The 57,137-nt window shown below is 63.5% G+C and carries 51 protein-coding genes (2 of these 51 running past the window's edge); 37 read left to right on the plus strand and 14 right to left on the minus strand.

The annotated features are described in order from the left end of the window. From ACIOVF_RS06560 to ACIOVF_RS06570, 3 genes are all read left to right on the plus strand, one after another. Positions 1–870: the 3' portion of an MATE family efflux transporter gene (locus ACIOVF_RS06560; protein ID WP_401288313.1), read on the plus strand. It extends 471 nt beyond the left edge of the window; 870 of the gene's 1,341 nt are visible here — the last part of the coding sequence; its start codon lies off the left edge, out of view; its stop codon occupies positions 868–870. A 150-nt stretch (positions 871–1,020) separates the two neighbouring features. Next, positions 1,021–1,407 carry a polymorphic toxin type 44 domain-containing protein gene (locus ACIOVF_RS06565; protein ID WP_401288316.1) on the plus strand — a complete coding sequence of 129 codons (387 nt, stop codon included), beginning with the start codon at positions 1,021–1,023 and terminating at the stop codon, positions 1,405–1,407. Further along, on the plus strand, positions 1,385–1,819 hold the full coding sequence (locus ACIOVF_RS06570; protein WP_401288319.1) for a hypothetical protein: 435 nt from the start codon (positions 1,385–1,387) through the stop codon (positions 1,817–1,819). Before ACIOVF_RS06565 ends, ACIOVF_RS06570 begins: the two co-directional genes overlap by 23 nt. 87 nt (positions 1,820–1,906) lie before the next feature. On the opposite strand, the gene speA is transcribed toward ACIOVF_RS06570, so the two are convergent. The 4 genes from speA to ACIOVF_RS06590 all read right to left on the minus strand — a co-directional run bounded on the left by speA (position 1,907) and on the right by ACIOVF_RS06590 (position 6,153). Further along, positions 1,907–3,820 (minus strand): arginine decarboxylase, encoded by a 1,914-nt coding sequence (gene speA, locus ACIOVF_RS06575; protein ID WP_045197019.1) that lies wholly within the window; start codon positions 3,818–3,820, stop codon positions 1,907–1,909. A 153-nt stretch (positions 3,821–3,973) separates the two neighbouring features. Further along, positions 3,974–4,345 (minus strand): translation initiation factor Sui1, encoded by a 372-nt coding sequence (locus tag ACIOVF_RS06580; RefSeq protein ID WP_010221702.1) that lies wholly within the window; start codon positions 4,343–4,345, stop codon positions 3,974–3,976. Between the two features lie 194 nt (positions 4,346–4,539). Beyond that, positions 4,540–5,076, minus strand: a complete 537-nt coding sequence (locus ACIOVF_RS06585; RefSeq protein WP_401288322.1) for an NUDIX hydrolase — start codon at positions 5,074–5,076, stop codon at positions 4,540–4,542. Positions 5,077–5,079: 3 nt separating this feature from the next. Next, positions 5,080–6,153 carry a DUF2333 family protein gene (locus ACIOVF_RS06590; protein ID WP_401288325.1) on the minus strand — a complete coding sequence of 358 codons (1,074 nt, stop codon included), beginning with the start codon at positions 6,151–6,153 and terminating at the stop codon, positions 5,080–5,082. A gap of 283 nt (positions 6,154–6,436) precedes the next feature. Between ACIOVF_RS06590 and ACIOVF_RS06595 the strand changes: the two genes are divergently transcribed. From ACIOVF_RS06595 to accC, 6 genes are all read left to right on the plus strand, one after another. Then, entirely contained in the window at positions 6,437–8,053 is a 1,617-nt protein-coding gene (locus ACIOVF_RS06595) for a diguanylate cyclase (RefSeq protein ID WP_093376519.1), read from the plus strand. Positions 8,054–9,343: 1,290 nt separating this feature from the next. Beyond that, a complete protein-coding gene (locus ACIOVF_RS06600; protein ID WP_371128661.1) occupies positions 9,344–10,123 on the plus strand; it encodes a methyl-accepting chemotaxis protein in 780 nt (259 codons plus the stop codon). 94 nt (positions 10,124–10,217) lie between these two features. Further along, on the plus strand, positions 10,218–12,008 hold the full coding sequence (locus tag ACIOVF_RS06605; protein WP_401288840.1) for a protein-disulfide reductase DsbD: 1,791 nt from the start codon (positions 10,218–10,220) through the stop codon (positions 12,006–12,008). Between the two features lie 171 nt (positions 12,009–12,179). Further along, complete coding sequence (gene aroQ, locus ACIOVF_RS06610) at positions 12,180–12,632, plus strand: type II 3-dehydroquinate dehydratase (RefSeq protein WP_028945755.1); 453 nt, start codon at positions 12,180–12,182, stop codon at positions 12,630–12,632. Between the two features lie 98 nt (positions 12,633–12,730). Beyond that, complete coding sequence (accB, locus tag ACIOVF_RS06615; protein ID WP_093376528.1) at positions 12,731–13,189, plus strand: acetyl-CoA carboxylase biotin carboxyl carrier protein; 459 nt, start codon at positions 12,731–12,733, stop codon at positions 13,187–13,189. Between the two features lie 17 nt (positions 13,190–13,206). Next, on the plus strand, positions 13,207–14,562 hold the full coding sequence (gene accC / locus ACIOVF_RS06620) for an acetyl-CoA carboxylase biotin carboxylase subunit (protein WP_045197008.1): 1,356 nt from the start codon (positions 13,207–13,209) through the stop codon (positions 14,560–14,562). Between the two features lie 88 nt (positions 14,563–14,650). Here the strand turns inward: accC and ACIOVF_RS06625 are convergent, their stop codons facing one another. Then, entirely contained in the window at positions 14,651–18,634 is a 3,984-nt protein-coding gene (locus tag ACIOVF_RS06625; RefSeq protein ID WP_401288330.1) for a dermonecrotic toxin domain-containing protein, read from the minus strand. A gap of 187 nt (positions 18,635–18,821) precedes the next feature. Here ACIOVF_RS06625 and prmA point away from each other — a divergent pair, with 187 nt between their 5' ends. The 8 genes from prmA to ACIOVF_RS06665 all read left to right on the plus strand — a co-directional run bounded on the left by prmA (position 18,822) and on the right by ACIOVF_RS06665 (position 29,229). Further along, positions 18,822–19,700 (plus strand): 50S ribosomal protein L11 methyltransferase, encoded by an 879-nt coding sequence (gene prmA / locus ACIOVF_RS06630; protein ID WP_401288333.1) that lies wholly within the window; start codon positions 18,822–18,824, stop codon positions 19,698–19,700. A gap of 40 nt (positions 19,701–19,740) precedes the next feature. After that, positions 19,741–21,006, plus strand: coding sequence for a DUF3426 domain-containing protein (locus ACIOVF_RS06635; protein WP_401288336.1), 1,266 nt, complete (start codon positions 19,741–19,743; stop codon positions 21,004–21,006). A gap of 212 nt (positions 21,007–21,218) precedes the next feature. After that, positions 21,219–22,232: a tRNA dihydrouridine synthase DusB gene (gene dusB / locus ACIOVF_RS06640; RefSeq protein WP_045197001.1), complete on the plus strand. Its 1,014-nt coding sequence runs from the start codon at positions 21,219–21,221 to the stop codon at positions 22,230–22,232. Further along, a complete protein-coding gene (gene fis, locus ACIOVF_RS06645) occupies positions 22,229–22,549 on the plus strand; it encodes a DNA-binding transcriptional regulator Fis (RefSeq protein ID WP_003186237.1) in 321 nt (106 codons plus the stop codon). The genes dusB and fis overlap by 4 nt, the downstream gene beginning before the upstream one ends. 82 nt (positions 22,550–22,631) lie before the next feature. Further along, positions 22,632–24,239, plus strand: a complete 1,608-nt coding sequence (gene purH / locus ACIOVF_RS06650) for a bifunctional phosphoribosylaminoimidazolecarboxamide formyltransferase/IMP cyclohydrolase (RefSeq protein WP_401288339.1) — start codon at positions 22,632–22,634, stop codon at positions 24,237–24,239. A gap of 145 nt (positions 24,240–24,384) precedes the next feature. Continuing rightward, complete coding sequence (gene purD, locus ACIOVF_RS06655) at positions 24,385–25,680, plus strand: phosphoribosylamine--glycine ligase (RefSeq protein WP_213602567.1); 1,296 nt, start codon at positions 24,385–24,387, stop codon at positions 25,678–25,680. Between the two features lie 135 nt (positions 25,681–25,815). Further along, entirely contained in the window at positions 25,816–28,587 is a 2,772-nt protein-coding gene (locus tag ACIOVF_RS06660; protein ID WP_401288342.1) for a response regulator, read from the plus strand. Positions 28,588–28,632: 45 nt separating this feature from the next. Next, entirely contained in the window at positions 28,633–29,229 is a 597-nt protein-coding gene (locus ACIOVF_RS06665; protein ID WP_093376541.1) for a MarC family protein, read from the plus strand. Here the strand turns inward: ACIOVF_RS06665 and ACIOVF_RS06670 are convergent. From ACIOVF_RS06670 to cobG, 7 genes are all read right to left on the minus strand, one after another. Next, entirely contained in the window at positions 29,226–29,849 is a 624-nt protein-coding gene (locus tag ACIOVF_RS06670) for a hypothetical protein (protein ID WP_045196991.1), read from the minus strand. The genes ACIOVF_RS06665 and ACIOVF_RS06670 overlap by 4 nt on opposite strands. After that, the gene (locus ACIOVF_RS06675; protein ID WP_401288346.1) at positions 29,842–30,525 is read right to left on the minus strand and encodes a hypothetical protein; all 684 of its coding nucleotides are present in this window, start codon (positions 30,523–30,525) and stop codon (positions 29,842–29,844) included. The genes ACIOVF_RS06670 and ACIOVF_RS06675 overlap by 8 nt, the downstream gene beginning before the upstream one ends. A gap of 54 nt (positions 30,526–30,579) precedes the next feature. Next, on the minus strand, positions 30,580–31,269 hold the full coding sequence (locus ACIOVF_RS06680; RefSeq protein WP_045196987.1) for a hypothetical protein: 690 nt from the start codon (positions 31,267–31,269) through the stop codon (positions 30,580–30,582). Positions 31,270–31,372: 103 nt separating this feature from the next. Then, the gene (cobJ, locus tag ACIOVF_RS06685; protein WP_401288349.1) at positions 31,373–33,073 is read right to left on the minus strand and encodes a precorrin-3B C(17)-methyltransferase; all 1,701 of its coding nucleotides are present in this window, start codon (positions 33,071–33,073) and stop codon (positions 31,373–31,375) included. Continuing rightward, a complete protein-coding gene (locus ACIOVF_RS06690) occupies positions 33,073–33,807 on the minus strand; it encodes a precorrin-2 C(20)-methyltransferase (RefSeq protein WP_401288352.1) in 735 nt (244 codons plus the stop codon). Before ACIOVF_RS06690 ends, cobJ begins: the two co-directional genes overlap by 1 nt. Then, entirely contained in the window at positions 33,804–34,430 is a 627-nt protein-coding gene (locus tag ACIOVF_RS06695) for a precorrin-8X methylmutase (protein ID WP_045196981.1), read from the minus strand. Before ACIOVF_RS06695 ends, ACIOVF_RS06690 begins: the two co-directional genes overlap by 4 nt. Continuing rightward, a complete protein-coding gene (gene cobG, locus ACIOVF_RS06700) occupies positions 34,423–35,757 on the minus strand; it encodes a precorrin-3B synthase (RefSeq protein ID WP_283817167.1) in 1,335 nt (444 codons plus the stop codon). The genes ACIOVF_RS06695 and cobG overlap by 8 nt, the downstream gene beginning before the upstream one ends. Positions 35,758–35,873: 116 nt before the next feature. On the opposite strand from cobG, the gene cbiE reads away from it, so the two are divergent. From cbiE to cycA, 14 genes are all read left to right on the plus strand, one after another. Next, complete coding sequence (cbiE, locus tag ACIOVF_RS06705) at positions 35,874–37,085, plus strand: precorrin-6y C5,15-methyltransferase (decarboxylating) subunit CbiE (RefSeq protein ID WP_401288356.1); 1,212 nt, start codon at positions 35,874–35,876, stop codon at positions 37,083–37,085. After that, positions 37,078–38,175: a cobalt-precorrin-5B (C(1))-methyltransferase gene (locus tag ACIOVF_RS06710; protein WP_401288358.1), complete on the plus strand. Its 1,098-nt coding sequence runs from the start codon at positions 37,078–37,080 to the stop codon at positions 38,173–38,175. Before cbiE ends, ACIOVF_RS06710 begins: the two co-directional genes overlap by 8 nt. Beyond that, positions 38,172–38,888 carry a cobalt-precorrin-6A reductase gene (locus ACIOVF_RS06715; protein WP_401288361.1) on the plus strand — a complete coding sequence of 239 codons (717 nt, stop codon included), beginning with the start codon at positions 38,172–38,174 and terminating at the stop codon, positions 38,886–38,888. Before ACIOVF_RS06710 ends, ACIOVF_RS06715 begins: the two co-directional genes overlap by 4 nt. A gap of 136 nt (positions 38,889–39,024) precedes the next feature. Then, positions 39,025–39,462, plus strand: a complete 438-nt coding sequence (locus ACIOVF_RS06720; RefSeq protein WP_401288364.1) for an NfeD family protein — start codon at positions 39,025–39,027, stop codon at positions 39,460–39,462. Positions 39,463–39,485: 23 nt separating this feature from the next. Further along, the gene (locus ACIOVF_RS06725; RefSeq protein WP_045196972.1) at positions 39,486–40,343 is read left to right on the plus strand and encodes an SPFH domain-containing protein; all 858 of its coding nucleotides are present in this window, start codon (positions 39,486–39,488) and stop codon (positions 40,341–40,343) included. 96 nt (positions 40,344–40,439) lie between these two features. Continuing rightward, positions 40,440–40,832 carry a DUF2946 domain-containing protein gene (locus tag ACIOVF_RS06730; RefSeq protein ID WP_045196971.1) on the plus strand — a complete coding sequence of 131 codons (393 nt, stop codon included), beginning with the start codon at positions 40,440–40,442 and terminating at the stop codon, positions 40,830–40,832. A 47-nt stretch (positions 40,833–40,879) separates the two neighbouring features. After that, on the plus strand, positions 40,880–41,353 hold the full coding sequence (locus ACIOVF_RS06735) for a copper chaperone PCu(A)C (RefSeq protein WP_045196966.1): 474 nt from the start codon (positions 40,880–40,882) through the stop codon (positions 41,351–41,353). Between the two features lie 19 nt (positions 41,354–41,372). Further along, positions 41,373–41,801: a DUF2946 domain-containing protein gene (locus ACIOVF_RS06740; protein WP_093376587.1), complete on the plus strand. Its 429-nt coding sequence runs from the start codon at positions 41,373–41,375 to the stop codon at positions 41,799–41,801. Positions 41,802–41,879: 78 nt separating this feature from the next. Beyond that, a complete protein-coding gene (locus tag ACIOVF_RS06745) occupies positions 41,880–43,946 on the plus strand; it encodes a TonB-dependent copper receptor (RefSeq protein WP_401288369.1) in 2,067 nt (688 codons plus the stop codon). 56 nt (positions 43,947–44,002) lie between these two features. Beyond that, on the plus strand, positions 44,003–45,370 hold the full coding sequence (locus ACIOVF_RS06750; RefSeq protein ID WP_401288372.1) for a PepSY-associated TM helix domain-containing protein: 1,368 nt from the start codon (positions 44,003–44,005) through the stop codon (positions 45,368–45,370). 61 nt (positions 45,371–45,431) lie between these two features. Beyond that, positions 45,432–46,220 (plus strand): ABC transporter ATP-binding protein, encoded by a 789-nt coding sequence (locus tag ACIOVF_RS06755; RefSeq protein ID WP_195885579.1) that lies wholly within the window; start codon positions 45,432–45,434, stop codon positions 46,218–46,220. After that, entirely contained in the window at positions 46,217–47,167 is a 951-nt protein-coding gene (locus tag ACIOVF_RS06760) for an ABC transporter substrate-binding protein (protein WP_045196954.1), read from the plus strand. Before ACIOVF_RS06755 ends, ACIOVF_RS06760 begins: the two co-directional genes overlap by 4 nt. Continuing rightward, entirely contained in the window at positions 47,164–48,186 is a 1,023-nt protein-coding gene (locus ACIOVF_RS06765; protein WP_045196952.1) for an iron ABC transporter permease, read from the plus strand. The genes ACIOVF_RS06760 and ACIOVF_RS06765 overlap by 4 nt, the downstream gene beginning before the upstream one ends. A gap of 110 nt (positions 48,187–48,296) precedes the next feature. Further along, the gene (gene cycA, locus ACIOVF_RS06770; RefSeq protein WP_401288377.1) at positions 48,297–49,715 is read left to right on the plus strand and encodes a D-serine/D-alanine/glycine transporter; all 1,419 of its coding nucleotides are present in this window, start codon (positions 48,297–48,299) and stop codon (positions 49,713–49,715) included. On the opposite strand, the gene ACIOVF_RS06775 is transcribed toward cycA, so the two are convergent. After that, positions 49,716–50,264, minus strand: coding sequence for a hypothetical protein (locus ACIOVF_RS06775; RefSeq protein ID WP_038997400.1), 549 nt, complete (start codon positions 50,262–50,264; stop codon positions 49,716–49,718). Positions 50,265–50,318: 54 nt separating this feature from the next. After that, the gene (locus ACIOVF_RS06780; protein WP_256326692.1) at positions 50,319–50,894 is read right to left on the minus strand and encodes a hypothetical protein; all 576 of its coding nucleotides are present in this window, start codon (positions 50,892–50,894) and stop codon (positions 50,319–50,321) included. Positions 50,895–51,140: 246 nt separating this feature from the next. Here ACIOVF_RS06780 and urtA point away from each other — a divergent pair, with 246 nt between their 5' ends. The 6 genes from urtA to ACIOVF_RS06810 all read left to right on the plus strand — a co-directional run. Continuing rightward, positions 51,141–52,406, plus strand: coding sequence for an urea ABC transporter substrate-binding protein (gene urtA, locus ACIOVF_RS06785; protein WP_195885576.1), 1,266 nt, complete (start codon positions 51,141–51,143; stop codon positions 52,404–52,406). A gap of 144 nt (positions 52,407–52,550) precedes the next feature. Continuing rightward, positions 52,551–54,050 carry an urea ABC transporter permease subunit UrtB gene (urtB, locus tag ACIOVF_RS06790; RefSeq protein ID WP_401288381.1) on the plus strand — a complete coding sequence of 500 codons (1,500 nt, stop codon included), beginning with the start codon at positions 52,551–52,553 and terminating at the stop codon, positions 54,048–54,050. Further along, the gene (gene urtC, locus ACIOVF_RS06795) at positions 54,050–55,129 is read left to right on the plus strand and encodes an urea ABC transporter permease subunit UrtC (RefSeq protein WP_093376627.1); all 1,080 of its coding nucleotides are present in this window, start codon (positions 54,050–54,052) and stop codon (positions 55,127–55,129) included. The genes urtB and urtC overlap by 1 nt, the downstream gene beginning before the upstream one ends. Beyond that, positions 55,126–55,986, plus strand: a complete 861-nt coding sequence (gene urtD, locus ACIOVF_RS06800) for an urea ABC transporter ATP-binding protein UrtD (RefSeq protein WP_401288385.1) — start codon at positions 55,126–55,128, stop codon at positions 55,984–55,986. Before urtC ends, urtD begins: the two co-directional genes overlap by 4 nt. 20 nt (positions 55,987–56,006) lie before the next feature. Continuing rightward, on the plus strand, positions 56,007–56,705 hold the full coding sequence (urtE, locus tag ACIOVF_RS06805) for an urea ABC transporter ATP-binding subunit UrtE (protein WP_401288388.1): 699 nt from the start codon (positions 56,007–56,009) through the stop codon (positions 56,703–56,705). Between the two features lie 38 nt (positions 56,706–56,743). Continuing rightward, a protein-coding gene (locus tag ACIOVF_RS06810; protein ID WP_401288391.1) for a GNAT family N-acetyltransferase crosses the window boundary here: on the plus strand, positions 56,744–57,137 show its 5' portion. Its footprint extends 134 nt past the window's final position; the window shows 394 of its 528 coding nt (coding positions 1–394); the start codon lies at positions 56,744–56,746; its stop codon lies off the right edge, out of view.

Genomic DNA, 57,137 nt, shown 5'->3' on the forward strand with positions numbered 1-57,137 from the left:
TTCCTCGGCACCCAGAACGCCAGGGCGCCGCTGGCGATCCTGCTGACCACCAACCTGCTCAACATCGCCCTCAACCTGTGGTTCGTGCTCGGCCTGGACTGGGGCGTGATCGGTTCGGCGCGGGCCTCGGTGATTGCCGAATGGAGCGCCGCCCTGCTCGGCCTGGCCCTGACCCGCCCGGCCCTGCGCGCTTACCCCGGGCAGATCGCCTGGGCACTGCTGGCACGCTGGCAGAGCTGGCGGCCGCTGCTGAGCGTCAACCGCGACATCTTCATCCGCAGCCTGGCGCTGCAAGCGGTGTTCTTCCTGATTACCGTGCAAGGCGCACGCCTGGGTGAAGCGACCGTGGCAGCCAATGCCTTGCTGCTCAATGGCCTGCTGCTCACCGCCTACGCCCTTGATGGCCTGGCCCATGCGGTCGAAGCGCTGTGCGGGCACGCCATCGGCGCTGGCGATCGCCAGGCGCTGCGCCGCTCACTGACCGTCGCCTGCGGCTGGTCGCTGCTGGCCAGCAGCGGCTTTGCCGTGTTGTTTTTGCTCGGTGGGCATCTGTTCATCAACATGCAGACCGACATCGCCAACGTGCGCGAAACCGCCTACCAGTACTTGCCGTACCTGGCCTTGCTGCCGTTGATCGCGGTGTGGAGCTATCTGCTCGATGGCTTGTTCATCGGCGCCACGCGGGCGCGGGAGATGCGCAACGGCATGCTGCTCAGCGTGCTCATTGCCCTGCCGGTCGCCTATGTCGCTCGCGACCTGGGCAACCACGGCCTGTGGCTGGGTTTTCTGCTGTTCATGGCCTTGCGCGGGGTGACACTGGGGGTGATGGGCTGGCGGTTGCAGCGGCGGGATGGGTGGTTTGTGCGCTAAATGATGGCGCGGATTTACATCAGCGCCCTCAGTGGCGTGCGAAGAAATGTCACAACTTGGGTTTGACCGGCAAAAGTCCAATTCCTGACACTGGGTGACCCATGGAGGGGCAATCAGTTGTATCAGTCTAACTTTTGCAGGAAGCTCTTTATGTATCCTCCTCCGGCACCTGGTGGCGCGTCCATATATTCAAATATGCAAACGGCCAGCCTCGAGCGAAATTTCTTCAAGAATGGCGGCACTGGTTTTCTTTTTTCCTGGTTCTATTCGAAGGTCAGAAATCGAGGCGAGTGGGACTACAAACAGCATGGTCGCCAATACGAAGCTTTCGGCAACTTCAACTACGGCGCATGTGGAACTGCGGCAGGGATCTCACCTAACGTCTTGTTGAGAGCTGCCGGTTGGGCGCAAAGCCGAGCGGGCACCAGTGACTCAGGCTTTGGAAAGTGGTGGGGAGACGTCCCGTTTGGCGACGACCCTCAAGATCAGGAATGGATCAAGGCCGGCATCGAATATGCGAAATCTTTCGGCTACTAAATGGCTGGTGGGCATTCTCACTGTTATCGCGGTACTGCAATTCACCTGGATATTCATGAGCGGTGCGCCTCAGCCACATCTGAGTGCGGTGGTGAATACCCTACCCGTTGGAACACACAGTGCGGTCTATGAAGTACTAAGTGATTGCGGCGGCGCCACCGTTGGCCACACCTACCTTTATTACGTTGCAGAACGACAACCCGACGACAAAGCAGTGCTCAACAACCTGCAAGATCAGACGCCGTTTCTCGTCTCCCGCCAATCGGGGGCGATTGTCGCTGTAGACGGGCGGCGGATCAGGGCACGGACACAAACGACGGTGTACCGATTCTCCAGCATCGCCATTCTCAGGGAGAACGATCAGGCTATTCCGTTGATCATCGAGCTGACAGCCACAAGTCCTGAGGACTAAAGATGTGAGGCATGAGCTGGCTGGAAGTAGTTGAAAGCATCGCGGGTCGACGCGCAGCCAGCGACTGCACGCGACCCGCACCACTGATCAGCTCGACAGGTACGACGAACGGGTCAGGCCCAGACGCAGGGCGTCGAGGAACTGGGTCTTCTCACGGGCGGTGATCTTGGCGCTGGCGCACTTGTCGCGGTAGTGAGTCATCAACTCCTCCGGCGACAGGTGCACGTAGCGCAGCATGTCTTCGATGGTGTCATGGGTCTCGATACCGGCGTGGTACACGCTGCCGTTCGGGTTCTGGTAGATGTTCACCGAGTCGGTATCACCGAACAGGTTGTGCATGTCACCGAGGATTTCCTGGTAGGCACCGACCAGGAAGATACCCAGCAGGTAGTCTTCACCTTCGTTGATCGCGTGCACCGGCAGGCTGGTCTCGATGCTCTGCTCGTCGACGTACTGGTTGATCTTGCCGTCCGAGTCGCAGGTCAGGTCTTGCAGCACGGCGCGGCGCAGCGGCTCTTCGTCGAGGCGATGCAGCGGCAGGATCGGCAGGACCTGGCCAATGGCCCAGGTGTCCGGCAGGCTCTGGAACACCGAGAAGTTGCAGATGTACTTGTCGGCCAGCTTGTCGTTGAGTTCGTCGAGCACCTGGCGGTGCGAGCGTTGGCGGGCCTTGAGCGAGTTGTGCAGGCGCCGGCAGACCGCAAAGTAGCACTGCTCGGCCAGGGCTTTCTCGGCCAGGGTGATCTTGCCGTCGGCATACTGGGCGGCCACATCGCTCATGTAGTGAGTGGCGCGCCAGTAGGTTTCGGTGACCATCTCGATATCGGTCGGGCCGAGCAGGTCGGCCAGCCACTGCACGGTCTCGGGCAGGCTTTCCTTGTTCTCGATCAGCGGCACTTCGTCGTTGTGCTTCTCGACGTCGGTCACCTGCACCACCAGCACGGCGTGGTGCGCGGTCAGCGAGCGGCCGCTCTCCGAGAAGATATGCGGATGCGGCAAGCCCTGAGCATCGCAGAACTCCTTGAGCATGCCGACCACGACACCGGCGTAGTCATCCATGTCGTAGTTGATCGAACTGGCGTTGCGCGAGTGGGTGCCGTCGTAGTCCACACCCAGGCCGCCGCCGACGTCGATGTGATCGACCGGCAGGCCCAGCGCGCGCAGCTCGCCGTAGTAACGGATGGCTTCCTTGAAACCGTGCTGGTAGTCGGCCAGGTTGGCGATCTGCGAGCCCATGTGAAAGTGCAGCAGGCGGATGCCCTGGTCCAGGCCGGCATCGCGAAAACGCTGCACCACCGAGATCAGTTGCGCCGCCGACAGGCCGAACTTGGACTTCTCGCCACCGGTATCGGCCCACTTGCTCGAGGCCAGCGACGACAGGCGAACGCGCAGGCCAACTTGCGGCTTGACCTTGAGCTCGGCGGCTTCTTCGATCACCAGGGCCACTTCCGACTCTTTCTCGATGACGATAAAGACGTTGTGGCCGAGTTTCTGGCCCATCAGTGCCAGGCGGATGAACTCGCGGTCCTTGTAACCGTTGCAGACGATGGTGCCGCCTTTCGGTGCCAGCGCCAGCACGGCCAGCAGCTCAGGCTTGGAGCCGGCTTCAAGGCCAATGGAAACGTTTTGGGTGGCGATGATGTTTTCCACCACCGCTTCTTGCTGGTTGACCTTGATCGGGTACAGCGCGGTGTACTGGCTCTGGTATTCCAGGCGCGCGATGTTGGCGTCAAAAGCGCCAGTCAGCTGGCGCACGCGGTCCTGGAGGATGTCCGGGAAACGTACCAGCAGCGGCAGCGACAGGCCGCTCTTGCGCAGTTCGTCGACCTGTTCGAACAGGTCGATCGGCGCGCTGCCAGGCCCGTTCGGGCGGACTTCGACGCGCCCGGCCTCGTTGATTGCGAAGTAGCCGGCCCCCCAATGGCGAATGCCGTAAACACTGCGGCTGTCCGCAACTGTCCATTGGCTGCCATCGTCTTTGCGTGTGCGTCGTACGGACATTGAAGTCCCCTATATAGAAAGTCGAAAAACACCGGCCTGCATGGGGCGGGCGCAGTGTAAAACCTGAAAGTGACGATTATCCGTGTTCAGGGATAGACCCTTCCTACGGGAACGAGTTTAGAAAGCGAATTGCAAAAAATCGCGATGCAGTCTTCAGCCGCCGGACTTTTTCGCTTTGAAGCCCTGTTTGATCAGTTCGGCCAGCAGCAGCTCGACATGATCGCCCTGGATTTCGATGACCCCGTCTTTCAACGCGCCGCCGGTTCCGCAGCGGCGCTTGAGCGTGCTGGCCAGATCCTTGAGCTGTTCCAGGGGCAGCGGCACGCCGCTGATGGTCGTCACCGTCTTGCCGCCACGGCCCTTGCTTTCGCGACGCACGCGAGCAATGCCATCGCCTTCGGGGATGAGCGTCTGTTTGCAGATGCAGGCATCTATGGGTTTGCTGCAGTCCGGGCAATGCCGGCCTGCATCAGTGGAGAACACCAGGCCACCGAGGGCGGCGAATGATGCGGCTTTCTTGGCCACTTTTGATCCTCTACGGTGAGGATAAAAACTGGTCGACGCCCCTGGCGGGGTACCGACCGCGAAGCCCCACTCTGGCAGGGGCAGCGCAACTGCCGCATGAAGCGTGCGGCAGCCTTTAAAGGCCGCGCAGTGTAACGATAAAAGTCGCGAATGCTAAGTACAAAACTGCGCCATTTTGCATGTGTTTAGCGACGTCAGGCTCGACGGTCGAGGTAGCGCCGCAAGGCAGCCAGTGAATCGGGGCAATATGGCTGTTGCTGGCTGTCGGCCAGGGCCTGCTCGACGGCGATGAAGCGTGCCTCGCTGACCTCTTCGGGCTGCAGGCGCAAAGGCCCGTCCCAGACCGCCGAGAACACCGCGCACCAGAGCCGGTTGCCGGTCTGGTCGAAGAAAAAACATTCATGCGCGGTGAGTTCGACCCCACCGACCCCCAGCTCTTCTTGCAGTTCGCGGGCCGCCGATTCGGCATAGCCCTCACCGGCCTGGACCATGCCACCAGCGGCGACATCCCAGTACCCGGGGTAAATCGCCTTGCTCTGGGTGCGCCGGTGTACGCACAGCTGGCCAGCGGAATTAAACAAGAGGATGTAGGTGCCGCGGCCAATCAGCCCGCGCTCGCGCAGCTCGGAGCGGGCCACGGCGCCGAGCAGGCGGTCGCTTTCGTCGACCCAGGCAATCAGTTCGCGGTCGGAGGCGGCGCGGTGCGCTGCCTCCTGCTCGGAGATCGACACCGATCAGCCCTGAGTCAGCAGTTGACGCAGGTCGATGACGGCAGCGTTGGCCCGCGAAATGTAGTTGGCCATGACCAGCGAGTGGTTGGCCCACATGCCAAAGCCGCTGCCATTGAGCACCATCGGGCTCCACAGCGGCTCCTGCGAGGCTTCCAGCTCACGGATGATCTGCCGTACGCTGACCGTGGCGTTCTTCTTCGCCAGCACATCGGCGAAGTCGACCTCAATGGCGCGCAGCAGGTGCGACAGCGCCCAGGCCTGGCCGCGGGCTTCGTAGAACACGTTGTCGATCTGCAGCCACGGGGTTTCGACCACTTCTTCGTCAAGCTGCGGCACCTGGCCCGGCAGCACCGACTCGGTCTTCAGGGTGCTGTTGAGCTTGACCCGGCCGACACTTGCCGACAGGCGCTGCGACAGCGAACCCAGGCGGGTGGCGACGTCGCCCAGCCAGTTGTTGAGGTTGTCGGCGCGGGTGTAGAACAGCGCGCCCTGCTGATCCGGCGAGGCCAGGCGGTTCTGGTAACGGGTCAGCGAGTTGATGCCTTCCTGGAACTCCGATTCGCTCGACGGCAGGATCCAGCTCTTGTTGTCGAAGTTGAAGCGCGGCTCGGCCTTGGCCAGGTCAGCGTCTTCGGTGGACTGCGACTGCGAGCGGGCAAAGTCCTTGCGCAGGGCGCGGCTCAGGTCACGCACCTGGACCAGCACGCCGTACTCCCAGCTGGGCATGTTGTCCATCCACAGGCCAGGCGGGAAACGGTCGTTGGAAATATAGCCGCCGGGCTTGTTGAGCAGGGTGCCGGCCACGGTCTTGAGGGTTTCGATGGTGGTGTAGCCGACGACCATCTGCTTGCCGGTTTTCTCGGCGGCCGCCTGGGCGTTCTGCTGCACCGGGAACAGGTCGGGCTCGGCGCTCCAGTACCAGCCCAGGCCCACGCACACCAGCAGGTACAGGCCGATCAGCGAGCCCAGGGCGCGGCTGAAGAACAACCCGCCAAAATAACTGCGGGTGGCAGCGGTGCGCGGTTCGACCCGCTCACGCGTCTCGGCTTTGCCTGTACGGTTTTTCCAGTCCAGCATGGCGTTGTCCTTTCAGTCACGTCGGTTCAAGGGGTTCGACCGCAACCCCCGGGCTTCGTGCCAGCGCGATGGGCTTTTAATGCCGCGCGCCACCTGCCGGGGTCGGCAAGTATCGCTGCACTATAAATCAAGCACGGCGCTTCGCATAAGCGACTATTGGGTCAGCAAATGAATAAACGGACTTGTACAGTTAATTGATACAAGGCACTCGATTGCCGGGAAAGTGGTGCTAGCATAGAGCCATCACTCGAACTCAGCCTCACCCCTTATAAGTAGTCAGGACATGACCGAGCCAGAAGACCCCAATCGTGAGCGCCTCAAGCAACACTTTGCCCAGCGGGTCATTCATCAGGCCCGGCAAATCCTCGAGATCTGGCAGCGCCTGCAGCGCAGCGAGTGGTCGACTGGCGACCTGGGTGAGCTGTGCGAAGCCAACCTGCGCCTGCAACGCTATGCCGAGCGCTTCGAGCAGCCCGAGCACAGCCAGCTGGCCGAGGCCATCGGCCATGCCCTGGAGGCGGTCGAAGCCAACAGCGCGCGCCTGAGCAGCCAGCTGATCAGCGACCTCAACCGGCTGATGCAACGTTTGTCGCGCACCGGCCTGCGCCAGGGCGACCAACTTGAGCAAGTGCCGCTGCCGCCGCTGCGCAAGCCGGTGTACATCATGCTCCAGGACCACGACCGCGCCGAGCGTCTGGCCCAGCAACTGGAATTCTTCGGCCTCGGTGTACAGGCCTTGTACAGCGCCGCCGCGTTCCAGGCGACCATGAGCGAACGGCTGCCCTCGGCAATCGTCATGGACGTCGACTTCACCGGCCCCGGTGTCGGCCTGCAACTGGCCGCCCAGGCCCAGCAGGGCCTGGAGCAGCGGGTGCCGTTGCTGTTCTTCAGCCTGCACGAAACCGACACGCCGACGCGCCTGGCCGCCGTGCGCGCCGGTGGCCAGGAGTTCCTTACCGGCACCCTGGAAGCCTCGAGCCTGCTGGAAAAGGTCGAGCTGCTGACCAGCGTCACCCAGTACGAACCGTTCAAGGTGCTGATCATCGACGACTCGCGGGCCCAGGCCCTGCACACCGAGCGCCTGCTCAACAGCGCCGGGATCGTCACCCGCACCCTGATCGACCCGATCCAGACCATGGCCGAGCTTGCCGACTTCCAGCCCGACCTGATCATCCTCGACATGTACATGCCGGCCTGCACCGGCACCGAGCTTGCCAAGGTGATCCGCCACAACGACCGTTATGTCAGCGTGCCGATCATCTACCTGTCGGCCGAGGACGATCTGGACAAACAGCTCGACGCCATGAGCGAGGGCGGTGATGACTTTTTGACCAAGCCGATCCGCTCGCGGCACCTGATCACCACCGTGCGCAACCGCGCCGCCCGGGCGCGCAACCTCAAGGCGCGGATGGTGCGCGACAGCCTCACCGGGCTGTACAACCACACCCATATCCTGCAATTGCTCGAAGACTGCAGCTTCCGTGCGCGCCGCGAAGCGCAGCCACTGAGCTTCGCCATGCTCGACATCGACCACTTCAAGAAGGTCAACGACAGCCACGGCCACCCCATGGGCGACCGGGTGATCAAGAGCCTGGCGCTGTTCCTCAAGCAGCGCCTGCGCAAGACCGACTTCATTGGCCGCTACGGCGGTGAAGAATTTGCCATCGTCATGCCCAACACCGACCTGGGCTCGGCGCACAAGGTGCTCGACGAAATTCGCCGGCGCTTTGCCGAGATCCATTACCCGGCCCAGCCGCGCGACTTGTCCTGCACCTTCAGTGCCGGCGTGGTGCAACTGAGCGAAGGCCTGGACGCCCTGAGCATGGCCACCTCCGCCGACGAGGCGCTGTACCGCGCCAAGGGTGCCGGGCGCAACTGCGTGCAACGGGTCGAAGCATAAAGGCAAAGTGCCAGTTTTTTTCACCGAACCGCCCGCTCCGTCATAACCCGGTCATAAAAACGCAATAACTTCAGGCGCTTACCATTCGGCCGTTGGTAGACACCGGACATGCGCCTGAAGCTGCTCACCAATTTCAATACCCTGTTGCTGGTTACCGTGTGCATCGCCCTGGGCGCGACCCTGTGGTGGTCGCAGCGCGCCCTGGAGCGCCCCTATTTATTAATGGAGCGCTATCTGTCGCTGTCGCAGCAATTCCAGAACCAGGCGGCGCGCAATATCCAGGACTACCTGAGCAGCGGCGACGCCCTGCGCCATGCCACGGCGCTGCAGACCACCGCCGCCCTGCAGGGTGAACTGGAGCAACTGCCGGCAGAGCTTGCCGAGCGCCTGCGCCCGAGCCTGGACAACCTGCAGCGCTTCACCGCCAACGAGTTGCTGGGCGCCGGCAAGCTGGCCGGCGACCCGCAGGCCCTGTTGCTGCAGGCCGAACGCGAACTGGGTGCGAGCCTCGAGCAACTGGCCAACTATGCCCAGAGCAGCACCAGCAGCGATGCCGGGCGCTATTCGCCGCTGCTGTTCAACGCCTCCCTGCACCTGTCGCGGCTATCCCTGGCGCGGGACAAAATGGTCAGCAGCGGCCGCAGCGAACTGGCCGATGAAGTCGAGCGCGAACTTGCGCAGATCGCCGCCCAGGCGCAGTTACTCGAACAATTGCCGCTGCTGGGGGTGACCGCCAGTAGCGCTTCGAGCGCCGACGACTTTGCCGCGCTGATGGGCCTGGAGACCCAGGCCAGCACAGCGACCGAAGACACCGGGGTGGCGCTCAAACGCGAACTCAACAGCCTGATCAAGCGCTACCCCGGCGAGCTGCAGCGCACCCGCGAGCAGATCCAGCAACGCAGCGCCCTGGCCAGCAGCACCTTCGAGCGCATCGGCGCCGTGCAGCAGGCCATCGCCGAGCTCGAACCCAGTGTGCGTAGCCAGCATGCCGCCATCCAGGGCGAAGTGCGGGTGATCCAGGGCCTGATGATCGGTTTGATCCTGCTGATCGCACTGCTTATCGACACCCTGCAGCGGCGCCTGGCGCGGGTGCTGACCAACCTCGCGCCGGCACTCTCGCGCTGGGCCGAGGGCGACTTCAGCCAGGCCATTGCCCTGGGCCGCAGCAACCGTGAAATGCATGATATCCAGGACTCGCTGAACCGCCTGCGGGTCTACCTGGTCGAGCTGGTCGGCACCATCCGCCACAACGCCGAGCAGGTCGCTGGCAGCAGCCACGCCCTGGCCGGCATGAGCAGCGCCCTGCACGACGGCGCCGAACGCCAGGCCGGCGACACCGCGCAAATCCGTGATGCCCTCGGCGAGCTGGAGGCGACCATCCTCCAGGTCGCCGGCGACGCCAGCCAGGCGGCCGACGCCAGCCACGACGCCGGGCGTGCGGTCGAGCAAGGCCAGGCAGTGATAGGCCAGAGCCTGACCGGGCTGCGGGCGCTGGTCGACGAAGTACAGGGCAACGCGCAGATGATCGAACAACTGGCCGAGGAATCGGCGACCATCGGCGGCGTGCTGACGGTGATCCGCTCGATTGCCGAACAGACCAACCTGCTGGCCCTCAATGCCGCGATCGAAGCGGCGCGGGCCGGGGAAATGGGCCGTGGCTTTGCCGTGGTTGCCGAAGAAGTACGCTCCCTGGCCCTGCGCACTACCGGCGCTACCGGTGAGATCCAGACCTTGATCGGGCGCCTGCAGCAGGCGGCCCGCGAATCGGTTGAAGGCATGCGCGCGCAGCTCGAACATGCCGAGGCCACCGCTGACCAGGCCCAGGCGGCGGATGGCGCGCTGGATGAAATTGTCGCGGCAATCCAGACCATCTCGGCCACAGCGGTACGGATTGCCGATGTCACCGCCCAGCAGAGCGGCGCGGTGAGCGAGATTCGTGACCACAGCGAGCGGATTCATGGCTTGGGTGAAGACAACTTGCAACGTATTGGTGAAGGGCGTGAGCAGGGTGAGCAGTTGCTTCGCCTGGGTGGCGAGTTGAATACGGCGGTGCGGGCCTTTCGCCTGTGAGGATGTGTCGCGGCGATCCGACTTGACCCGCGATGAAGGCAACAGGGCTGCAAAGTCCGTTATCATGCAGGCACTTTTGTACTGCGAGACCGCCATGCGCCGCCTGCTTTGCCTCCTGTTTCTGCTCCTGGCCTTGCCCGCCGTCGGCGCCGGCCTGCTCGACAATCGCCCCAGCGCCACCCTGGGCGCCGCGTCGCTGAACAACAGCAGCGACTTTCTGCCAGTGCACGAAGCCTTCAAGCTGAGCCTGGTCGAGGATCAAGGGCAAAGCCTGAAACTGCGCTTCGTCGCCGCCGACGGTTACTACCTGTACCGCCACCGCTTCCAGTTTCGCAGCGAGCCTGCCGACATAGCCCTGGGCACGGCGCAGATCCCCCCGGGTGAAGCCAAGCACGATGAGTTCTTCGGTGACGTCGAGGTCTATCACGGCATCCTCGACATCGAAATCCCCCGCCCGGCCAACGAACAACGCCCCTTCACCTTGCTGGTGGGCTACCAGGGCTGCGCCGACAAGGGCCTGTGCTACCCGCCGGAAACCGCACGCCTGAGCATCGATGGCATCACCAGCAGTGCGCCGCCAGCTACCACCACGGTCGCCAAGGCCGGCTGGGACTGGCAAGGCCTGCTGCTGTTCTTCCTCGCCGGCGTCGGCCTGACCTTCACCCCGTGTGTGCTGCCGATGCTGCCGATCCTCTCTGGCGTGGTGTTGCGCGGCCAGGTCGGTGGCGTACGCGGTTTTGCCCTGTCGCTGGCCTATGTACTGCCGATGGCTGCCTGCTTTGCCCTGCTCGGCGCGCTGATGGGCCTGTTCGGTGCCGGCCTCAACCTGCAGGCACGCTTGCAGTCGGCCTGGGTGCTGGTGCCGTTTGCGTTGTTCTTCGTGCTGTTTGCCCTGGCCATGTTCGGCCTGTTCGAGCTCAAATTGCCGCATGCCATCAGTAGTCGCCTGGAACGTCTGGTCGGCCAGACCAAGGGCGGATCGCTGATGGGTGCGGCGATCCTCGGGGTGTTCTCCAGCCTGCTGGTATCGCCGTGCGTGTCGGCGCCACTGGCCGGCGCCCTGCTGTATATCAGCGCCAGCGGCGATGCCCTGGGGGGTGCATTGAAGCTGTTCGCCCTGGGCCTGGGCATGGGCGCGCCACTGCTGCTGATCGCTACCGGCGGTGCGGCCTGGCTGCCGAAAAGCGGGCCATGGCTGGTAACGGTGAAAAACGCCATCGGCGTGCTGTTGCTGGGCCTGGCCATTGGCCTGCTCAGCCGCGTGCTGCCGGGGCAGGTCACGCTGCTGCTGGTCGGCCTGCTGGCCGCCGGTACCGCGGTGTTCCTTGGCGCCCTGGAGTTCACGGTGAAAACCACCCGGCAGCGCCTGGCGCAGCTGCTCGGCCTGGCCCTGCTGTTCTATGGGTTGAGCTGCTGGTACGGCGCCTTGAGCGGGCAGACCGACCCGCTGCGCCCGCTGCCTCAAGCCAGTAACGCCAGTACTGGTGCAAGCGCCCAGGCCAGCAGCGCCAGCGCCTGGCAGACCCTCACCACCCCGGCGGCGCTGGACAGCGCCCTGGCCGCCGCCAAGGCCGCCGGCCAGCCGGTGCTGCTGGACTGGTACGCCGACTGGTGCATCAGTTGCAAGGTGATCGAGCACGAGGTGCTCAATGCACCCGCAGTGCTAGCACAGCTGCAGGACTACCAGTTGCTGCGCTTCGATATCACAGAAAGCAACGCTGAACAGCGCGCCCTGCTCGACCGCTACCAGCTGTTCGGCCCGCCAGCGCTGTTGTTCTTTGCCGCGAACGGCAGCGAAATCACCGCCGATCGTGTGGTTGGCGAGATAAACGCCGGCGAATTTGCCGAGCATCTGACGCGCATTCGCGCCGATCTGGGTCTATAACTTCTTCGGGCCGCTAAAAAGCCGCTTTCGATGACCGAAATTAATAAATTAGTCACATATTTAGCGTGAATATCGGTCATCGTGCTGGCTATTGCTGGTAACTGGACAGTGCCCGCCGGTTTACGGCATAGTCGCCGCGCAAAGTTTCCTAACGATAAAAAGGAACCACAGATGGCAACGCTACTGGTGCTGCACGGCCCCAACCTGAACCTGCTCGGCACCCGCGAACCGGGCGTCTATGGCGCCGTGACCCTGGCCCAGATCAACCAGGACCTGGAGCAGCGCGCCCGCGCCGCCGGCCATCATCTGCAATACCTGCAAAGCAACGCCGAGTACGAATTGATCGACCGCATTCATGCCGCGCGTAGCGAAGGTGTGGACTTCATCCTGATCAATCCGGCGGCTTTCACACATACAAGTGTCGCATTACGTGACGCGTTGCTGGCGGTGAGCATCCCATTCATCGAAGTGCATCTGTCCAACGTGCACAAACGCGAACCTTTTCGCCATCACTCCTACTTCTCTGATGTCGCCGTAGGAGTGATTTGCGGCCTGGGTGCCAGCGGTTATCGCCTGGCCCTGGAGTCTGCCCTGGAACACCTGGCTGCTAACGCAAAGCCCTGATGACGAGAACCTGGCCTATGGGCCGGGGCTCACAAGAAACGTTTGCTAACACGTTTTTATATTTACGCCCCTGACCGAACCTTGGGAGTTGATGATTAATGGATATCCGTAAAGTCAAGAAACTGATCGAACTGCTGGAAGAATCTGGCATCGACGAGCTGGAGATCAAGGAAGGCGAGGAATCCGTACGGATCAGCCGCCACAGCAAGACTCCAGCCCAGCAGTACTACGCTCCGGCTCCAGTCGCCGCTCCTGTTGCCGCACCAGCCGCCGCCCCGGCCGCTGCCGCCGCTCCAGCCGAAGCTGCCGCACCAAAACTGAACGGCACCGTTGCCCGTTCGCCAATGGTCGGTACCTTCTACCGCAAAGCCTCGCCTGCCTCGCCAGCCTTCGTTGAAGTCGGCCAGACCGTGAAGAAAGGCGACACCCTGTGCATCGTCGAAGCCATGAAGATGATGAACCACATCGAAGCTGAAACCAGCGGTGTGATCGAATCCATCCTGGTAGAAGACGGTCAGCCGGTTGAGTTCGACCAGCCGCTGTTCACCATCGTTTGAACCGCGGAGAGCCAACGATGTCTGCGAAGCTGGAAAAAGTCCTGATTGCCAACCGCGGGGAAATTGCCCTGCGGATCCTGCGTGCCTGCAAAGAGCTGGGCATCAAGACCGTCGCCGTACACTCCACGGCTGACCGCGAACTGATGCACCTGGGCCTGGCAGACGAGTCGGTCTGCATCGGTCCTGCTTCGGCCAGCCAGTCCTACCTGCACATCCCGGCCATCATCGCCGCGGCTGAAGTGACCGGCGCTACCGCCATTCACCCAGGCTACGGTTTCCTCGCGGAAAACGCCGATTTCGCCGAGCAGGTCGAGAACTCCGGTTTTGCCTTCATTGGCCCCAAAGCCGACACCATTCGCCTGATGGGCGACAAGGTTTCGGCCAAGGACGCGATGATCAAGACTGGCGTTCCGACCGTGCCAGGTTCCGACGGCCCGCTGCCGGAAGACGAAGAAGAAGCCCTGCGCATCGGCCGTGAAGTCGGCTACCCGGTGATCATCAAGGCCGCCGGTGGCGGTGGTGGTCGCGGCATGCGCGTGGTGCACAAGGAAGAGGACCTGATCGCCTCGGCCAAGCTGACCCGCACCGAAGCTGGCGCAGCCTTCGGCAACCCGATGGTCTACCTCGAGAAGTTCCTGACCAACCCACGTCACGTGGAAGTCCAGGTCCTGTCCGACGGCCAGGGTAACGCCGTGCACCTGGGTGACCGCGACTGCTCGCTGCAGCGCCGCCACCAGAAGGTACTGGAAGAAGCGCCGGCACCGGGCATCGATGAAAAAGCCCGCCAGGAAGTCTACAAGCGCTGTGTCGATGCCTGCATCGAGATCGGCTACCGTGGCGCCGGCACCTTCGAGTTCCTCTACGAGAACGGTCGTTTCTACTTCATCGAAATGAACACCCGTGTTCAGGTGGAGCACCCGGTTTCTGAGATGGTCACCGGTATCGACATCGTCAAGGAGATGCTCAGCATCGCCGCTGGCAACAAGCTGTCGTTCACCCAGGATGACGTGGTGATTCGCGGTCACTCGCTGGAGTGCCGGATCAACGCCGAAGACCCGAAGAAGTTCATCCCGAGCCCAGGCACGGTCAAGCATTTCCACGCCCCGGGTGGCAACGGCGTTCGCGTCGATTCGCACCTGTACAGCGGTTACGCAGTTCCACCGAACTACGACTCGCTGATCGGCAAGCTGATCACCTACGGCAAGGACCGCGACGAAGCCATGGCACGCATGCGCAATGCCCTGGACGAGATCGTCGTCGACGGCATCAAGACCAACATCCCGCTGCACCGCGACCTGGTGCGTGATGAAGGTTTCTGCAAAGGCGGCGTCAACATTCACTACCTGGAACACAAACTGGCTAGCCAGGAGTGATTCGGCAGTGATGTAAAAAAGACCCCGGTCCACTGGACCGGGGTCTTTTTTTGTCTGTAATCATTGGTGAAAAACGCAGCAAACCCTATTACTGAGTCAGCACCACAATAGAAATGGCCTGCTGCTCAATCTGCGCTTGTGTCGCCTGCCCTCCCTGAGGATTGCGAACCACACTATTGGCGTTCTCCACCAGCGGGTCCCTCCTGAAGCGCGCCATAAAATTTCGCGCCCTCATGGCGACTGAATCCCTGGCACCGCCATTCACCGTTCCCAGCACGGGACCGTAGAAACCTGCGACCTGGTCCTGCGATGTCCTGAACACCGAGGTCGCACCATTGCGCAGATCCAGCGCCACACCATAAGTATTGCCGAAGCAGGAGGAGTACGACCAGTAGTCCCAGCTCGGCTGCAGCCCGTGGCGGCGCATCACCTCCCTGACGGGGCCGCCAATGTCGGCACCACCCGACAACCAATCACCCCCAACCAGGGTAGAGCGAATATTCTTCGCTGCAGCGGCTCCCCCTAGCGATTCCGTCACCTTCTTGACAGCATCTTCGATCAACGAACGGATGTTGTGGTCGAAATGAACAACTGCCCCTGCCTTGGTAAGCGGGTTGTACATCGATGCGATCACACAAGTCTGGGCATTGAGTGAATACAGGTAATTATCCGCTTCTGTACTAACAAATCGTGCCACTACCGCTTCGCCCTGCATTGCCCCCCGCGCCGGGGATGGTTGAACATGACCGGGAAAAGCCTCTCGCAGATCGCTGACATGTCCTAGGTTGGACACGACTTCGTTGCCCCCTCTGATGCCCGGAGGGCTGTACTGCCATTCGCCATTCGCCCGCCTACGAATACCTAACTTGTAACTTGACCCTCTGTTACGCGGATTGATCACACTCAAGCCGATGAAGGCCTGATCGTCGACTACCTCGAAGTATTTGTCTTTGCTCTTCACGTAGCGCTTCTGGCTGCCGGGGTCGCGGTATGTACCTTGCCAGATGCCCTCTTCGGTCACTTGCTCCAGCTTGTTAGGCTTTCTCGCCACTGCCCAGCTATCAAAACGCCAAAGCTGCATCTCTGATTGGGCCGCCTGTCGCCCGCCCATCGCCGTCCGGCCCCTGGAAAAAGCGTGAGACAGCGGCCTCACACTCTGTTTCAAGGTTACGGCCCCTCGCCAAAAAATCCTGGCAATCCCCCCAAACTCAGCGAACAGCCCCCCCCAAGACGCCTCCAACCAGTGCACCAACGCGCCAGATGTGTCGCCCTTGCTATGAGACTCGACCGCCTGCTTGATGCTGAGGGTCAAAAACGCAATGTCCAGAATCAAAACAAATGGCGGACAAACCATGCATATCGGCGCAGAAGCGAAGAGCACGCCCTTTATGACTTGGCCCTTTATCACTTCGGCGCGACTGGTAGTGATGTCTTCCACATCGGTAATTGCACGTTCAATATAGGCATCGAACTCGGCATCGACATCGGTTACACGATTGAGTTCGCGCAAGGCGTCAAGGTGCCCCGTACCGTCGGACAGATTTCTCAGCGAGCGCTTCACTGAAGTACGCGCCGTCAGTGCTACCCGCTCAACAACATAGTCACGCAACGTGCCTGACGCCTGCGCGGAGAAATCCTGGTATCGACGAAGCACCACACCATTCGGCGCGTCAGGCATGTACAGCCAATCTTCTGCAGTGTCCTGATCGATCACGCGAAACACATAGGCGCCGACGACAACGTAACCGCTGACAGTAAACTTGAACACGCCGCTACGCTGCGCAACTGTTCCAGGTGTAATGTCACTGTCGGCAGGCCTCATCACTCCCAGTAAGGAAACTAGCCGGGAGAGCTGAGCGTGTTCGTCAACGCTCAAACGCGACCTGGCTAACGCAACCCGCAGATCGCGATCCATCCTGACCAGCAGCGTGTTACCGTAAATGCCGCGGCGCTTTGTATAGAGCGAGTCCTGGGAATCGAGAAACTGCGCACGGATCTTCTGCGCATACTTTTCCCCTAGATAGGCTCTTCGAACGTATTGTGCAAGATCAGCACTTCGAACCTGACTGAGGTCTTGCCCAACCGATGACCGCACGCCCCTGTTGGGGTTGTCGATACCCGAGTTATCGTCGTACCCGTAGATTGCCAGATCTACAAGGTTGGCAGTAAGCGACGCGCCATCCCCCAGCCCAGGCATATAGTCGATTTGAATCGTTTCGGGATCGACGGGTTCCAGCACCCCCTTTTCACGCAAATAAGGCGTGATTGCTTCCTTCACCGTTCGTTTTGCGAATAACGCGAACACTTCATAGCTTTTCATCTGCTCGGTGAACGTCTTCTCGAGCACCTGCAGTTCTTTGTTCAAGCTGCTGATGACCCGTCGCTCATCAGCCGCCGACTGCGTATACCAAGGGGGGGAGTCTTCCCGCTCAACCTGCTGCAGATGATTGACCTGCTCCATCGCGACCGCATCTTCAATGCATGCACGAAACCCTGTCACGGCCCCCCTGAGATCCTTGCTCTGATCCCATAAGATCGGCTTGTCCTGCACAGCGGCAAAATGTGCTTGCGCCGCTTCACGATGAACTGGCGATAGCTGTTGCAACAGGTACTCACGACCCTCCGCGCTGGCAGTCCATTTGCCGACCTCCTCACTCATAGCAATAAGGGAGTGCAACGCTATCCACTCTTGACCACCAGGTTTCCCGGGGGCATACAATAATAAATCGCTGATTACACCCGCCCTGTCTTCACGATAAAACAGCAAAATATCGACGCATTTCATCGTAGCGAGAAGGGTCAAACCGCAAACCCGTAGAACACGATCGGATGCTTCCTCCGTCTCGTCCCCCCACACTTTTTCAAGATCGTCATAACTGGTAACTTTCATATGACCTGCGCAGCGCGCCATGAATGCACTTTGCTGCAAACGCGCCTTACGCAAGTCGAACAGAGCCTCCTTGACATCGGATCGGTCATACTTCTGCTTAAGTGCCTGGAGGTAGCCGGCCGGGGCATCTATTTCTGCCATTAGCCCGGAAATGAAAGCGCTTGAAAGCGGCTGATTGCGCAGCCTATCGCTGACGACAGCGATATTGGACACGGCGTCCTTACGTAGCGGGCCGGATGCCAGCAACTCACTCAAGCCGCCCTTCTGCACCTCTTTGCCACTGCGAATTTTCCAGTCCATTTGCACGTGAATGTCATCGGGGTCGACAACAACATCCAACTCAAGACTGATGTACTCCTTGGCTAGTTGCCGAGCGTAGCCACGCAAGGAACTCACCTCTCCCATCAATTTTTCCAACACTGCTTGCGCATGTGCAGAACGCTCATGACACGCACGCAACATCGCCAGGTTGGTTTTATCAAGAACCCGTAACCACTCAGGCGTCTGCGACCGGGCTATTGCATCGAGCTCCGTGCACTCCTGCGGCGTTGCCAACACTCGCAACGAGACCGGTTGCCGCCAGGCATTCTGCAGTTCTACAATTTTTTCCCTTAGATCGCTGGCGCCCTGCCCGACCAGGTTGGCAGGCTCAAACAGCACGTCGATCGCGGCCTGGTGCTCCTCCAGCCTGCGTTTGACCAAACGCTCAAACGCCCCTTTCCCCACCAGGCTTGCCGTCGCAACTTTCCAGTGACGCGCAAGGTAATCCTTGTAGTTATCGATGAACGTAACCACCGCCCCCCCTATCGCTTGCGTCACAGCGTCCTGACGCCCGGCATCAATCCTCTGCGGCCACGCGCCCGGCCACTGATAGGGCATATCTTGCTCAGGGTCAGCAGTTGCCGAGTCCGGGTCGATGATCCGCTCCAGCACCTTACTGGTCAGCGCAGTAATAAAATGGGGGTCAATATTTCCCTCCTTGTAGATCGTCCGCAGCTCGACCAACAGAAGTTCTTCCAACACTCCCAAGAGCGTTGATTGCGAGAGCAATAGCGGGTCATAAGCCGCTTTCCACTCGACCAATCTTTCCAGAACATGGACAGTGGACACCCCAGGAGAAGGCGTAGCGATTATGTCGCTCGTATCGTTGATGCTCCGACGGGGGTCAGTGTTGTGGTCCATTACATTGCTCCTCTTCAAAAGACCCATCATCCTGATCCGTCGCAGTGAGCATTGTTGCTACATAGTTACTACCCCGCCAGGCGCTGCGGCGACTGCCGTGCTTATCCACTTTAACGACGACCTGGCGTACACTGCGCGCTTTCGCAGCCCTGGGCTGCCCCTGTAGATTTTTCCAAAGGTGCCCGCCATGCCTTGGCTGCAAGTACGTCTGGCCATCAGCCCGGAACAAGCCGAAACCTATGAAGATGCCCTGCTCGAAGTAGGCGCCGTTTCGGTCACCTTCATGGATGCCGAAGATCAGCCGATCTTCGAACCCGACCTCAACACCACCCCGCTGTGGTCGCATACCCACCTGCTGGCACTGTTCGAAGCCGATACCGACGCCAGCGCGGTGTTCGCCCACCTGCAGTTGCTGACCGGCGCCGAACTGCCGGAGCACCAGGCCGAAGTCATCGAAGACCAGGATTGGGAACGCAGCTGGATGGACAACTTCCAGCCGATGCGTTTCGGCCAGCGCCTGTGGATCGTGCCAAGCTGGCACGCGGCACCGGAGCCTGAGGCGGTCAACCTGCTGCTCGACCCGGGCCTGGCCTTCGGCACCGGCACCCACCCGACCACCGCACTGTGCCTGGAATGGCTCGACGGCCAGGACCTGAAAGACACCCAGGTGCTCGACTTCGGTTGCGGCTCGGGCATCCTCGCCATCGCCGCGCTGCTGCTCGGTGCCCGTGAAGCGGTCGGTACCGACATCGACGTGCAGGCCCTGGAAGCCTCGCGCGACAACGCCGGACGCAATGGCATCGCCGACGAGAAATTCGCCCTGTACCTGCCCGAGCACCTGCCGGCCATGCAGGCCGACGTACTGGTCGCCAACATCCTCGCCGGCCCGCTGGTCTCGCTGGCCCCGCAACTGTCCGGGCTGGTACGTCCGGGTGGCCTGCTGGCGCTGTCGGGGATTCTCGCCGAACAGGGTGATGAAGTTGCCGCGGCCTACGCCAAGGACTTCGACCTCGACCCGATCGCCGTACGCGATGGCTGGGTACGCATCAGTGGTCGCCGCCGCTAAGTGCGCCTAGAATAACCTTCTGCATAACCCGGACCGCCGCATGACCGACAGTTTCGTCACCCAGTGCCCGCATTGCCAGACCAGCTTTCGCGTCAGCCACAATCAGTTGAGCGTGGCCCGCGGCATGGTGCGTTGCGGCGCCTGCCTGCAAGTGTTCAACGCCGCCCGGCAACTACTGGAGCAAAGCGCGGCGCAGAACCCGCCTGCAGCGCCGGTGCCGGTCGAGCCAGTGGCGGAGCCCGCAAAAGCACCGAGCCAGCACGAGTGGAGCGCCGCCGAGCTGGACCTCGACCAGCTCGACCTCGATCAGGAGCTGGCGCGCCTGGAACAGCGCGAAATCCAGCCGACCACCGAGTTCAAGGCCGCTGCACCACGCGAAGAGAGCCTCAGCGCGCACCGCGACAGCCCCGAGCAAGACGACCAGCACTGGCCCGACAGCCTGTTCAGCAGCCCGGCCGCCGAGCGCGAGCACCTCAGTGCCGAGTTCGACGCGCCGCAACCGCCGCTGATCGAGCAGGAAGCCCTGGACCTCGCGCCGGCACCCGGCGAGCGTACCGAGCCGTCGCTGTCGCTGGATGCCATCGATGACGACCTCGACGCCCCGCTGGCGCCTGCCGCTGCGCTACGCGCCGATGATGACGAGCTGCCCGGTGAGCGCCTGTCGGCGCGCGAGCCTGAAGACCACCTGGACAGCCCCGAACCCGAGCTCGACGAGCGCCGCGAACCGGGCCTGGGCCCGGTCAGCAACCGCCCGGCGCGCAAGGAGCCGCTGCTCGACCTGGTCGACGATCCGATCCAGCTCGACTGGCAGAAGCCCAAGGTCAACTGGGCCCGGCGCCTGCTGTGGATCCTGTTGATTTTGCTGGCCGCTGCGGCCCTGGCCGGCCAGTACATCTGGTACCAGTTCGACGAACTGGCCCGCCAGGACCGCTACCGCCCGTGGTTCCAGGCGGTCTGTCCGACCGTCGGTTGCCAGGTGCCGTCGCGGGTCGATATCGCCCGGATCAAGAGCAGTAACCTGGTGGTGCGCAGCCACCCGGACTTCAACGGCGCCTTGATCGTCGATGCGATCATCTACAACCGGGCGCCCTTCGCCCAGCCGTTCCCGCTGCTGGAGCTGCGCTTTGCCGACCTCAATGGCCAGTTGATCGCCAGCCGCCGCTTCAAGCCCACCGAGTACCTCAGCGGTGAACTGGCCGGCAAGGGCGAAATGCCCAGCCAGACGCCGATCCACATCGCCCTGGACATCCTCGATCCGGGCCCCAAGGCGGTCAACTACAGCCTGTCGTTTCGGTCGCCGGAATAGTCGGCGAGCGGCAAGCTGCAAGCGTCAAGCCACAAGGAAAAGCAGCCCCATGCGCTGATCCGTTTTTGCTTGCGGCTTGAAGCTTGCAGCTTGAAGCTCAAAGCCAACTGTTCAGATTTTATCCAAATCGATCTTTATCCGGTCACCGAGAGCGGGTATCATGCCAACCCTTTTTCGAACTCTAAGATCGGCCCCCACAACAGGGAACTCCTATGTCGGCGGTACGCATCGGCCCATACACACTGCAGAACGCCCTGATCCTCGCGCCCATGGCCGGGGTCACGGACCAGCCCTTTCGTCAGTTGTGCCGACGAATGGGCGCAGGCCTGGTGGTGTCGGAGATGGTCAGCAGCGACATGAGCCTGTGGAACAGCCGCAAGTCGCGCCTGCGCATGATTCACGAAGGTGATCCCGAGCCGCGCTCGGTACAGATCGCCGGCGGTGACGCGCAGATGCTCGCAGCGGCGGCCCGGGCCAACGTCGAGGCCGGCGCGCAGATTATCGACATCAACATGGGCTGCCCGGCAAAAAAAGTCTGCAACAAGGCCGCAGGCTCTGCTTTATTGAAAGATGAAGCCCTGGTCAGCGAAATCCTCCACGCGGTGGTTGCCGCCGTGGACGTGCCGGTCACGCTGAAGATCCGCACTGGCTGGGACAGGGCCAACAAGAACGGCCTGACTGTGGCGAGGATCGCCGAGCAGGCCGGGATCCAGGCACTGGCGGTACATGGACGCACACGCGCCGACCTCTACACCGGTGAAGCCGAATACGACACCATCGCGGCGATCAAGCAGGCGGTGTCGATCCCGGTTTTTGCCAATGGCGATATCACTTCGCCAGAAAAAGCCCGGGCGGTGCTGGATGCCACCGGTGCCGACGGTCTGCTGATTGGCCGGGCTGCCCAAGGGCGGCCATGGATCTTTCGCGAGATCGAGCATTACCTGCGTACCGGCGAAAAACTGCCGGCACCGCAGCTGGACGAAGTGGAACGAATTCTGCTGGAGCACCTGACCGCGTTGCACGCCTTCTATGGCGATGTGATGGGCGTACGTATCGCCCGCAAGCACGTTGGTTGGTACCTGGCAACGCTACCGGGCGCCAAGGAGTTTCGCGCCCAGTTCAACCGTTTGGAAGACACGCAAGCGCAGTGCGCCAACGTTCGCGGCTTCTTCAGCGAGCGTGAACAGAGCCTTGAGACAGAGGACGGACAAGGGGTGGCCGCATGACGATGATGACCGAGACTTTAGTGAGTGGAACAACGCCCGTGAGCGACAACGTCAACCTGAAACAGCACCTGAATACGCCGAGCGAAGAGGGTCAGACCCTTCGCGGCAGTGTGGAAAAGGCGCTGCACAACTATTTCGCCCATCTGGAGGGCGCGGCCGTCACGGACGTGTACAACCTGGTGCTCTCGGAAGTCGAAGCGCCGTTGCTCGAAAGCGTAATGAACTACGTCAAGGGCAACCAGACCAAGGCCAGCGAGCTGCTCGGGCTCAACCGCGGCACCTTGCGCAAGAAACTCAAGCAGTACGATTTGTTGTAAGCAAGCATCCAAACCAGAAAAGGCGGCTCCCATTCGATGAGGTCGCCTTTTTTGCTGACTCCACCGCGTTATGGAATCTGAAATGACCGACCAGACTACCCGCCTGCCGATCCGCCGCGCCTTGATCAGCGTCTCCGACAAGACCGGGATCCTTGAATTCGCCCGTGAGCTGCAACAGCTCGGCGTCGAGATCCTGTCCACCGGCGGCACCTTCAAGTTGCTCCAGGACAATGGCGTTGCCGCGGTGGAAGTTGCCGATTACACCGGCTTCGCCGAAATGATGGACGGCCGGGTCAAGACCCTGCACCCGAAAATCCACGGCGGCATCCTCGGCCGTCGCGGTACCGACGACGCCATCATGGCCGAGCACGGGATCAAGCCGATCGATCTGGTCGCGGTCAACCTCTACCCGTTCGAAGCCACTATCTCCAAGCCGGGCTGTGACCTGCCGACCGCCATCGAGAACATCGACATCGGCGGCCCGACCATGGTCCGCTCGGCGGCCAAGAACCACAAGGACGTCGCTATCGTGGTCAACGCCAGCGACTACGGCCAGGTCCTGGAAAGCCTCAAGGCCGGTGGCCTGACCTACGCCCAGCGCTTCGACCTGATGCTCAAGGCGTTCGAGCACACTGCAGCCTACGACGGCATGATCGCCAACTACATGGGCACCGTGAACCAGGCCGCTGAAACCCTCAGCACCGAAGGTCGCAGCGAATTCCCGCGGACCTTCAACAGCCAGTTCACCAAGGCCCAGGAAATGCGCTACGGCGAGAACCCGCACCAGAGCGCGGCGTTCTATGTCGAGGCCAAGCCTGCCGAAGCCGGCATCGCCACCGCGGTGCAGTTGCAGGGCAAGGAGCTGTCGTACAACAACGTGGCCGATACCGACGCCGCGCTGGAATGCGTGAAGAGCTTCGTCAAGCCGGCCTGCGTCATCGTCAAGCACGCCAACCCGTGCGGCGTGGCGGTCAGCCCCGACGCTGAAGGCGGTATCCGCCAGGCTTACGAGCTGGCGTACGCCACCGATACCGAATCGGCGTTCGGCGGCATCATCGCCTTCAACCGCGAACTGGACGCCGAAACCGCCAAAGCCATCGTCGAGCGTCAGTTCGTCGAAGTGATTATCGCCCCGAGCGTCAGCGACGAAGCCCGCGCCGTCGTCGCAGCCAAGACCAACGTGCGCCTGCTGGCCTGCGGCGAGTGGTCGGCAGAACGTGCCGCTGCCTGGGACTTCAAGCGCGTCACCGGCGGCCTGCTGGTACAAAGCCGCGACATCGGCATGATCACCGAGGGCGACCTGAAAGTGGTCACCAAGCGTGCGCCGAGCGAGCAAGAAATCCACGACCTGATCTTCGCCTGGAAAGTGGCCAAGTACGTCAAGTCCAACGCCATCGTCTACGCCAAGAACCGCCAGACCATTGGTGTCGGCGCCGGCCAGATGAGCCGCGTCAACTCCGCCCGTATCGCTGCGATCAAGGCCGAGCACGCCGGCCTGCAGGTGCAGGGCGCGGTCATGGCATCGGACGCGTTCTTCCCGTTCCGTGATGGCATCGACAACGCTGCCAAGGTCGGCATCACCGCGGTGATCCAGCCAGGTGGCTCGATGCGCGATGCCGAAGTCATCGCCGCCGCTGACGAAGCCGGCATTGCCATGGTCTTCACCGGCATGCGTCACTTCCGTCACTGATACCAGGACCTGGTGCCAGGCTCTGTGGGAGCGGGCTTGACCCGCGATTGCGATCTGTCAGTTACAGCGCATCGCGGGTCAAGCCCGCTCCCACAAGAGTCCCGCCAACCAGCATTATCCGAATTAGCTTCATAGAGGTTTTGACATGAACGTTTTGATTATCGGTAGCGGCGGTCGTGAACACGCCCTGGCCTGGAAAGTCGCTCAGGACCCACGGGTCGAAAAAGTCTTCGTTGCCCCGGGCAACGCTGGCACCGCCACTGAAGCCAAGTGCGAGAACGTCGACATCGACGTCAGCGCTTTGGAGCAACTGGCCGATTTCGCCGAAAAAAATGTCGCCCTGACCATCGTCGGCCCTGAGGGCCCGCTGGTTGCCGGTGTCGTCGACCTGTTCCGCAGCCGCGGCCTGGACTGCTTTGGTCCAACCAAGGGCGCGGCCCAGCTGGAAGGTTCCAAGGCCTTCACCAAGGACTTCCTGGCGCGCCACAAGATCCCGACTGCCGACTACCAGAACTTCACCGAGATCGAGCCGGCCCTGGCCTACCTGCGGGAAAAAGGCGCACCGATCGTGATCAAGGCCGACGGCCTGGCCGCCGGTAAAGGCGTGATCGTCGCCATGACCCTGGGCGAGGCCGAAGACGCCGTGCGCGACATGCTCGCCGGCAACGCCTTTGGTGACGCAGGTTCGCGCGTGGTGATCGAAGAGTTCCTCGACGGCGAGGAAGCCAGCTTCATCGTCATGGTCGACGGCCACAACGTGCTGCCAATGGCTACCAGCCAGGACCACAAGCGCGTCGGCGACGGCGACACCGGCCCCAACACCGGCGGCATGGGCGCCTACTCGCCAGCGCCAGTGGTCACCGCCGACGTGCACCAGCGCGTCATGGACCAGGTGATCTGGCCGACCGTGCGCGGCATGGCCGAGGAAGGCAACGTCTACACCGGCTTCCTCTATGCCGGCCTGATGATCGATAAAGCCGGTAACCCGAAAGTCATCGAGTTCAACTGCCGCTTCGGCGACCCGGAAACCCAGCCGGTCATGCTGCGCCTGGAGTCGAGCCTGGTGCTGCTGATCGAAGCCGCTTTCGCCAAGGCCCTGGACAAGGTCGAAGCGCAGTGGGATCCGCGTCCGAGCCTGGGCGTGGTGCTGGCTGCTGGCGGCTACCCTGGCGACTACAGCAAAGGCGCGGTCATCCACGGCCTGGATGCTGCAGCGCAGATTGAAGGCAAGGTGTTCCACGCCGGTACCGCGCTCAAGGACGGCCAGGTAGTTGCCACTGGCGGCCGCGTACTGTGCGCCACCGCCATGGGCAGCAGCGTCGAGTCGGCCCAGCAACAAGCCTACCGCCTGGCAGCCGAGATCAACTGGGACGGCAGCTTCTACCGCAAGGACATCGGCTACCGTGCCATTGCCCGCGAACGCGGTGAACACCAGGAGTAAACCGGTGCCTGGTGGCAGCGGCGCGACGAGCGCCCTGCCCCCGGCTCGTCGACAGGGCCCGCCATGGGCCTTGCCTTCGGCTTGGCGCGCCGCGCATAGTTACCATCCGGCATTTGGCTAAGAAAGGATTTCGTCTTGCGTTGGCTCAGGATTGCCATTGGTCTCACTGTCAGCTTGCTGACCCTGCTCTGCCTGTTCCCGGCCGTGGCCGAACAGGGCAGTGGTTGGGCGGTATTGCTTGACGACCAGGCCAGCCTGCAATTGAGCGATGTACGTTCCGAACGCTACCGCAACCAGTTCAGCCCCCTCGAACTCAACGAACTCAACGCTGCCACGCCCGACCAGGCGTTGTGGCTGCACTATCGGCTGGAACCCGGACAGCAGGAAAAACTGCTGCGGGTGTTCGCCCCCGACCTGTCACGGCTGGACCTCTACGCCCTGCAAGGCGACCGGCTGATCAAGCAGATCCACAACGGTCGCCAGAGCGACAGCGGCGACCCTTACCTGCGCAGCAGCGACCATGTCCTGGCCCTGCCCAACAGCACGCAACCGCTGGATGTGTACCTACGCCTGGTGTCGGAACACCAGCTGCGTCCGGCCATCAGCCTCGAGCCTGCCGCCCAGGCCGCCGCCGACCAGCGCCAGCCGCTGTTCTTCGGCCTGTTGTTCGGCTGCCTGCTGATGCTGATGCTGCACAACCTGATCCGCTTCGCTTACTCACGCTCCAGTACCAGCCTGGCCCTGGCGGTCTACCACGCGCTGATGCTGCTCAGCGCACTGATTCTGCTCAACCTCAGCGGCCCCTGGTGGAGCCTCTGGCATTCGGCACAAACACCGGCAGCCTACCTTACTGCCCTGCTGGCATCGCTGGCCGGCCTGACCTTTACCCTGCGCTTCTTCACGCCTTGCGAGCAACCGCGCCTGAGTCGCCTGCTGCAGGGCGAGATGCTGCTGATCGCGCTGTGCGGCCTGTTGCTGTTGTTCGTCGATACCTTGCCGCTGAACCTGATGACCTATGCGCTGATGGCCGTCGGTAGCCTGAGCATGCTGCTGGTGGCCAGCTACCACTGGTACAAGGGGTACGCCCCGGCGCGGCTGTTCGCCCTGGCCATGCTGGCGTTCAATATCGGCTGCCTGGTGGTGTTGCCGGCCCTGCTCGGCCTGACCCGCACGCCGACCCAATGGCTGCTGTTCATTCTCCTCGGGCTCACCAGTTTCAGCGGCCTGCTGCTCAACCTGGCCGTCAGCGAGCGCTTGCGGCGCATCAGCGAAGAGCGCTTCAGCGCCAGCCGCGAACTGGCCGCCAGCAACGCCGAGATCAACGCCAAGGCCGAGTTCCTGGCCAAGATCAGTCACGAGATCCGCACGCCCATGAACGGCGTGCTGGGCATGACCGAGCTGCTGCTCGGCACCCCGCTGTCGGTCAAGCAACGCGACTACGTGCAGACCATCCACAGCGCCGGCAACGAGCTGCTGACCCTGATCAACGAGATTCTCGACATCTCCAAGCTCGAATCCGGGCAGATCGAGCTGGATGACGTGCAGTTCGACCTCAATGCCCTGATCGAGGATTGCCTGAGTATCTTCCGGGCCAAGGCCGAGCAGCAAAACATCGAACTGATCAGCTTCACCCAGCCGCAGGTACCGCGGGTCATCAGTGGCGACCCGACGCGTCTGCGCCAGGCCTTGCTGAGCCTTTTGGAAAACGCCCTGAAGAAAACCGACCAGGGCGAGATCCTGCTGGTGGTCGCCCTCGACCAGCGCGGCGACAGCCCGCGCCTGCGCATTGCCGTGCAGGACAGCGGCGAACCGATCCCGCCGGGCGAGCGCGAAGCGCTGCTGCAGGCAGAGCTGCACAGCAAGCACTTCCTCTCCAGCAACAAGCTCGGCGGTCACCTGGGGCTGGTGATCGCCAAGCAACTGATCACTCTGATGCAGGGCGAGTTCGGCATCAAGACCAGCCACAACATGGGCAACACCCTGTGGATGACCCTGCCGCTCGACCCGCACCGCCTCGAACAGCCACCCACCGACCTCGACGGCCCGCTGCGCGGCGCCCGGGTGCTGGTGGTGGACGACAACGACACCTGCCGCAAGGTTCTGGTCCAGCAGTGCAGCGCCTGGGGCATGAACGTCAGCGCCGTGCCGTCGGGCAAGGAAGCCCTGGCCCTGTTGCGCACCAAGGCGCACCTGCGCGATTACTTCGATGCGGTGCTGCTCGATCAGAACATGCCGGGCATGACCGGCATGCAACTGGCGGCGAAGATCAAGGAAGACCCGAGCCTGAACCACGACATCCTGCTGGTGATGCTCACCGGTATCAGCAACGCGCCAAGCAAGGTCATCGCCCGCAATGCCGGGGTCAAGCGCATCCTTGCCAAGCCGGTGGCCGGCTACACCCTCAAGACCACCCTGGCCGAAGAGCTGTCCCAGCGCAGCAAGGGCCAGCCGAGTATCTCGGTGCAGACCGGGCTGTCGGCGCCACTGAACCTGCCCAGCGATTTCCGCATCCTGGTGGCCGAGGACAACAACATCTCGACCAAGGTGATCCGTGGCATGCTCGGCAAGCTGAGCCTGGAGCCGGACACCGCCAGCAATGGCGAGGAAGCCCTGCAGGCGATGAAGGCCAACCATTACGACCTGGTGTTGATGGACTGCGAAATGCCAGTGCTCGATGGCTTCTCGGCCACCCAGCAACTGCGCATCTGGGAAGTCAGCAACCAGCGCCGGCGCACACCGGTGGTGGCCCTGACCGCGCACATCCTCGCCGAGCACAAGGAACGCGCACGCCTGGCCGGCATGGACGGGCACATGTCCAAGCCGGTGGAACTGTCGCAGTTGCGCGAGCTGATCGAGCATTGGGTGGCGCATCGCGAAGCCGAATCAAGTCAGATTCCAACCCCGTAATTCGCATACACTTGCTCCACATCACCCTTGCCGCGAGCCTCGACCATGCTCCATGAGTTGTTCAGCGTCTACCTGAAAATGCTCGTGCTCTACAGCCCGTTCTTCGTGCTCTCGTGCTTTATCAGCCTGACCCGCGGCTACTCCAGCAAGGAGCGCAAGCAACTGGCCTGGCGCGTGGCAATCGCCGTGCTGATCGCCAGCGTATTGCTATACCTGTTCGGCAGGGTGATCTTCGGCATATTCGGCATCACCGTGGATGCATTTCGCATCGGTGCCGGCAGCGTGCTGTTCATTTCCGCGCTGGGCATGGCCCAGGGCAAGTCGGCGGTGCAGACCGACAACGTGCAGCAGGATGTAACCATCGTGCCGCTGACCATCCCCCTGACCGTCGGCCCCGGTACCATCGGTGCACTGCTGGTAATGGGGATAGGCCAGCCGCACTGGGACGACAAGCTGCTGGCCATCGTCAGTATTGCCATGGCCAGCTTCACCGTCGGCCTGGTGTTGTACCTGTCGAACCGTATCGAGCGGATTCTCGGCGACCAGGGGTTGCAGATTGTCAGCCGCTTGATGGGTTTGTTTGTCTGCGCCCTGGCGGCGCAGATCATCTTTACCGGGATCAAGGGTTACCTGGTGCCCTAGAACTCAAGATCAAGGATTTCGCGCCAGGCAATAGCTTGCAGGCTGCGCTCTACCCTGCTTCTGAACTGCTGATCAAACAGACGGGTGTTAAAGCGCACCAGCTCGGCCCTGACCTGCTGGTGCCGGCGTTTACGAAACAGAAAGCCGGCGGTGATTTGCGACTGCTCAAGCTCTTCGTAATACAGCACCATATCCACCGAGCCATTTTGGCCCGGCGCACACGGCAACAACTGAAACACGCCCTGCTCACGCGTACGCCGCTCAAACTGTACCAAGGCCCTGGCGTCCTGCTTGAGCCCCCGCATGGCCAATTCCGTCGAACTTGCATACTGGCTGCCGGCGACGGCCGAGATAGCCTTTAGCGCGCTATCGACAACATCCGAGCGCTCGTTGCCCGGCCAATGGACCTCGCTAGGCGGCACCGCGTCCCAGCCGTAGAACTTCAGTTTGTTCTTGTAATAGCTGAACCAGTCCTGAACCTGGCCCTGCTCGTGGACAAAGCGCGTTTCCTGCTCGGCCTGCAGTATTGCCAGCTGTACCGAGCTGCGCTGCCCCGGCGACAGGCCGGGCATGAACGACATCAGGCTTGCGCCCACTACGGCTACCTGTTGTTCACTCATGGATGCCTCCTGGCAGATTCCTGGTCAACGAAGGATGCTCTTGTTGCTTACGCTCGATCAAAGCTCGCAACTGAACACGCTGCGGCTCGTACTGCTGACCATCCAGATGCGCCACCAGCCCTTTGACCAACACCTCACCCTGAAACCCCTTGGCAAGCAACGGCCCCTCGATACTGACCTGCTCTACCGGCTCCGACGCATGCAAGGCGATGCTGCACAGGCTGATGACAGGCCCCGGATGAACCAGGCCAATCTCAAGGGCAATACGCGTGCCACACTCGCGACCTTCGAAAGTGAAGCCGCGAAACTCATCCAGGCTGCTCTGCGTGCCTTTGAGCGTGCCCAAAGCCGCTTCAATGATGCCGTCCGCGGTCTCGTACTGGCTGTCCAGCCACAGGCGCAACGGCTGAATGGGCGCCAGCAACGAGCCGGCGCTTGCAGACTGCGTATCGTGGTAGAACTGGGTGATGATCCACCCCCGCGCCGAAAGTTCCTTTCGGTAACTTCCAAACCAGGCTTGATAGTTCTCGAAGCGCGACCCGGCCAGCTTGTTGGCCCGCAACTGCGAATACAGCAGCGAGTCGAGCACCGCCTGGCGCTGGGCAGGCGCCACTTGCGGGGCAATCAACAGCAAGGTTCCGCCAGCCGTGCATACCGAATAGTCATCCGTTTCCATGATCTTTGCTCCTGCAAAGGCAGGATGGCCCGCCTGACGAGCCATCCCGAACAATCAGATCTCGTAGTCCAGTACGTTATTGATGCTGCGCTCGCCGAGTTTCTCTTCAATGGTGGCGCGTACGCGCTCATACACTGACTTGTTGAACGACAGCGCCGCAGCGCCGGTGTAGAACTCTGCGGAACTGCTGGTCCATTCCAGAACGAAGACATCCAGGTCCTTGGCAGACGTGTCCGAATGTAGGCAGCTCATGGCCAGGACCACTTCACCCTCAGAGGTTTCGATACAGGAGGCCAGACTGATGGTGGCGGTTTTTTTGTTTTTGACGTTGCGATCAAACAGCTTCTGCGCCTGCTCGACCTGCCCCAGCTTCGCCAGCGCATCGCCAGTCAGCTTGTTAAGCGCCACACCGACGGGGCCGCCCATCACCGCAGTGCCCATCGCGCCCAGCGCCTTGGAGGCGACGGCACCGACAGTCAACGTCTTGGAGGAAGTAAATTCGCGCTCATAGCTACGACGTGCGGTGACCCAGCCGCAGTCCTGCAGAACTTTAAGAAACTGCTTGAACCAGGCTTCACCCTGGCCTTCCTGGTCATACAGCTTGCTGGCCACCAGCGATGCGAACTGGTAAGAGTTTTTCACGTCGGTGCGGCTTTGCACGGACATGCCGGCACCAAACGCCATCAGCGATTGTTCCAGAACTGCAGCGGTATTGGTGCTCAGAATTTCGGTGGTGTCGTTCATCTCGAATAGTCCTTTTCATGAAGCCCCGGTCGCCATCGACGGGGGGCTTCACGCTATTCGAGACGGCCGCGTCAATCAGGATCGAAAGCCTTCCACGGCAGCATCAATGCTGCGGTGGATACCAACGCGGGGTATAGACCCACTGTCCACCGTCAGCACGGGCAAACTCGCAGGTCGTCGAGGATCCGACCAGCACCATGGTGCGCATATCGACCATGTCCGTTTGCAGCTCACCGAGACTGACCACCCTCAGTGTCTGACCCGGCCTACCGATGTCGCGGCCAAGGACTACAGGAGTCAGCTCGGCTCGATGCTGGCGGACAATTTCCAGGGCCCGCCCGAGCTGCCACGGCCGCGAGCGCGAGATCGGGTTGTAGAAGGCCAGCGCCAGGTCGGCCTGGCAGGCCAGGTCCAGGCGCTTCTCGATGATCGACCAGGGCTTGAGGTTGTCCGACAGCGACAGCACGCAGAAGTCGTGGCCCAAGGGAGCGCCGGCCTGCGCTGCAGTTGCCAGGGAAGCGGAAACGCCGGGCAGCATTTCCAGCTCCACTGCGTGCCAATCCGGATCGTTCGACTCGTGCAGCGCTTCGAGCACCGCCGCGGCCATGGCGAACACACCAGGGTCGCCCGAAGACACCACCACTACCGAACGCCCTTGCGCCGCCAGCTCGAAGGCATGCCGGGCACGCTGCATCTCTTCGCGGTTGTCGGTGCAATGCAGCACCTGATCGGCACGGAACGGCCCGGCCATGCGCACATAGGTTTCATAGCCGAGCACATCGTTGGCTCGCGCAAGCTCGGCCTTGACCGCAGGCACCATCAAGTCGGCAGCGCCAGGGCCGAGACCGATCACCGCCAGGCGACCGCGGGCGCGACCGATCTGCTGCGGGTCGATCGGCTGGTTCGAGACCACGATGGCCAGGCCGTCAGTCACTGGCTGCGGTGGCAGCAATTGCGGCATTGCCTGAGCCGCCAGGGCACTGGCATCACCGGCACCCGGGGCAAAGCGCAAGTCCACGCCCAGCTCGGCAGCAGCCGCGTGCAGGGCCGGGTTGGCCATGTGCTGCTCTGCGGCCAGCAGGCAAGCCAGCGCCGGCTCGGCAATGCGCGCCGCCTGCAGGGCAGCGCGAATGGCCTGGGCCAGTTCCGGCAGCACTTCGCTGACCGCGACCATGACACAACGCGGGTAGATCACCAGCTCATTGGCCGAGGCTGCACGGGCATCACAACCAACATGAATCGCCAGGTGCGCCTGCTCGCTTTGCGGCAGCTGCGCCTGTTCAAGCCAGGGCGCAGCGCCGTCGATACGCACGCTTTCGCCGGCCAGCAGGTCGGAGACGAAACGCTTGCCCAGCTCAAGGTCGGCCAGGGCATAACCGCTGGGCGGGTTGAGCAGGCAGGTACCGAAACGCAGCTCGCCACTGGTGGTGATCGCCGCCGCCACGCCCAGGCCGGCGCCGATTTCCCGGGCCATGCGATTGACCCCGCCGAGCCCGCCGAGCAGCGGCACCACGGCGCTGCCATCCTCGGCCACCGCCAGCACCGGCGGCTCGGCGCCCTTCTCCAGCAACAGGCCGGCCAGGGTGCGAATGACGATACCGGCAGCGCACAGGGCGATGATCGGCGTGTCTTGCTGATAGAGCTGGCGCACGGTGGCGCCGAATTCCTGGTAACTGCGGTCGGCGCCTTCGACCCGGCCCTCAAGGCCATGGATCAATGCGTCCGGGTACAGCTGCTGGATCTTGCGGGCAGTGGCCAGGCTGCCGTTGCCAAGGATGACAATGGCCGGGGCTTTACGGGTCATCAACCTTGCCACCTTTCACCGGGCACGATGATCAGCGAGAAGTACGGTGAGGACTGCGGGTCGACCTGGTCCAGGGCGACGATCTTCTGATTGGCCATGGTTGCCCGCTCCACATACAGGGCACGCTCGGCCAGGCCGAGCTCGGCCAGCACATCGCGAACCTTGGGGAAGTTGCGCCCGAGCTTCATGATCACCGCGGCATCGGCATCGGCCAGACGGCGCTTGAGTTCGTCGTGGGGCAGCACGCCGGAGAGCACCGACAGGCTCTGGTTGCGATACACCAGCGGCGCACCGAGCACCGAGGCGCCGCCGAGCATCGAGCAGACGCCCGGGATCACCTGGGCTTCGTAGCGCTCGGCGAGGCGGTCATGCAGGTACATGTAGGAGCCGTAGAAGAACGGATCGCCTTCGCAGATCACCGCCACATCGCGGCCGGCATCCAGGTGCGCGGCAACCTCGAGGCTGGCGGCATCGTAGAAGTCACTGATGACCTGTTCATAAGACAACGGCGCCGGCAGCACTTCGGTGGTCACCGGGTATACCAGCGCCAGCAAGGTCTGGGCCTCCTGCAGATGGCTTTCGATGATGCCGAAGGCGTTGCCGCGCTTGCCCTTGGCGACAAAGTAGGCCACCACCGGCGATTCGCGCAGCAAACGCAACGCCTTGACGGTAATCAGTTCTGGATCGCCGGGGCCAACGCCCAGGCCCAGCAAACGTCCACGAGCCTGCATCATTCGACCTCCGTGGCCAGGGCATTGACCGCGGCGGCGGCCATGGCGCTGCCGCCCAGGCGCCCTTGCATGATCACGAACGGCACGCCACGGCTGTCGGCAGCGAGCATCGCCTTGGACTCGGCGGCGCCAACAAAGCCCACCGGGAAGCCGAGAATCAACGCCGGTTTAGGCGCGCCAGCGTCGAGCATTTCCAGCAGGTAGAACAGCGCGGTCGGCGCGTTGCCGATAACTACCACGCTACCTTCCAGGTGCGGCCGCCACAGCTCCAGGGCCACCGCCGAGCGGGTGTTGCCCAATTCTCGGGCAAGTTCCGGCACCTGCTCGTCGCGCAGGGTGCAGATCACCGGGTTGTTGGCTGGCAGGCGTGCACGGGTAATACCCTCGGACACCATCCGCGCATCGCAGAGGATCGGCGCGCCGGCGGCCAGGGCATCACGCCCGGCCTTGCCGGCACCCGTGGAGAACTGCAGGCCATCGATTGCATCGACCATGCCGCAGGCGTGAATCACGCGGACCGCAAGCTTTTCCAGATCGGCCGGGATGCGATCGAGCCGGGCTTCCTCTCGAATGATCGCGAAGGAATTGCGATAGATCTCCTGACCATCGCGGATGTAATCAATCATCAAGGGTGCTCCGTGAGCAGGCGTCTAGCAGTGCGCCGGCTTCTTTTAGTGTGAGGTTGCGTGCGCGCAGGCGGCCGAAGCCAGGCTCGGTTGCATCACGCAGGTACAAGTCGTAGTGGCCGGGGCTTTGCGCCAGCAAGGTGGCGGGCGCTACGTGGGCCATGGCGCACGAGCGCAGGCAGCCGCTCAAGTGCACGCTGGCCGGTGCTCCGGGCGCCAGCATGGTGGCCAGCAGGCGCGCATCGCCCTTGGTTTCGGCCTGGCCTTTGGCGCAGCCGGCGCAACCGGTGCAGGCGACCAGGCGCGCCAGTCGATCATGGGTCGAGACCAGCAGCCCCAATCGGGCCAGGCCGTCGACCACCTGCCCGGCATGATGGTGGCCAATGTTGGGCAGCAGCACGCCCTGCCAAGGGGTCATGCGCAAGGTGCCGTCGCCCTGCTCCCGGGCCAGCCGGGCCGCAGCGCGCAGCATCGAAGGGTTCAGACGCCCCAGGGGCGCTGCCGAACCGACGGCGCTCAGGCCGTGTTGCAGCTGTGGATAAATCCCCAGATAGCCCGCCGTTACCGGTGAGCGACGCCACTGGCAAACCGCCGCATCCGCCCGCACCGGCAAAACCAGCCCGGCGATAAACGCCTCGGGCGTATGTTCGCTGAGCAACTGGCGCATCCGCGTCTGCTCTGGCCGGGCCAGATCGAGAAAGCGCTTGAGTACCGCCAGTACCAGTTCGTGCCCGCGCGTCAGGGGTACAGCACCCAACGGCGCATCCGCGGCCGGGCAACCGGCAAGGCCGAATGCCAGCCACAGTTCGTCGTCAAGCTTCAGCGGGCTGAGCCACAGGTCATGGGGGTGTTCAAGCATCGCCAGGGCCTCGCCGCCATCCAGCTGCACGGCGAACTTGGCCGAGAGCTGATGAAAACGCGGGGTGGTTTCCAGCGACTGCAGCACCTGCTGCGCCAAAGGCCGGGTATCGAACAGCATCTGCCGATCAAGGCCGGCGACGGGACTGAGCATCAGGTTGCGCACATCGTCGCCGGCGGCCTCGCGCGGGCCCAGGCCTGCGGCCAGCAGCCCTTCGATCAGCCCGGCGTGGTCGCCGCCGATGCCGCGAATCTGCAGGTTGCCACGGTTGGTGACTTCGATTTCACCACCGGCATAACGCTCGGCCGCAGCGGCCACGGCCTCGGCCTGAGCCGCCGTCAGCGCCCCGCCGGCCAGCTTGATCCGGCAGATGCCGCCGTCCAGCGCCTGGACGATGCGCCACAACCCCGGACAGGCCGAGGGACGCAGCGAAGCTTGGGGCTGGTGGGCCGATACAGGCTGGTTCAAAAGGTCACCCGGCAATCGTGAAAAGGCACTTCAGTGTAGAAGGCGCGGTATTATGCCTGCTTTGTCCGAAGGCATGAAAAGCCTGCCGGTCGGATTGCGTTGAATTGAGGAAATCCATGTCGCCCTGGCTGACAATAGTAGGTATCGGTGAAGACGGCTTCAGTGGCCTGGGCAAGCAGGCCCGGCGCGCGCTGCTGGGCGCTTCACGGGTGTTTGGCGGCCAGCGCCAGCTGGACCTGCTGCCGCACTGCATCAGCGGCGAACGCCTGCTGTGGCCCAGCCCGTTTTCCCTGGCGCCGGTACTGGCCCTGCGCGGCGAGCCGGTGTGCGTGCTGGCCAGCGGCGACCCGATGTTCTATGGCGTGGGCGCAAGCCTTGCGCGCCAGCTCGATGTCAGCGAAATGAATGTGTTGCCGATGCCCTCTTCTTGCGCCCTGGCCGCCGCCCGCCTGGGTTGGCCACTGCAGGAGGTGCTGACGCTCTCGCTGGTGGCGCGGCCGATCGCTGCGCTCAACGCCCACCTGTACAGCGGCGTGCGCCTGCTGGTGCTGAGCAACGATGGCAGCAGCCCGGCCGCGATCGCCGCCCTGCTGCGCGAACGCGGTTTCGCGCTGAGCCGCCTGCAGGTCTTCGAGCACCTGGGTGGCAGCGCCGAGCGGCGCCTCGAGGGCACTGCCGCGCACTGGCCGCACCCGCAAGTTGCCGACTTGAACCTGGTCGCCATCGAATGCCTGGCCACGCCCGATGCACCGCGCCTGTCGCCGCTTGCCGGTCTGCCAGACAGCGCCTTCAGGCACGACGGCCAGCTGACCAAGCGCGATGTGCGCGCCATCACCCTGGCGCGCCTGGCCCCGCAGCCGGGCGAACTGCTCTGGGATGTCGGCGCCGGCAGCGGCTCGATCGGCATCGAGTGGATGCGCGCCCACCCCAGTTGCCGGGCGTTGGCGATCGAGTCAGACGAGGGCCGCCAGCAACTGATCGAACACAACCGCGATGCCCTTGGCGTGCCTGGCCTGCAGTTGATTCGAGGGCGTGCGCCGATGGCCCTGCAGGGCCTGGAACGCCCGGATGCGATCTTCATCGGTGGCGGCGTGACCCGCGAAGGCGTGCTGCAACACTGCTGGCAGCAACTGCGCCCGGGTGGCCGCCTGGTGGCCAATGCCGTGACCCTGCAAAGTGAACTGGCGCTGGTCAACTGGCGCGAGCAGCATGGCGGCGAGCTGACCCGCATCCATATCGCCCAGGCGCAACCCCTGGGCGAGTTCGACACCTGGCGCCAGGCCCTGCCGATCACCCTGCTAGACGCGGTCAAGCCTACCGATGCGTGACGAAACCCGCGAACAACCCGCGCCACTGCGCAGCGGCCTGACCACTGGCAGTTGCGCCACCGCCACTAGCCTGGCGGCGGCGCGGCTGCTGCTGGGCGGCCAGAGCAACGATGCGGTGCAGATCACCTTGCCCAAGGGCAAGGTGGTGCAGATGCGCCTGGAGTTTTGTCGCCTGCACGAGGACGGCGCCGAAGCCGGCACCCTCAAGGATGCCGGCGATGACCCGGACGTGACCCACGGCGCCCTGCTCTACAGCCGCGTGCGCCTGCAGGCCGAACCCGGTGTGCGCTTTGTTGCCGGCCACGGCGTCGGCACGGTGACCCGCCCAGGCCTGGTGCTCGGCGTGGGTGAACCGGCGATCAACCCGGTACCACGCAAGATGATGACCGAGCACCTGCTGCGCCTGGCGGCCGAATTCGCCTACAGCGGCGGCTTCGAGGTCACGGTAAACGTGCAGGACGGTGAGAGCCTGGCGCTGAAGACCATGAACCCGCGTCTGGGCATTCTTGGCGGCCTGTCGATCCTCGGCACCAGCGGCATTGTCCGGCCGTTCTCCTGCTCGGCCTACATCGCCTCGATCCACCAGGGCATCGACGTGGCCAAGACCAACGGCTACCAGCACATCGCCGCCTGCACCGGCAATGCCAGCGAAGACACCATGCGCCGGGTCTACAACCTGCCGGAAATCGCCCTGATCGAAATGGGCGATTTTGTCGGCGCGGTGCTCAAGCACCTGCGCAAGGTGCCTGTGGATAAACTCAGCCTGTGCGGTGGCTTCGGCAAGATCAGCAAGCTGGCCGCCGGGCACATGGACCTGCACAGCCGCCATTCGAGCATCGACCTACCGCAGCTGGCCGACTGGGCTGCAGCCATTGGTGCCGACCCGGCGTTGCAAGACGCTATTCGCCAGGCCAACACCAGCCAGCAGGCCCTGGCCCTCGCCAGTGCCGCCGGCATTGCCCTGGGTGATGCGGTCTGCGCCCACGCCCTGGCCTTTGCCCGCAGCGTGGTGCCGGCGCAGGTGCAGGTGGAAGTGTTCGCCATTGATCGTCAGGGCGGCATCGTTGGCCATGCGGGGGGCTTTGCATGACGCGCATCCTGTTGCTCGGCGGCGTCACCGAGGCGCTGGCCATTGCCCGCACCCTGGGCCCACAGCACGTCTACAGCCTGGCCGGGATCGGCCGGGTGCCTACTGACCTGGACTGTCAGGTACGGGTCGGCGGGTTTGGCGGCGCCGAGGGCCTGGCCGCTTACCTGCGCGCAGAACGCATCGACCTGCTGATCGACGCCACCCACCCCTATGCCGCCCGCATCAGCGCCAACGCCGCCCACGCCGCGCAACTCACCGGCGTGCCGTGCTGGGCGTTGCGCCGCCCGGCCTGGCAAGCCCAGGCCAGCGATGACTGGCGCGAGGTGAGCGACTGGGCCGAACTGATCGACGCCCTGCGCCCGTTCCAGCGCCCGCTGTTCACCCTCGGCCGTGAGCCGTTGCAGCATCTGCACGAAATTCCCGCCCATCAATTCTGGACCTTGCGCGCCCTCGAAGCCTGCCCCGGCAATGCACGCTGCGAAGTGATCGGCGCCCGCGGGCCATTCCACCTGGAAGACGAACGCGCGCTGTTCGAGCGTCGGCAGATCGATGTGCTGATCAGCAAGAACAGCGGCAGCGGAGCGACCGAGCCTAAACTTGAAATCGCCAGGCAACGGCGAGTGCCGGTGTTAATCCTCAAGCGACCAATGCTGCCGGAAGTTGACAGGGAGTTCTTCAGCCCATCAGAGATGCTGGCTGAACTGCCGAGATAGATTTGCTTGCATCAAGACCTGAGAGTCATAGCCATACAAAAAAGCTTTTAGGAAGTTTCTTACTGGCTTGATTTGCCCCAACTTTACCCCACTGCCTTACACTACGCCCCTCCTCCCCCCGGAAGACTTCACCCATATGGAAATGCAATGGTGGATCTGGCTGGTATTCGGTTTCGGCCTCGTAGTGCTCGAACTGGTCCTGCCAACCTTCTTCATCCTCTGGTTCGGCATTGGTGCCGTGCTGGTTTCGTTCATTGCCTTCCTGGCGCCGAGCCTGCAGCTCGATATGCAGGTGCTGCTGTGGGTGGTGTTCTCGTCGATCACCACGCTGCTGTGGTTCAAGGTTTTTCGCAGGAAGCAGCCGGACACCCGCTGGACTGCCGATAGCGTGATCGGCGAAGTCGGCCTGCTCACTGCCACGGTTTCCGAATTCCACAAGGGCCGCGTGCGCTTTCAAAAGCCGATTCTCGGCAATGAAGAATGGGTGTGCGTCGCCGATGCCGAGATCCCGGCCGGCGAGCGCGTGCGCCTCACTGCCATCGAAGGCAATACCGCCCGGGTTGCCCAGGCCTGATCAGTAAAAGGAAGCATTGACTCATGACCAGCCTTATCGTCGTCGGCACCATCGCCGCATTCGCCCTCATCACCCTGTTCAAGGGCGTGCGCATCGTGCCCCAGGGCGAGGAGTGGATCGTCGAGCGCCTGGGCCGCTACCACAGCACCCTCAAGCCGGGCCTGAACCTGCTGATCCCGTACATGGACGTGGTCGCCTACCGCCTGCCGACCAAGGACATCATCCTCGACGTGCAGCAGCAGGAAATCATCACCCGCGACAACGCGGTGATCGTCGCCAACGCGCTGTGTTTCGCCAAGGTCGTCGACCCGCAAAAAGCCGCCTACGGCGTGCAGGATTTTTCCTTCGCGGTCACCAGCCTGACCATGACCTCGCTGCGCGCCATCGTTGGCGCCATGGACCTCGACGAAGCGCTGTCGAGCCGCGAGCAGATCAAGGCGCGCCTGCGCGAAGCGATGTCCGAGCAGACCGAAGACTGGGGCGTGACCGTGCGCTCGGTAGAGATCCAGGACATCAAGCCGTCGCAGAACATGCAGGCGGCCATGGAGCGCCAGGCTGCCGCCGAGCGTGAACGCAAAGCCGACGTCACCCGCGCCGAGGGCGCCAAGCAGGCCGCCATTCTCGAAGCCGAAGCGCGCCAGCAGGCGGCCAAGCTCGACGCCGAGGCGCAGATCAACCTCGCCGAAGCCTCGGCGCGTTCCATCACCCTGGTTCGGGACGCGGTCGGCACCGAAATCACCCCGGCCATGTACCTGCTCGGCGAGCGATACATCGGCGCCATGGAAAGCCTTGCCAGCAGCGACAACGCCAAGGTGGTGGTGCTGCCGGCCGACCTGCAGGAAACCGTGCGCGGCCTGATGGGCCGCAACAAACAGGCCTGATGCGAACCGGGAGTGCGGCACTTCACCGCACCCCCGGTAATTTTTCCTATACTGGGCGCTACAATAGCCACCTCTGATTCCTGACCGGATCTTTCCATGTCCCCATATCGGCCCGCCATCGCCTGGATTGCCTGCTTCGCAGTGCTGTTCAATCTGCTGGCCATGCCGTTGGCGTCCGCAGCCCCCAAGGGCCCGGCCGAACAACTGCTGTGGGGGGCCTTCTGTTCGAGTGTCGGGGCCAAGGCCAATCCGGCAATCATGGCCCTGGGCAAGATCGACCTCGGCCAGCAAGGCGATGACCATTCGAACATGCAGCACTGCTGGTGCTGCTCGGGCGCCGCGCCGTTGCTGGCGCTTCCCGGGCATGCGCCGCAACTGAGCAAACCGCTGGCCCTGTCGATCGGGCTCGAACCGCTGCTCACCGCCTATCAACCCACGCCACGCCAACAGTGGCCGGCCCTCAACCCCCGCGCCTCCCCTCTGGTCTGAGTTCACTACGCTACCCGTTGCGAACCTGAATCGACTGGAGAATCACCATGTTCAAGAACGCCCTGCTGCTGGCCGCGCTGATGCTGCCGGCGACCTTTGCCACTGCCCATGAATACACCGTCGGCGAGCTGCATATCGCTCACCCGTGGTCGCAGGAGTTGCCGCCGAACGCGCCCAACGTTGCCGCCTATTTTGTCGTGCACAACAACGGCAAGAGCGCCGACACCCTGACCGGCGTCGACAGCCCGATCAGCGACGATGCCCAGCTGCACGAGCATGTGCACAAAGATGGCCTGATGAAAATGCAGCAGGTAATGAGCGTCGAAGTGCCTGCAGGCGGCGAGCTGAAATTCGCCCCCGGCGCCTACCATGTGATGCTGATGCAGCCCAAGGACCGCAGCCTGCTGGCTGATGGCAAGCGCTTCCCGCTGACCCTGCATTTCAAGCACGCCGGTGACATCACCGTCGAGGTCGCGGTGCAGAAACAGGCACCCGACGAGGCAGCCGCTCACAATCACTGATCGCTGAAGGCTGCCCGGCGTGACTAGCGCCCGCAGCAGGTTCACCCGCCCCGCACGTCCTGGTTCCAGGACGCTTCGCGGCAGCTGGCTGAGCCTGTTTGCCATGTTGATGATCTTTATCGGCCCACTGGTTTCCCAGTCGATGCCGATGGATCACCGTGCCATGCCGCCAGGCATGAACATGAGCATGGCCATGGACAGCGCCGCCGATTGCCATGCCGACAACCATCACGGCGGCAGCCCGGCGCTGAAGGTGATCTGGGAGAAGTGCGGTTACTGCAGCCTGTTCTTCCATTGCCCGGCGCTGCCCCAGGCCCTGAGCCTGCTCAACACCGAAGCCGTACCCGCCAGCAACCGGCTGATCGTCTACCCGCGCCAGGGCCATGCCCGGCAAACGGTATTCCCCGGCGCCCGCAGCCGCGCGCCGCCACCCTTCATCGTCGTCTGAGTTCACTCCCTGCGCCCGAAGTCCGGCATCAGCCGTCGACTGCGCGCACCCTTATGACTGATCGATGTTGGAATCATTATGTCCGGCTGCACCGCTGTTTTTCGTCTGTCCCTGCAAGGGACCATCGCCGTGATCTGCGGCACCCTGCTCAGCCCTCTGGCCCTGGCCGCAAGCCAGGCCGAAGACGCACATGTCCATGACCAGGCCGAGCTGAGCCCGACGGTGATCACCGCCGTGGCCCCGAGCTCGCCGCTGACTATCGTCACCAACCCCAAGGACCCACGCCAGCCGGTGCCGGCCAGCGATGGCGCCGACTACCTGAAAACCATCCCCGGCTTCTCGGCCATCCGCGCCGGCGGCACCAATGGTGACCCGGTGCTGCGCGGCATGTTCGGCTCGCGCCTGAACATCCTCACCAACGGCGGCGTGATGCTTGGCGCCTGCCCCAACCGCATGGACGCCCCGACCTCGTACATCTCGCCGGAGACCTACGACCGCCTGACCGTGATCAAGGGCCCGCAAAGCGTGATCTGGGGCCCAGGCGCATCGGCCGGGACCATCCTTTTCGACCGCGAGCCGGAAAAATTCGGCGAGCTGGGCAGCCGCGTCAACGCCAGCCTGCTGGGCGGTTCCAACGGCCGCTTCGACAAGGTTCTGGATGCCGCCGCCGGCAATCGCTACGGCTATGCGCGCTTCGTCGGCAACCAGTCGCGCTCGGACGACTATGAGGACGGCAATGGCGACACCGTGCCGTCGCGCTGGGACAAGTGGAACGGTGACGTCGCCCTGGGCTGGACCCCGGACGCCGACACCCTGGTGGAACTGACCGCCGGCAAGGGCGACGGTGAAGCGCGTTATGCCGGGCGCGGCATGGACGGCTCGCAGTTCAAGCGCGAAAGCCTTGGCCTGCGCTTGGAGAAGTCCAACATCGGCGAAATCTTCGACAAGCTCGAAGCCCAGGTCTACTACAACTACGCCGACCACGTGATGGACAACTACAGCCTGCGCACGCCCTCGGGCATGGGCATGATGGGCATGCCGATGGTCAGCAACGTCGACCGCCGCACCCTTGGCGGGCGGATCAAGGGCACCTGGCGCTGGGATGACCTGCAACTGATCAGCGGTATCGATGCGCAAACCAACGAACACCGCCAGCGCGGCGGCATGGGCGTCGATGCGCACAAGCACATGGCCTGGACCAAGGACGCCGACTTCCACAACTACGGGGTGTTCGGCGAGCTGACCTGGTACGCCGCCGAACAGGACCGGCTGATCACCGGCGCGCGCCTGGACCGCGCCTCGGCCAAGGATTACCGCGCCACTAGCGCCACCCGTGGCGACACCCGCGCCGATACCCTGCCCAGCGGCTTTATCCGCTACGAGCATGACCTGGTGGATATCCCCGCCACCACTTACCTCGGCCTCGGCCACGCCCAGCGCTTCCCCGACTACTGGGAGCTGTTCTCGCCCAAGTCCGGCCCGGCAGGTTCGGTCAATGCCTTCGACAGTATCAAGCCGGAGAAAACCACCCAGCTCGACTTCGGCATCCAGTACCAGACCGAGACCGTCGACGCCTGGGCCTCGGGCTACATCGGGCAGATCCGCGACTACATCCTCTTCGACTACCGGCCGGGGATGATGGGTATGCCAAGCTCCCAGGCGCAGAACATCGACGCGCGGATCATGGGCGGCGAACTGGGCGCGGCGTACAAATTGACCAGCAACTGGAAAGCCGACGCTACCCTGGCCTACGCTTGGGGCAAGAACAGCAGCGACGGCAAGGCACTGCCGCAGATGCCACCGCTTGAAAGCCGCCTGGGCCTGACCTACAGCCGTGATGTGTGGAGCGCCGGGGCCTTGTGGCGCCTGGTGGCGGCGCAGAACCGCATTGCCGAAAACTCCGGCAACGTGGTGGGCAAGGACTACGAGAAGAGCGGCGGTTTCGGCGTGTTCTCGCTGAACGGCGCCTACAAGGTCAGCAACAACCTCAAGCTCAGCGCCGGGGTCGACAACCTGTTCGACAAAGCCTACGCCGAGCACCTGAACCTGGCGGGCAACGCCGGCTTCGGCTACCCGGCCACCGACCCGCAGCCGATCAACGAGCCGGGGCGTACGTTCTGGACCAAGGTCGACCTGAGTTTCTGATACAACCCGGGCGCGATCGTTGATCGCGCCTTACCCAGGCAACACGGGAGCGCTGCATGAGCAAACCGCACATATCCTTCTACAACCTGGCGTGGCGCTGGCATTTTTACGCCGGGTTGTTCGTCGCGCCGTTCATGATCCTGCTGGCGATCACCGGGATCATCTACCTGTTCAAACCGCAGCTCGACCCATTGCTGTATCGCGACTTGATGGTGGTCGAGGCCGGGCATCACCGGCACAACGCCGACAGCCTGCTGCAACAGGTGCAGCAGGCTTACCCCAAGGGCCAGGTCAGCCAGTACCTGCCGGCAACCGCCAGTGATCGCAGTGCCCAGTTCGTGGTGCACAACGCTGGCCGTGAATTGAATGTGTTCGTCGACCCCTACAGCGGCCAGCTGCTCGGCGAACAGGACGCGAAAAGCAACCTGCAGGCCGTGGCCCGTGCGCTGCACGGTGAACTGATGATCGGCACCACTGGCGATCGCCTGGTGGAACTGGCCGCCGGCTGGGGCGTGGTGCTGGTGGTCTCGGGCCTGTACCTGTGGTGGCCGCGCGGCAAGCGCAGCGCCGGTGTGCTGTGGCCTCGCCTGAACGCCCGTGGCCGCCTGCTGTGGCGCGACCTGCATGCGGTCACAGGCTTCTGGGGCGCGGCGCTGTTGTTGTTGATGCTGCTCAGCGGCATGACCTGGACCGGCTTCTGGGGCAAGCAGTACGCCGACCTGTGGAACCGTTTTCCGGCAGCAATGTGGAACGACGTGCCGCAGTCCGACCAGCAAGCCCGGGCGCTCAACAGCGCCAGCCGCCAGACCGTGCCCTGGGCCATGGAAAACACACCGATGCCGCAATCCGCCGCCCACGCCGAGCATGCCGGCCACAGCATGGGCTCCAGCGCCCCGGCGGCGCCGCAGGTCAGCCTGCAACAGATCGAAGAGCTGGCCACTACCCGCCGCGTCGAACCTGGCTACAGCATTACCCTGCCAACCAGTGCCGAAGGCGTGTACACCATTGCCGTGTTCGCCGACGACCCGCGCAACGACGCCACCTTGCATGTCGACCAGTACACCGGCCAGGTGCTGGTGGACGTACGCTGGCAGGATTACAGCAACGTCGCCCGGGCCACCGAGCTTGGGGTGATGCTCCACGAAGGCAAGATGTTCGGCACGCTGAACCAGCTTATTGTCCTGCTGATCTGCCTGATGATCCTGCTCGGCTCGGTCAGCGGCCTGGTGATGTGGTGGAAACGCCGCCCCGAAGGTGGCCTCGGTGTACCGCCGCTGCGCCATGACCTGCCGCGCTGGAAGACCGCGACCGTGATCATGCTGATTCTGGGGGCGGCCTTCCCGCTGGTGGGCGGCTCGATGCTGCTGGTGTGGCTGGTGGATCGTTATGCACAACCGCTGGCGCGGACAAATCCGCTAACATGAGCGCCCGTTTTCGACACGGGCCTGTTTTTGGCGTCATCGCCCGCAGGCCCGCAGGACCTTGATGAGCACCCTGAGTATCAGCGACCTGCACTGGTCGCCCCTGGGCCACGGCCATTGCCACCACCAGTTCCAGCTGCGCGACGTCGAGTTGCAGGTCGGCGCCGGCGAGTTCGTCGGCCTGATCGGCCCCAATGGCAGCGGCAAGACCAGCCTGCTGCGCTGCGCCTACCGTTTCAACAAGCCGGAACGCGGCCAGGTGCGCCTGGGCGAGCATGACCTGTGGCAGCAGTCGCCGCGCTGGTGCGCCCAGCGTATCGCCGTGGTGCTGCAGGAGTTTCCCGATGCCTTCGGCCTGAATGTCGAGGAAGTCGTGGCCATGGGCCGCACGCCGCACAAAGGCCTGTTCGACGGCGACAGCCCGGCCGATCGCCAACGGGTCCAGGACGCCTTGCAGGCAGTCGGCCTGCAGGGCTTTGACGACCACACCTTCGCCAGCCTGTCCGGTGGCGAGAAACAGCGGGTGATCCTCGCCCGGGCTCTGGTCCAGCAACCGCAGGTGCTGATCCTCGACGAGCCGACCAATCACCTTGACCCGCGTTACCAGCTGGAGCTGCTGCAGCAGGTGCGGCGCCTGGGCATCGGCACCCTGGCGAGCATCCATGACCTGAACCTGGCGGCGGCCTTTTGCGATCGCCTGTACGTGCTCGACCACGGCCGCATCGTCGCCAGCGGCACGCCAGACCAGGTGCTGACCGCCGAATTGCTGCAGGCGGTGTTCGGCGTACAAGCGCTGATCGACCGCCACCCTCTGGCTGACCACCCTCGCCTTACCTGGATAACCCAGCGATGATTCGATCCATCCTGTTGCTCGGCCTGGCCTTGCTGCTGGCCAGCCCCGGCGCTTTCGCCGAGGCCACCCAATACCCGTTGACGGTGCAAAGCTGCAACCGCCAGGTGACTTTCACCAAGGCCCCGGAGCATGCCCTGAGCCACGACATCAACATGACCCAGATGATGCTCGCCCTCGGCCTGCGTTCGCGCATGGTCGGCTATAGCGGTGTCAGCGGCTGGAAGGCGGTCACCCCGCAGCTGCGCAAGCAACTCGACGGCCTGCCGGAACTGGCGGCCAAGTACCCGTCGGTGGAAACCCTGCTCAACGCCAATGTCGACTTCCTGTTCGCCGGCTGGGACTACGGCATGCGCGTCGGCGGCGACCTCACCCCGCAAAGCCTGGCGCCGCTGGGCATCCCGGTGTACGAGCTGACTGAATCCTGCGCCTTTGTCATGAAGCGCCCGGCAGCCAGCCTCGACGACACCTACACCGACCTGCGCAACCTGGGCAGGATCTTCGACGTGCAGGCGCGTGCCGAGCAGTTGATCGGCGACATGCAAGCGCGCGTTGCCGTGGTCCAGCAGCAGTTGCCGGCCGAGCGTCCACGGGTGTTCCTCTACGACAGCGGTGAAGACCGGGCCATGACCTCCGGGCGCCTGGGCATGCCCGAGGCACTGATCGCCGCCGCCGGCGGGCGCAATGTGCTCAATGACATCGAAGCCAGCTGGACCCGGGTCAACTGGGAGAGCGTGGTCGAGCGCAACCCCGAGGTCATCGTCATCGTCGACTACGGCGAAGTCAGCGCCGCGCAGAAACAGGCATTCCTCGAACAGCATCCGGCCCTGCAATCGGTGGAGGCGATCCGCAACAAGCGCTTCGTGGTCATTCCCTACGTGGCGGCCACGCCGAGCCTTGAGAACGTCGAAGCCATCGAGACCATCGCCAAGAGCCTGCACGGCGCATGAGGTCGGCAAACTCCCGGCAGCGGTTGCTGCTGCTCGCGCTGTTGGCCCTGCTGCTGGTGTCCTGCGTGGTGTCCCTGGGCTTTGGCTCGGCACCGGTGCCGGTCGAGGTGGTGTGGCGCGTGCTGCTGTTCAAGCTGTTCGGCGTTACCCCCGAGACACCGGCGTGGACCACGGGCCAGGAACATATCGTCTGGCTGATCCGCGTGCCGCGCATGCTTCTGGCGGCGCTGGTGGGCGGCGGGCTGGCGATGATCGGCGCGGTGCTGCAGGCGGTGACGCGCAACCCGCTGGCCGACCCGCACTTGCTCGGCGTCACTTCCGGGGCAACCCTGGGTGCGGTACTGGTGGTGCTGCATATCGGCGAGCTGCTCGGCGTGCTGACCTTGCCCCTGGCCGCCTTTATCGGCGCGCTGTGCAGCATGCTGCTGGTGCTGGCCATTGCCAGCCGCCACGGCCGCCTGGACAGCGACCGCCTGCTGCTGTGCGGCGTGGCCGTGGCTTTTGTGATGATGGCGGCGGCCAACCTGCTGCTGTTTCTCGGTGACCACCGGGCAAGCTCGGCAGTGATGTTCTGGATGCTCGGTGGCCTGGGCCTGGCGCGCTGGGAGCTGCTGCCGATTCCGGCGATCAGCGTATTGCTCGGCCTGGCCTTGTTGCTGGGCATGGCCCGCTCGCTGAATGCGTTGATGGCCGGCGAGCAGACCGCCGTGACCCTTGGCCTGAACGCGCGCAAGGTGCGCCTGCTGGCGTTTCTGATCTGCTCGCTGCTGACCGGCGTGCTGGTGGCGATCAGCGGCTCGATCGGCTTTGTCGGCCTGATGGTGCCGCACATCGCCCGGCGCCTGGTCGGCGCCGAGCATAGCCGCCTGCTGCCGGTGTGCTTGCTGCTGGGCAGCCTGTTCCTGATCTGGGTCGACGTCGCCGCACGTACGCTGATTTCGCCCGAGGACCTGCCGATCGGCATCGCCACTGCCGCCATTGGCGGTCTGTTCTTTATCGGCCTGATGCGCCGACGTTGATCACGGTCAACACCGCCCCCGCGTTGAGACGTATTGTCGCGCTAGCGCCAGGAAGGCGCGTGTTAGCCTAGCGGCGCACAACAAGACTGAACTCAACGGAATGCCTGCCTATGACCGCGAACCTGCCCCCGCAACACCCCACGCCGGAAAACCATGACCACCTGCAACGCAGCCTGTCCAACCGCCATATCCAGCTGATCGCCATCGGTGGCGCCATCGGTACCGGGCTGTTCATGGGCTCGGGCAAGACCATCAGCCTGGCCGGCCCGTCGATCATCTTCGTCTACATGATCATCGGCTTCATGCTGTTCTTCGTCATGCGCGCCATGGGCGAGTTGCTGCTGTCGAACCTCAACTACAAGTCGTTCATCGATTTTTCGGCCGACCTGCTCGGGCCCTGGGCCGGCTACTTCACCGGCTGGACCTACTGGTTCTGCTGGATCATCACCGGCATCGCCGACGTCATCGCGATATCGGCCTATTCGCAGTTCTGGTTCCCCGACCTGCCGCAGTGGGCGCCGGCGATTGCCTGTGTCGGCCTGCTGCTGTCGCTGAACCTGATCACGGTGAAGATGTTCGGCGAGATCGAGTTCTGGTTCGCCATGATCAAGATCATCGCCATCGTCGCCCTGGTCGGCACCGGCCTGTACATGGTCATGGCCGGCTTCCAGTCGCCGGCCGGACGCACCGCGGACCTTGCCAACCTGTGGAACGACCAGGGCATGTTCCCCCATGGCCTGATGGGCTTCTTTGCCGGTTTCCAGATTGCCGTGTTCGCCTTTGTCGGCATCGAACTGGTGGGCACCACCGCCGCCGAAGCGAAGAACCCGGAGCGCAACCTGCCACGGGCAATCAACTCGATCCCGATCCGCATCATCGTCTTCTACGTGCTGGCGCTGATCACCATCATGGCGGTGACGCCGTGGCGTGACGTGGTGCCGGGCAAGAGCCCGTTCGTGGAGCTGTTCGTGCTCGCCGGCCTGCCGGCGGCGGCCAGCATCATCAACTTCGTGGTGCTGGCCTCGGCGGCCTCGTCGGCCAACAGTGGCGTATTCTCCACCAGCCGCATGCTCTTCGGCCTGGCCCAGCAGGGGGATGCACCCAAGCGTTTCGAGCAGCTGTCCAAGCGCAGCGTACCGGCCAGCGGCCTGCTGTTCTCGTGCACCTGCCTGTTGGCCGGGGCGCTGCTGATGTACGTGATTCCGGACCTGGTCGAAGCCTTCACCCTGGTGACCACGGTGTCGGCGATCCTGTTCATGTTCGTCTGGTCGCTGATCCTGCTGTCGTACCTGAACTACCGCAAACAGCGCGCCGCGCTGCACCAGGCCTCGAAGTACAAGATGCCTGGCGGGCGCTTGATGTGCTGGGTGTGCCTGGCGTTCTTCGCCTTCATCCTGGTGCTGCTGAGCCTTGAGCACGACACCCGCCAGGCGCTGATCGTCACGCCGTTGTGGTTCGTGCTGCTGACCGTCACTTACCAGTTCGTGCGGCGCAATCGCGCGCTGCTGACCGCCAACGCCGACAACTGATCAGTCGAACTTCAAGCCTTCTTGTTCGTATGCCGACGCCGCACGGTCCCACTGCTGTTCCAGTGCGGCGTCGGCTTCGGCTCGTTGCGCCTCGCTCGGGCCGTCGATGAACACACTGCGGCCCTGGCCAAGGCTCAGGCAGGCATTGATGTCACCACCCCAGATGTAAGGAAGGATAACTAGAAAACTGTCCGAGTCGACTTCGGCGTAGTGCGCCAGTTGCCGCAGCGGCGCCAGCAGTTGCAGCATCTCGCCATAATTGTCGGTGAACTCCAGCACGGCGAACGTCCACACCCCGGCCTGCTCATCGTAATGACTGCTGTTGCCCGCAGAAAACTCAACCCAGCCTTCGATCAGATCACCCAGGCTGCAGGAGGCGGTACGATCCAGGTCCTCGGCGGGGAGTTCGCCCGGGCCGTACGCGTCTTTGCTGTCATACCAGCATTGCCAGTCGTCGAACTGCCGCGGGTTGGCCACCGGCGCGCTCATCGCGGCCTGATAGGCAGCGGGGTTGAGGTTACAGCGAATGTACAGCGACGAAGCTTCCATCGGGTCTTTCCTTGTTCCGTGGGTGAATACTGATCAAACCGAGCTCAGAGAGGCTCAGCCTTCTGCTGCCTTGAGCAGTTCGGCCAGCACGGCATCGGCCTCGGCGCGTTGCGCTGGGGTCGGTGCCTCGGCGAACTGGCTGCGGCCGTTGAGTGTCAGGTAGGCGTTGTCGCCGTCACCCCAGATGTACGAGTAGACCAGCATGAAGCTGTCGGAGTCGGCGGCGCAGTACGGCGCGACACTGCGCAGTGGCGCCAGCATGGAGATCATCGCCCCGTAGTTTTCGCTGAACTGCAGCAGGGCGAAGCGCCACACGCCGGTTTTTTCGTCGTACTCCGATAGCGAGCCGTAACGGCTGCCGCCGGCGATCTGGCTAAGGGTCTCGGCCGGCATCGGCCGCAGGTCGTCTGTATCGACCTTGCCGCCACCGTACATTTCCTTGCTATCGAACCACTGCTGCCAGTCAGTGAATGCCGCGGCCTCGCCCGGCCGGGCGGCCATGACCGTGGCGTACTGCGCCTTGGTCATGCTGCAGCGAAAATACAGCGAGGACGGCTCACTGGCCTGTACCTGCCCCATCGCGGCCCACACGCCGGCCATCACCATCCCTGCACGGGCGAATCTGTTCACTGTCGTCATCCCTGAACTGCGTTCAAAGGCGGCGATGATACCTGCGCGAACCAAAGCTGTGCAGACTTGTTTGCCGCGCACCGGGCACAGCGCCATCACGGTGCAAGCATGCTCGCCCGCCATCGCCAATCGCCGTGCAAACCCCGCCCCAGACAGCTGCGCGCCACTCGGCACAGCCCTTGCTAACGCTCTTGGGCGAAGTCGCCATCTGCCCAACAGAACATCCGATTCCATGGAGAGAGCACTATGAAGCGTCGCAGTCTGATCAAGGCCTTTACCCTCAGCGCGTCCATCGCGGCGATGGGCCTGAGCTGGAGCATCCAGGCCGCCGAGACCATCAAGGTCGGCATCCTGCATTCGCTGTCGGGGACCATGGCGATTTCCGAGACTTCGCTCAAGGACATGGCCCTGATGACCATCGAGCAGATCAACGCCAAGGGCGGGGTCAACGGCAAGCTGCTGGAACCGGTGGTGGTCGACCCGGCGTCGAACTGGCCGCTGTTCGCCGAAAAGGGCCGCCAGTTGCTGACCCAGGACAAGGTCGCGGTGGTGTTCGGCTGCTGGACCTCGGTGTCGCGCAAGTCGGTGCTGCCGGTGTTCGAAGAGCTCAACGGTCTGCTGTTCTACCCGGTGCAGTACGAAGGCGAAGAGATGTCGCCGAACGTCTTCTACACCGGTGCCGCGCCCAACCAGCAGGCGATCCCGGCAGTGGAGTACCTGATGAGCGAAGACGGCGGCGCCGCCAAGCGCTACTTCCTGCTCGGTACCGACTACGTCTACCCGCGCACCACCAACAAGATTTTGCGCGCCTTCCTGCACAGCAAGGGCGTGGCCGACAAGGACATCGAAGAGGTGTACACGCCGTTCGGCCACAGCGACTACCAGACCATCGTCGCCAACATCAAGAAGTTCTCTGCTGGCGGCAAGACCGCGGTGATCTCCACGGTCAACGGCGACTCCAACGTGCCGTTCTACAAGGAGCTGGCCAACCAGGGCCTGAAAGCCACCGACGTGCCGGTGGTGGCCTTCTCGGTAGGCGAGGAAGAACTGCGCGGCATCGACACCAAGCCGCTGGTGGGACACCTGGCGGCGTGGAACTACTTCGAATCGGTGGATAACCCGGTCAACAGCCAGTTCGTCGCCGACTGGAAAGCCTACGCCAAGGCCAAAAACCTGCCGGGCGCCGACAAGGCGGTGACCAACGACCCGATGGAGGCCACCTACGTCGGCATCCACATGTGGGCCCAGGCGGTCGAGAAAGCCAAGTCCACCGATGTCGACAAAGTCCGCGAAGCCCTGGCCGGGCAGACCTTCAAGGCGCCATCGGGCTACACCCTGACCATGGACAAGAGCAACCACCACCTGCACAAGCCGGTAATGATCGGCGAGATCCAGGATGACGGCCAGTTCAGTGTGGTCTGGGAAACCGAGCAACCGCTGCGAGCGCAGCCGTGGAGCCCGTTCATTCCAGGTAACGACAAGCGGCCGGATTATGCGGTGAAGGGCAACTGAGTTGTCGGGGCCGCTTTGCGGCCCATCGCTGGCAAGCCAGCTCCCACAAGGACCGCGCATACCCACAGACACTGCAATGCCTGTGGGAGCTGGCTTGCCAGCGATGAGGCCCTGAGACATTCCACAACCGCGACGGATCCCGCTATGCCCAAGGCCCTCCAGCGCCTCTTCCTCGGCCTTCTCCTGCTGCTGCCGCTAGCCGCCCAGGCAAGTGATGCCGACTACTTCATCGCCGCCAAGGCCAATGAGCAGGCGCGCCTGCTCCAGGACTGGGCGGCGCAACCGGACCCGGCCCGTCTTGAGCTGCTAAGCGCCCTGCAACAAGGCCGCATCGCCGCCGGCGACACCCGCAAGCTGCGCCTGAACAACCGCCTGCGCGGGCTTGTGGATAACGCCCTGGCCAGCCATCAGTTGCTCAGCGCAGATAGCACAGTGCGCCTGGCGGCTGCCCAGCAACTGCAAAAAAGTGCACAGCCGGCCCAGGTCGCCTTCCTCGACCGGCGCTTCGCCAGCGAAGCAGACGCCGCCGTGCATGCCGCCCTCGGCCTGGCCCTGGCCAACCTGCAACTGGTCGACAGCGACCCGGCGGTACGCCTGGCCGCGGTGCGCCTGCTCGGCGAAACCGGCGATCCCATGGCCCGCACGCGCCTGGAGGCCTTGCTCACACCCGGTGTCGAAAACAACGCCGGGGTGCGCACCGCCGCCGAAACCAGCCTGGCCCAGGTCAAGCGCAAGCTGTTGTTCGGCGAGTTGCTCGGCCAGGCCTTCAGCGGCCTGTCGCTAGGCTCGATTCTGCTGCTCGCGGCCTTGGGCCTGGCGATCACCTTCGGCCTGCTCGGGGTGATCAACATGGCCCACGGCGAGATGCTCATGCTCGGCGCCTACGCCACTTACGTGGTGCAGATACTGGTGCAGCGCTACGCCCCCGGAGCCATCGAGTTCTACCCGCTGATCGCCCTGCCGGTGGCCTTCGCTCTCAGCGCCGGGGTCGGCATGCTGCTGGAGCGCACGGTGATCCGCCACCTGTACGGGCGGCCGCTGGAAACCCTGCTGGCGACCTGGGGCATCAGCCTGATCCTGATCCAGGCCATCCGCCTGCTGTTCGGCGCGCAGAACGTCGAAGTGGCCAACCCGGCCTGGCTTTCCGGTGGCCTTCAGGTGCTGCCTAACCTGGTGCTGCCCTACAGCCGCCTGGTGATCATCGCCTTCGCCCTGTTCGTGGTGCTGCTGACCTGGTTGCTGCTCAACCGCACGCGCCTGGGCCTGAACGTGCGCGCGGTCACCCAGAACCGCAACATGGCCGCCTGCTGCGGGGTGCCCACCGGGCGGGTGGACATGCTCGCCTTTGGTCTCGGCTCGGGGATCGCCGGGCTCGGCGGCGTGGCCCTGAGCCAGATCGGCAACGTCGGTCCGGACCTAGGCCAGAGCTACATCATCGACTCGTTCCTGGTGGTGGTGCTCGGCGGCGTCGGCCAGCTGGCCGGCAGCCTCTGGGCGGCCTTCGGCCTGGGCATCGCCAACAAGCTGCTGGAGCCGCAGATTGGTGCGGTGCTCGGCAAGATCCTCATCCTTGCGCTGATCATTCTGTTCATCCAGAAACGCCCGCAAGGCCTCTTCGCGCTCAAGGGACGGGTAATCGACTGATGAACCAGCCTCTGCTTGTATCCGCCAGCCAGAAGGCCGGCCCGCGCTGGACCCTGGCCATCGGCGCCGCTGTGCTGCTGGTGCTGCTGGCCCTGCCCTTGTTGTCGCTGCTGCCCGCCGGGCACAGCCTGCAGGTCTCGGCCTACACACTGACCCTGGTCGGCAAGATCCTCTGCTACGCCATCGTCGCCCTGGCCCTGGACCTGGTCTGGGGCTACGCCGGGCTGCTGTCGCTGGGCCATGGCCTGTTCTTCGCCCTCGGCGGCTATGCCATGGGCATGTACCTGATGCGCGAAGCGGCCGCTGATGGCTTGCCGGCGTTCATGACCTTCCTGTCGTGGAGCGAGCTGCCCTGGTACTGGGCCGGCACCCAGCACTTTGCCTGGGCCCTGTGCCTGGTGGTGCTGGCGCCGGGGTTGCTGGCGCTGGTGTTCGGCTTTTTCGCCTTCCGCTCGCGGATCAAGGGCGTGTACTTCTCGATCATGACCCAGGCCCTGACCTTCGCCGGCATGCTGCTGTTCTTTCGCAACGAAACCGGCTTTGGCGGCAACAACGGCTTCACCAACTTTCGCAGCATCCTCGGCTTTGAAATCACTGCGCAAAGCACCCGCGCAGTATTGTTCCTGCTTACCGTCGCCTTGCTGGTGGCCAGCCTGTACCTGGGCTGGCGCCTGGCCCGGAGCAAGTTCGGCCGGGTATTGACCGCGCTGCGCGATGCCGAGAACCGGCTGATGTTCTGCGGCTACGATCCGCGTGGTTTCAAGCTGTTCGTCTGGGTCTTGAGTGCGGTGCTGTGCGGCCTGGCCGGGGCCCTGTACGTGCCGCAAGTAGGCATCATCAACCCCAGCGAAATGTCGCCGACCAACTCCATCGAAGCTGCGGTGTGGGTGGCCCTCGGCGGGCGCGGCACGCTGATCGGGCCGCTGCTGGGCGCCGGGCTGGTCAACGGCATGAAAAGCTGGTTCACCGTGGCCTTTCCCGAGTACTGGCTGTTCTGCCTGGGTGCGCTGTTCATCCTGGTGACCCTGTACCTGCCACGGGGCGTGGTCGGTCTGCTGAAGAAAAGGGGCGAACAATGAGAGCCATCCCGCTAGCGCCGGTGCACCCGGAATTCATGCTTGAACCGATCCTCGACGCCGGCAGCGGCCGCGATGCCATCGGCCTTGGCCAGCGCCGCGGCGAAGGCCTGGACGTGCGTCACGGCACGGTGCTGACCCTGGAAGACATCAACGTCAGCTTCGACGGCTTCAAGGCGCTCAACAGCCTCAACCTGTACATCGGCGTCGGTGAACTGCGCTGCATCATCGGCCCCAACGGCGCTGGCAAGACCACGCTGATGGACGTGATCACCGGCAAGACCCGGCCCACCAGCGGCAAGGCCTGGTTCGGCGACACCCTGGACCTGACGCGCATGAGCGAAGTGCAGATCGCCCAGGCCGGGATCGGCCGCAAGTTCCAGAAGCCGACGGTGTTCGAGGCGCTGAGCGTGTTCGAAAACCTGGAACTGGCGCAGAAGGCCGACAAGTCGGTGCTGGCCAGCCTGGTTGCGCGCTTGAGCGGCGAGCAGCACGACCGTATCGACGAGATCCTGCAGACCATTCGCCTGAGCGGCTCGGCCCAGCGCCAGGCCGGGTTGCTCTCCCATGGCCAGAAGCAGTTCCTCGAGATCGGCATGCTGCTCATGCAAGACCCGCAATTGCTGCTGCTCGATGAGCCGGTGGCGGGCATGACCGATGCCGAAACCGAGTTCACCGCCGAACTGTTCAAGCGCCTGGCCGGCAAGCATTCGCTGATGGTGGTCGAGCACGACATGGGCTTTGTCGGCAGCATCGCCGACCACGTCACCGTGCTGCACCAGGGCAGCGTGCTGGCCGAAGGCTCGCTGGAGCAGGTGCAGGCGGATGACCGGGTAATCGAGGTTTATCTGGGGCGATGAGGCCAACACAGGACGACAACATGCTGAAAATCGATTCCCTGCACCAATACTACGGCGGCAGCCACATCCTGCGTGGCTTGTCGTTCGAGGCCAAAGTCGGCGAGGTCACCTGCCTGCTCGGGCGCAACGGCGTCGGCAAGACCACCCTGCTGCGCTGCCTGATGGGCCTGCTGCCCACCCGTGAAGGCAGCGTGCACTGGGAAGGCCAGGCAATCACTACGCTCAAGCCGCACCAGCGGGTGCACGCCGGTATCGCCTACGTGCCCCAGGGCCGGGAGATCTTCCCGCGCCTGACGGTCGAGGAGAACCTGCTGATGGGCCTGTCGCGCTTCGGCGCCAGCCAGGCCAAGAGCGTGCCGGCGTTCATCTACGAGCTGTTCCCGGTGCTGGAGCAGATGAAGCAGCGCCGTGGCGGCGACCTCTCCGGCGGCCAGCAGCAACAACTGGCCATCGGCCGTGCCCTGGCCAGCCAGCCGCGGCTGCTGATCCTCGACGAACCCACCGAGGGCATCCAGCCTTCGGTGATCAAGGAGATCGGCGCGGTGATCGCCAGGCTGGCTGCCCGTGGCGACATGGCGATCCTGCTGGTCGAGCAGTTCTACGACTTTGCCGCCGAGCTTGCCGACCAGTACCTGGTGATGTCACGCGGCGAAATCATCCAGGCCGGGCGTGGCGAAAATATGCAAGCCGAGGGTGTGCGCGGCCTGGTAACCATTTAACCTGAGCCGATCACCGTGCCCCTGTTCGAGAACCTGCCATGACTTACCTGCTGCGCGATGCTGTGCCTGCCGACCTGCCGGGCATTCGCGAGATCTACAACGATGCCGTGCTCAACACTACGGCGATCTGGAACGAGCAAGCGGTGGACCTCGCCAACCGCCAGGCCTGGTTCGACGCCCGCCAGTACCAGGGCTACCCGATCCTGGTGGCGGTCGACGCTGGCGAGCAGGTACTGGGCTATGCTTCGTTTGGCGACTGGCGGCCGTTCGAAGGCTTTCGCCATACCGTCGAGCACTCGGTGTACATCCGCAGCGACCAGCGCGGCAACGGCCTGGGCCCCAGGCTGATGCAAGCGCTGATCGAACGGGCCCGCGCCTGCAACAAGCACGTGATGGTCGCCGCCATCGAAAGCGGCAACAGCGCCTCGATTC

Origin of the sequence: Pseudomonas sp. NPDC087612, assembly GCF_044743505.1 — a bacterium.
GTDB lineage: Bacteria > Pseudomonadota > Gammaproteobacteria > Pseudomonadales > Pseudomonadaceae > Aquipseudomonas.

What these genes read in the sequence shown, in the direction of transcription:
- ACIOVF_RS06605 (WP_401288840.1), top strand. Translation starts at nt 10,218, where the DNA reads ATGCGCCGCCTGCTTTGCCTCCTGTTTCTGCTCCTGGCCTTGCCCGCC.
- ACIOVF_RS06675 (WP_401288346.1), bottom strand. Translation starts at nt 30,525, where the DNA reads ATGGAAACGGATGACTATTCGGTATGCACGGCTGGCGGAACCTTGCTG.
- urtE (WP_401288388.1), top strand. Translation starts at nt 56,007, where the DNA reads ATGCTGAAAATCGATTCCCTGCACCAATACTACGGCGGCAGCCACATC.
- cbiE (WP_401288356.1), top strand. Translation starts at nt 35,874, where the DNA reads ATGTCGCCCTGGCTGACAATAGTAGGTATCGGTGAAGACGGCTTCAGT.
- speA (WP_045197019.1), bottom strand. Translation starts at nt 3,820, where the DNA reads ATGTCCGTACGACGCACACGCAAAGACGATGGCAGCCAATGGACAGTT.
- fis (WP_003186237.1), top strand. Translation starts at nt 22,229, where the DNA reads ATGACGATGATGACCGAGACTTTAGTGAGTGGAACAACGCCCGTGAGC.
- cobJ (WP_401288349.1), bottom strand. Translation starts at nt 33,073, where the DNA reads ATGACCCGTAAAGCCCCGGCCATTGTCATCCTTGGCAACGGCAGCCTG.
- ACIOVF_RS06600 (WP_371128661.1), top strand. Translation starts at nt 9,344, where the DNA reads ATGAGCAGCGCCCTGCACGACGGCGCCGAACGCCAGGCCGGCGACACC.
- ACIOVF_RS06680 (WP_045196987.1), bottom strand. Translation starts at nt 31,269, where the DNA reads ATGAACGACACCACCGAAATTCTGAGCACCAATACCGCTGCAGTTCTG.
- ACIOVF_RS06765 (WP_045196952.1), top strand. Translation starts at nt 47,164, where the DNA reads ATGAGGTCGGCAAACTCCCGGCAGCGGTTGCTGCTGCTCGCGCTGTTG.
- ACIOVF_RS06755 (WP_195885579.1), top strand. Translation starts at nt 45,432, where the DNA reads ATGAGCACCCTGAGTATCAGCGACCTGCACTGGTCGCCCCTGGGCCAC.
- urtC (WP_093376627.1), top strand. Translation starts at nt 54,050, where the DNA reads ATGAACCAGCCTCTGCTTGTATCCGCCAGCCAGAAGGCCGGCCCGCGC.
- aroQ (WP_028945755.1), top strand. Translation starts at nt 12,180, where the DNA reads ATGGCAACGCTACTGGTGCTGCACGGCCCCAACCTGAACCTGCTCGGC.
- ACIOVF_RS06690 (WP_401288352.1), bottom strand. Translation starts at nt 33,807, where the DNA reads ATGATGCAGGCTCGTGGACGTTTGCTGGGCCTGGGCGTTGGCCCCGGC.
- ACIOVF_RS06665 (WP_093376541.1), top strand. Translation starts at nt 28,633, where the DNA reads ATGCTCCATGAGTTGTTCAGCGTCTACCTGAAAATGCTCGTGCTCTAC.
- ACIOVF_RS06760 (WP_045196954.1), top strand. Translation starts at nt 46,217, where the DNA reads ATGATTCGATCCATCCTGTTGCTCGGCCTGGCCTTGCTGCTGGCCAGC.
- ACIOVF_RS06750 (WP_401288372.1), top strand. Translation starts at nt 44,003, where the DNA reads ATGAGCAAACCGCACATATCCTTCTACAACCTGGCGTGGCGCTGGCAT.
- ACIOVF_RS06625 (WP_401288330.1), bottom strand. Translation starts at nt 18,634, where the DNA reads ATGGACCACAACACTGACCCCCGTCGGAGCATCAACGATACGAGCGAC.
- ACIOVF_RS06710 (WP_401288358.1), top strand. Translation starts at nt 37,078, where the DNA reads ATGCGTGACGAAACCCGCGAACAACCCGCGCCACTGCGCAGCGGCCTG.
- purD (WP_213602567.1), top strand. Translation starts at nt 24,385, where the DNA reads ATGAACGTTTTGATTATCGGTAGCGGCGGTCGTGAACACGCCCTGGCC.
- accC (WP_045197008.1), top strand. Translation starts at nt 13,207, where the DNA reads ATGTCTGCGAAGCTGGAAAAAGTCCTGATTGCCAACCGCGGGGAAATT.
- prmA (WP_401288333.1), top strand. Translation starts at nt 18,822, where the DNA reads ATGCCTTGGCTGCAAGTACGTCTGGCCATCAGCCCGGAACAAGCCGAA.
- ACIOVF_RS06565 (WP_401288316.1), top strand. Translation starts at nt 1,021, where the DNA reads ATGTATCCTCCTCCGGCACCTGGTGGCGCGTCCATATATTCAAATATG.
- ACIOVF_RS06715 (WP_401288361.1), top strand. Translation starts at nt 38,172, where the DNA reads ATGACGCGCATCCTGTTGCTCGGCGGCGTCACCGAGGCGCTGGCCATT.
- ACIOVF_RS06570 (WP_401288319.1), top strand. Translation starts at nt 1,385, where the DNA reads ATGCGAAATCTTTCGGCTACTAAATGGCTGGTGGGCATTCTCACTGTT.
- ACIOVF_RS06730 (WP_045196971.1), top strand. Translation starts at nt 40,440, where the DNA reads ATGTCCCCATATCGGCCCGCCATCGCCTGGATTGCCTGCTTCGCAGTG.
- urtD (WP_401288385.1), top strand. Translation starts at nt 55,126, where the DNA reads ATGAGAGCCATCCCGCTAGCGCCGGTGCACCCGGAATTCATGCTTGAA.
- cycA (WP_401288377.1), top strand. Translation starts at nt 48,297, where the DNA reads ATGACCGCGAACCTGCCCCCGCAACACCCCACGCCGGAAAACCATGAC.
- ACIOVF_RS06635 (WP_401288336.1), top strand. Translation starts at nt 19,741, where the DNA reads ATGACCGACAGTTTCGTCACCCAGTGCCCGCATTGCCAGACCAGCTTT.
- ACIOVF_RS06725 (WP_045196972.1), top strand. Translation starts at nt 39,486, where the DNA reads ATGACCAGCCTTATCGTCGTCGGCACCATCGCCGCATTCGCCCTCATC.
- urtA (WP_195885576.1), top strand. Translation starts at nt 51,141, where the DNA reads ATGAAGCGTCGCAGTCTGATCAAGGCCTTTACCCTCAGCGCGTCCATC.
- ACIOVF_RS06670 (WP_045196991.1), bottom strand. Translation starts at nt 29,849, where the DNA reads ATGAGTGAACAACAGGTAGCCGTAGTGGGCGCAAGCCTGATGTCGTTC.
- ACIOVF_RS06745 (WP_401288369.1), top strand. Translation starts at nt 41,880, where the DNA reads ATGTCCGGCTGCACCGCTGTTTTTCGTCTGTCCCTGCAAGGGACCATC.
- dusB (WP_045197001.1), top strand. Translation starts at nt 21,219, where the DNA reads ATGTCGGCGGTACGCATCGGCCCATACACACTGCAGAACGCCCTGATC.
- urtB (WP_401288381.1), top strand. Translation starts at nt 52,551, where the DNA reads ATGCCCAAGGCCCTCCAGCGCCTCTTCCTCGGCCTTCTCCTGCTGCTG.
- ACIOVF_RS06720 (WP_401288364.1), top strand. Translation starts at nt 39,025, where the DNA reads ATGGAAATGCAATGGTGGATCTGGCTGGTATTCGGTTTCGGCCTCGTA.
- ACIOVF_RS06590 (WP_401288325.1), bottom strand. Translation starts at nt 6,153, where the DNA reads ATGCTGGACTGGAAAAACCGTACAGGCAAAGCCGAGACGCGTGAGCGG.
- ACIOVF_RS06775 (WP_038997400.1), bottom strand. Translation starts at nt 50,264, where the DNA reads ATGGAAGCTTCGTCGCTGTACATTCGCTGTAACCTCAACCCCGCTGCC.
- accB (WP_093376528.1), top strand. Translation starts at nt 12,731, where the DNA reads ATGGATATCCGTAAAGTCAAGAAACTGATCGAACTGCTGGAAGAATCT.
- purH (WP_401288339.1), top strand. Translation starts at nt 22,632, where the DNA reads ATGACCGACCAGACTACCCGCCTGCCGATCCGCCGCGCCTTGATCAGC.
- ACIOVF_RS06735 (WP_045196966.1), top strand. Translation starts at nt 40,880, where the DNA reads ATGTTCAAGAACGCCCTGCTGCTGGCCGCGCTGATGCTGCCGGCGACC.
- ACIOVF_RS06695 (WP_045196981.1), bottom strand. Translation starts at nt 34,430, where the DNA reads ATGATTGATTACATCCGCGATGGTCAGGAGATCTATCGCAATTCCTTC.
- ACIOVF_RS06595 (WP_093376519.1), top strand. Translation starts at nt 6,437, where the DNA reads ATGACCGAGCCAGAAGACCCCAATCGTGAGCGCCTCAAGCAACACTTT.